At 75.3% G+C, this 57671-nt stretch carries 48 protein-coding genes and 2 pseudogenes (1 of these 50 running past the window's edge); 32 read left to right on the top strand and 18 right to left on the bottom strand.

Annotated features, from left to right (window positions below):
* Window positions 1-1174, bottom strand: partial view of a glycoside hydrolase family 3 C-terminal domain-containing protein gene (locus ACI782_RS20610; RefSeq protein WP_456911957.1) — the 5' portion only. It extends 1067 nt beyond the left edge of the window; 1174 of the gene's 2241 nt are visible here — the first part of the coding sequence; the start codon lies at window positions 1172-1174; its stop codon lies off the left edge, out of view.
* 135 nt (window positions 1175-1309) lie between these two features.
* Between ACI782_RS20610 and ACI782_RS20605 the strand changes: the two genes are divergently transcribed.
* Both ACI782_RS20605 and ACI782_RS20600 read left to right on the top strand, forming a co-directional pair.
* Window positions 1310-1876 (top strand): quercetin 2,3-dioxygenase, encoded by a 567-nt coding sequence (locus tag ACI782_RS20605; RefSeq protein ID WP_456911956.1) that lies wholly within the window; start codon window positions 1310-1312, stop codon window positions 1874-1876.
* Between the two features lie 215 nt (window positions 1877-2091).
* Window positions 2092-3006, top strand: coding sequence for an alpha/beta hydrolase fold domain-containing protein (locus ACI782_RS20600; RefSeq protein WP_456911955.1), 915 nt, complete (start codon window positions 2092-2094; stop codon window positions 3004-3006).
* On the opposite strand, the gene ACI782_RS20595 is transcribed toward ACI782_RS20600, so the two are convergent.
* Window positions 2986-3819 (bottom strand): IclR family transcriptional regulator, encoded by an 834-nt coding sequence (locus tag ACI782_RS20595; RefSeq protein ID WP_456911954.1) that lies wholly within the window; start codon window positions 3817-3819, stop codon window positions 2986-2988. The genes ACI782_RS20600 and ACI782_RS20595 overlap by 21 nt on opposite strands.
* Window positions 3820-3978: 159 nt before the next feature.
* On the opposite strand from ACI782_RS20595, the gene ACI782_RS20590 reads away from it, so the two are divergent.
* From ACI782_RS20590 to ACI782_RS20520, 15 genes and pseudogenes are all read left to right on the top strand, one after another.
* Complete coding sequence (locus tag ACI782_RS20590; protein ID WP_456911953.1) at window positions 3979-5304, top strand: MFS transporter; 1326 nt, start codon at window positions 3979-3981, stop codon at window positions 5302-5304.
* Window positions 5301-5471, top strand: a pseudogene (locus ACI782_RS20585) (FAD-dependent monooxygenase); the annotation flags it as partial. The gene ACI782_RS20590 and the pseudogene ACI782_RS20585, both read left to right, overlap by 4 nt.
* Before the next feature lie 22 nt (window positions 5472-5493).
* The gene (locus tag ACI782_RS20580) at window positions 5494-6963 is read left to right on the top strand and encodes an FAD-dependent monooxygenase (RefSeq protein ID WP_456911952.1); all 1470 of its coding nucleotides are present in this window, start codon (window positions 5494-5496) and stop codon (window positions 6961-6963) included.
* Window positions 6964-6988: 25 nt separating this feature from the next.
* The gene (locus ACI782_RS20575) at window positions 6989-7840 is read left to right on the top strand and encodes a fumarylacetoacetate hydrolase family protein (RefSeq protein ID WP_456911951.1); all 852 of its coding nucleotides are present in this window, start codon (window positions 6989-6991) and stop codon (window positions 7838-7840) included.
* Window positions 7841-7844: 4 nt separating this feature from the next.
* Window positions 7845-9107, top strand: a complete 1263-nt coding sequence (locus tag ACI782_RS20570) for a DUF3500 domain-containing protein (RefSeq protein ID WP_456911950.1) — start codon at window positions 7845-7847, stop codon at window positions 9105-9107.
* A 161-nt stretch (window positions 9108-9268) separates the two neighbouring features.
* The gene (locus ACI782_RS20565) at window positions 9269-10057 is read left to right on the top strand and encodes a DeoR/GlpR family DNA-binding transcription regulator (protein WP_456911949.1); all 789 of its coding nucleotides are present in this window, start codon (window positions 9269-9271) and stop codon (window positions 10055-10057) included.
* Window positions 10054-11556, top strand: a complete 1503-nt coding sequence (locus ACI782_RS20560; protein ID WP_456911948.1) for a rhamnulokinase — start codon at window positions 10054-10056, stop codon at window positions 11554-11556. Before ACI782_RS20565 ends, ACI782_RS20560 begins: the two co-directional genes overlap by 4 nt.
* A gap of 81 nt (window positions 11557-11637) precedes the next feature.
* Window positions 11638-12696, top strand: coding sequence for an autoinducer 2 ABC transporter substrate-binding protein (locus ACI782_RS20555; RefSeq protein WP_456911947.1), 1059 nt, complete (start codon window positions 11638-11640; stop codon window positions 12694-12696).
* A gap of 64 nt (window positions 12697-12760) precedes the next feature.
* The gene (locus ACI782_RS20550) at window positions 12761-14326 is read left to right on the top strand and encodes a sugar ABC transporter ATP-binding protein (protein WP_456911946.1); all 1566 of its coding nucleotides are present in this window, start codon (window positions 12761-12763) and stop codon (window positions 14324-14326) included.
* Window positions 14323-15360 carry an ABC transporter permease gene (locus ACI782_RS20545; protein ID WP_456911945.1) on the top strand — a complete coding sequence of 346 codons (1038 nt, stop codon included), beginning with the start codon at window positions 14323-14325 and terminating at the stop codon, window positions 15358-15360. The genes ACI782_RS20550 and ACI782_RS20545 overlap by 4 nt, the downstream gene beginning before the upstream one ends.
* Complete coding sequence (locus ACI782_RS20540; RefSeq protein WP_456911944.1) at window positions 15357-16472, top strand: ABC transporter permease; 1116 nt, start codon at window positions 15357-15359, stop codon at window positions 16470-16472. The genes ACI782_RS20545 and ACI782_RS20540 overlap by 4 nt, the downstream gene beginning before the upstream one ends.
* Window positions 16469-17245 (top strand): class II aldolase/adducin family protein, encoded by a 777-nt coding sequence (locus tag ACI782_RS20535; protein ID WP_456911943.1) that lies wholly within the window; start codon window positions 16469-16471, stop codon window positions 17243-17245. The genes ACI782_RS20540 and ACI782_RS20535 overlap by 4 nt, the downstream gene beginning before the upstream one ends.
* The gene (locus ACI782_RS20530) at window positions 17242-17946 is read left to right on the top strand and encodes an HAD family hydrolase (protein WP_456911942.1); all 705 of its coding nucleotides are present in this window, start codon (window positions 17242-17244) and stop codon (window positions 17944-17946) included. Before ACI782_RS20535 ends, ACI782_RS20530 begins: the two co-directional genes overlap by 4 nt.
* 2 nt (window positions 17947-17948) lie before the next feature.
* On the top strand, window positions 17949-19349 hold the full coding sequence (locus ACI782_RS20525) for an FGGY-family carbohydrate kinase (protein WP_456911941.1): 1401 nt from the start codon (window positions 17949-17951) through the stop codon (window positions 19347-19349).
* A 32-nt stretch (window positions 19350-19381) separates the two neighbouring features.
* Window positions 19382-20257: a sugar phosphate isomerase/epimerase family protein gene (locus ACI782_RS20520; RefSeq protein ID WP_456911940.1), complete on the top strand. Its 876-nt coding sequence runs from the start codon at window positions 19382-19384 to the stop codon at window positions 20255-20257.
* Window positions 20258-20323: 66 nt separating this feature from the next.
* Here ACI782_RS20520 and ACI782_RS20515 read toward each other — a convergent pair.
* Window positions 20324-20960 (bottom strand): annotated as a pseudogene (locus ACI782_RS20515) (dihydrofolate reductase family protein).
* Window positions 20961-21169: 209 nt separating this feature from the next.
* On the opposite strand from ACI782_RS20515, the gene ACI782_RS20510 reads away from it, so the two are divergent.
* Window positions 21170-22234 (top strand): DUF2332 domain-containing protein, encoded by a 1065-nt coding sequence (locus tag ACI782_RS20510; protein WP_456911939.1) that lies wholly within the window; start codon window positions 21170-21172, stop codon window positions 22232-22234.
* 24 nt (window positions 22235-22258) lie between these two features.
* On the opposite strand, the gene ACI782_RS20505 is transcribed toward ACI782_RS20510, so the two are convergent.
* On the bottom strand, window positions 22259-22906 hold the full coding sequence (locus tag ACI782_RS20505; protein WP_456911938.1) for a DNA alkylation repair protein: 648 nt from the start codon (window positions 22904-22906) through the stop codon (window positions 22259-22261).
* 152 nt (window positions 22907-23058) lie between these two features.
* Here ACI782_RS20505 and ACI782_RS20500 point away from each other — a divergent pair, with 152 nt between their 5' ends.
* Window positions 23059-23376, top strand: coding sequence for an antibiotic biosynthesis monooxygenase family protein (locus tag ACI782_RS20500; RefSeq protein ID WP_456911937.1), 318 nt, complete (start codon window positions 23059-23061; stop codon window positions 23374-23376).
* A gap of 255 nt (window positions 23377-23631) precedes the next feature.
* On the opposite strand, the gene ACI782_RS20495 is transcribed toward ACI782_RS20500, so the two are convergent.
* From ACI782_RS20495 to rhaI, 6 genes are all read right to left on the bottom strand, one after another.
* The gene (locus ACI782_RS20495; RefSeq protein WP_456911936.1) at window positions 23632-23847 is read right to left on the bottom strand and encodes a hypothetical protein; all 216 of its coding nucleotides are present in this window, start codon (window positions 23845-23847) and stop codon (window positions 23632-23634) included.
* A gap of 345 nt (window positions 23848-24192) precedes the next feature.
* Window positions 24193-24951, bottom strand: coding sequence for an ABC transporter permease (locus tag ACI782_RS20490; RefSeq protein WP_456911935.1), 759 nt, complete (start codon window positions 24949-24951; stop codon window positions 24193-24195).
* Between the two features lie 112 nt (window positions 24952-25063).
* The gene (locus ACI782_RS20485) at window positions 25064-26002 is read right to left on the bottom strand and encodes an ABC transporter ATP-binding protein (protein WP_456911934.1); all 939 of its coding nucleotides are present in this window, start codon (window positions 26000-26002) and stop codon (window positions 25064-25066) included.
* A 126-nt stretch (window positions 26003-26128) separates the two neighbouring features.
* Window positions 26129-27607: a rhamnulokinase gene (locus ACI782_RS20480; RefSeq protein WP_456911933.1), complete on the bottom strand. Its 1479-nt coding sequence runs from the start codon at window positions 27605-27607 to the stop codon at window positions 26129-26131.
* 13 nt (window positions 27608-27620) lie between these two features.
* A complete protein-coding gene (locus ACI782_RS20475) occupies window positions 27621-29657 on the bottom strand; it encodes a bifunctional aldolase/short-chain dehydrogenase (RefSeq protein ID WP_456911932.1) in 2037 nt (678 codons plus the stop codon).
* Between the two features lie 68 nt (window positions 29658-29725).
* Window positions 29726-30886: an L-rhamnose isomerase gene (rhaI, locus tag ACI782_RS20470; RefSeq protein ID WP_456911931.1), complete on the bottom strand. Its 1161-nt coding sequence runs from the start codon at window positions 30884-30886 to the stop codon at window positions 29726-29728.
* Window positions 30887-31255: 369 nt separating this feature from the next.
* Here rhaI and ACI782_RS20465 point away from each other — a divergent pair, with 369 nt between their 5' ends.
* From ACI782_RS20465 to ACI782_RS20445, 5 genes are all read left to right on the top strand, one after another.
* Window positions 31256-31576, top strand: a complete 321-nt coding sequence (locus ACI782_RS20465) for an L-rhamnose mutarotase (protein WP_456911930.1) — start codon at window positions 31256-31258, stop codon at window positions 31574-31576.
* A gap of 185 nt (window positions 31577-31761) precedes the next feature.
* The gene (locus tag ACI782_RS20460; RefSeq protein WP_456911929.1) at window positions 31762-32793 is read left to right on the top strand and encodes a LacI family DNA-binding transcriptional regulator; all 1032 of its coding nucleotides are present in this window, start codon (window positions 31762-31764) and stop codon (window positions 32791-32793) included.
* The gene (locus tag ACI782_RS20455; protein WP_456911928.1) at window positions 32790-33563 is read left to right on the top strand and encodes a (Fe-S)-binding protein; all 774 of its coding nucleotides are present in this window, start codon (window positions 32790-32792) and stop codon (window positions 33561-33563) included. The genes ACI782_RS20460 and ACI782_RS20455 overlap by 4 nt, the downstream gene beginning before the upstream one ends.
* A complete protein-coding gene (locus tag ACI782_RS20450; protein ID WP_456911927.1) occupies window positions 33560-35101 on the top strand; it encodes a LutB/LldF family L-lactate oxidation iron-sulfur protein in 1542 nt (513 codons plus the stop codon). The genes ACI782_RS20455 and ACI782_RS20450 overlap by 4 nt, the downstream gene beginning before the upstream one ends.
* On the top strand, window positions 35098-35745 hold the full coding sequence (locus ACI782_RS20445) for a LutC/YkgG family protein (protein ID WP_456911926.1): 648 nt from the start codon (window positions 35098-35100) through the stop codon (window positions 35743-35745). Before ACI782_RS20450 ends, ACI782_RS20445 begins: the two co-directional genes overlap by 4 nt.
* 9 nt (window positions 35746-35754) lie before the next feature.
* On the opposite strand, the gene ACI782_RS20440 is transcribed toward ACI782_RS20445, so the two are convergent.
* The gene (locus ACI782_RS20440) at window positions 35755-36213 is read right to left on the bottom strand and encodes a response regulator (RefSeq protein WP_456911925.1); all 459 of its coding nucleotides are present in this window, start codon (window positions 36211-36213) and stop codon (window positions 35755-35757) included.
* 233 nt (window positions 36214-36446) lie between these two features.
* Between ACI782_RS20440 and ACI782_RS20435 the strand changes: the two genes are divergently transcribed.
* Together ACI782_RS20435 and ACI782_RS20430 are read left to right on the top strand one after the other, a co-directional pair.
* A complete protein-coding gene (locus ACI782_RS20435) occupies window positions 36447-37169 on the top strand; it encodes a hypothetical protein (RefSeq protein WP_456911924.1) in 723 nt (240 codons plus the stop codon).
* Window positions 37166-40387 carry a bifunctional cytochrome P450/NADPH--P450 reductase gene (locus ACI782_RS20430; RefSeq protein WP_456911923.1) on the top strand — a complete coding sequence of 1074 codons (3222 nt, stop codon included), beginning with the start codon at window positions 37166-37168 and terminating at the stop codon, window positions 40385-40387. The genes ACI782_RS20435 and ACI782_RS20430 overlap by 4 nt, the downstream gene beginning before the upstream one ends.
* A gap of 10 nt (window positions 40388-40397) precedes the next feature.
* Here the strand turns inward: ACI782_RS20430 and ACI782_RS20425 are convergent, their stop codons facing one another.
* Window positions 40398-41915, bottom strand: a complete 1518-nt coding sequence (locus tag ACI782_RS20425) for an MFS transporter (RefSeq protein WP_456911922.1) — start codon at window positions 41913-41915, stop codon at window positions 40398-40400.
* 156 nt (window positions 41916-42071) lie between these two features.
* Between ACI782_RS20425 and ACI782_RS20420 the strand changes: the two genes are divergently transcribed.
* A complete protein-coding gene (locus ACI782_RS20420) occupies window positions 42072-43163 on the top strand; it encodes a class I SAM-dependent methyltransferase (protein WP_456911921.1) in 1092 nt (363 codons plus the stop codon).
* A 51-nt stretch (window positions 43164-43214) separates the two neighbouring features.
* Here the strand turns inward: ACI782_RS20420 and ACI782_RS20415 are convergent, their stop codons facing one another.
* Together ACI782_RS20415 and ACI782_RS20410 are read right to left on the bottom strand one after the other, a co-directional pair.
* Window positions 43215-44648 (bottom strand): ATP-binding protein, encoded by a 1434-nt coding sequence (locus ACI782_RS20415; protein WP_456911920.1) that lies wholly within the window; start codon window positions 44646-44648, stop codon window positions 43215-43217.
* Entirely contained in the window at window positions 44645-46303 is a 1659-nt protein-coding gene (locus ACI782_RS20410; protein ID WP_456911919.1) for an FAD-dependent oxidoreductase, read from the bottom strand. Before ACI782_RS20410 ends, ACI782_RS20415 begins: the two co-directional genes overlap by 4 nt.
* Window positions 46304-46494: 191 nt before the next feature.
* Between ACI782_RS20410 and ACI782_RS20405 the strand changes: the two genes are divergently transcribed.
* Both ACI782_RS20405 and ACI782_RS20400 read left to right on the top strand, forming a co-directional pair.
* Window positions 46495-46836, top strand: coding sequence for a UBP-type zinc finger domain-containing protein (locus ACI782_RS20405; RefSeq protein WP_456911918.1), 342 nt, complete (start codon window positions 46495-46497; stop codon window positions 46834-46836).
* 224 nt (window positions 46837-47060) lie between these two features.
* Entirely contained in the window at window positions 47061-47906 is an 846-nt protein-coding gene (locus tag ACI782_RS20400; RefSeq protein ID WP_456911917.1) for a hypothetical protein, read from the top strand.
* A 22-nt stretch (window positions 47907-47928) separates the two neighbouring features.
* Here ACI782_RS20400 and ACI782_RS20395 read toward each other — a convergent pair whose 3' ends face one another.
* The 3 genes from ACI782_RS20395 to ACI782_RS20385 all read right to left on the bottom strand — a co-directional run bounded on the left by ACI782_RS20395 (window position 47929) and on the right by ACI782_RS20385 (window position 51739).
* Entirely contained in the window at window positions 47929-49362 is a 1434-nt protein-coding gene (locus tag ACI782_RS20395; RefSeq protein WP_456911916.1) for a carboxylesterase family protein, read from the bottom strand.
* A gap of 83 nt (window positions 49363-49445) precedes the next feature.
* Window positions 49446-50798 carry an MFS transporter gene (locus tag ACI782_RS20390; RefSeq protein ID WP_456911915.1) on the bottom strand — a complete coding sequence of 451 codons (1353 nt, stop codon included), beginning with the start codon at window positions 50796-50798 and terminating at the stop codon, window positions 49446-49448.
* Between the two features lie 266 nt (window positions 50799-51064).
* Window positions 51065-51739, bottom strand: a complete 675-nt coding sequence (locus tag ACI782_RS20385) for a TetR/AcrR family transcriptional regulator (RefSeq protein WP_456911914.1) — start codon at window positions 51737-51739, stop codon at window positions 51065-51067.
* Window positions 51740-51899: 160 nt separating this feature from the next.
* On the opposite strand from ACI782_RS20385, the gene ACI782_RS20380 reads away from it, so the two are divergent.
* Together ACI782_RS20380 and ACI782_RS20375 are read left to right on the top strand one after the other, a co-directional pair.
* Window positions 51900-52784 carry a shikimate dehydrogenase gene (locus ACI782_RS20380; protein ID WP_456911913.1) on the top strand — a complete coding sequence of 295 codons (885 nt, stop codon included), beginning with the start codon at window positions 51900-51902 and terminating at the stop codon, window positions 52782-52784.
* A complete protein-coding gene (locus ACI782_RS20375) occupies window positions 52768-54657 on the top strand; it encodes a bifunctional sugar phosphate isomerase/epimerase/4-hydroxyphenylpyruvate dioxygenase family protein (protein WP_456911912.1) in 1890 nt (629 codons plus the stop codon). The genes ACI782_RS20380 and ACI782_RS20375 overlap by 17 nt, the downstream gene beginning before the upstream one ends.
* A gap of 12 nt (window positions 54658-54669) precedes the next feature.
* Here ACI782_RS20375 and ACI782_RS20370 read toward each other — a convergent pair whose 3' ends face one another.
* The gene (locus ACI782_RS20370) at window positions 54670-55377 is read right to left on the bottom strand and encodes a dienelactone hydrolase family protein (protein WP_456911911.1); all 708 of its coding nucleotides are present in this window, start codon (window positions 55375-55377) and stop codon (window positions 54670-54672) included.
* 239 nt (window positions 55378-55616) lie between these two features.
* Here ACI782_RS20370 and ACI782_RS20365 point away from each other — a divergent pair, with 239 nt between their 5' ends.
* Entirely contained in the window at window positions 55617-57035 is a 1419-nt protein-coding gene (locus ACI782_RS20365) for a selenium-binding family protein (RefSeq protein WP_456911910.1), read from the top strand.
* Window positions 57036-57671: the final 636 nt, after the last annotated feature.

Genomic DNA, 57671 nt, shown 5'->3' with positions numbered 1-57671 from the left:
CGCAGGCCACCGCGACGGCCTCGTCGCGCAGCGCGGCGTCCCCGGAGCGGTCCGGCCCGAACCCGGCGGCGAAGGCGACCGGGCCGGCCAGTGCGCGGACGGCGTCGAGCGCGGACTCCACCCGGGTGGGGTCGACGTTCGAGCTGCCGCCGCCCTGGAAGCGCGGCGTGCGGGCGAACTCCCCGACGACGGCGATCCGCGCCCCGGCCGACAGCGGCAGGGTCGCGCGCTCGTTGCGCAGCAGGACGGCGCACTCGGCGGCCAGCTCGCGGGCCAGCGCCGCGTGCGCGTCGACGTCGAACCCGCCGGCCGGCTCGCCGACGTACCGGGCCAGGGCCGCCACCCGCGCGGCACTCGCGTCGACGGAGGACTCGTCGAGCTCGCCGGCGCGCACGGCCTCGACCACCCGCCGGTCGCCCGCGCCGCGGTCGCCCGGCATCTGCAGGTCCAGGCCCGCCGCGAGGGCGGCCACCCGGTCGTCGACCGCGCCCCAGTCGGAGACGACGACGCCCTCGAAGCCCCACTCGTCGCGGAGCACCCCGGTGAGCAGCTCCCGGTGCTGTGACGCGTAGACGCCGTTGACCTTGTTGTAGGCGCACATCACCGTGGCCGGCCGGGCCTCGGTGACGACCCGCTCGAAGGCCGGCAGGTAGATCTCGCGGAGGGTGCGCTCGTCGACGTCCACACTGACCTGCATGCGGTCGGTCTCCTGGTTGTTCGCCGCGAAGTGCTTGACCGACGCGCCGACGCCCTCGGCCTCCAGGCCGCGGACGTGCGCGGCGCCGAGCACGCCGGCCAGCAGCGGGTCCTCGGAGTAGTACTCGAAGTTGCGCCCGCACAGCGGCGACCGCTTGATGTTCACCCCCGGCCCGAGGACGACGTGCACGCCGAGCGCCCGCGCCTCCCGGCCGATCGCCCGCCCGACGCGCTCGGCCACCGACGGGTCCCAGCTGGCCGCGACGCCGACCGCCGGCGGGAAGCAGGTGGCCGGCACGTCGGCGTGGATGCCGATCGTGTCGAAGTCGCCCTGCTGGCGGCGGACGCCGTGCGGCCCGTCGGTCAGCACCACCGAGGGGACCCCCTCGACCGGCTTCGTCGTCCAGAAGTCGCGGCCGGAGAGCAGCGCGGCCTTCTGCTCGAGGGGCGACGCGTCCAGGGACGGCTCCGGGGTCACGGCGCCATCCTCCTGTGCTGCCGTCCGGCTCGCCCCGCGGGGAAGCGTGCCGCTCAATGGCGCGGGGCTGGGCACGGGCGACCCGTGTTGCGCATGCTGTCGGACCGTCACCGCCGACTCGACCCGGGAGCACGCATGAGCTTCGAGTACCTGATCGACCCCGCGAAGGGTCCGCAGTGGAAGGGCCTGCTCCCCGGCAAGCCGCAGCCCTACGTGCTGCGCCGCGGCGAGGGCGAGCACTCGATGCTGTTCACCGACCTGTTCACCGTGCTGCTCTCCGGGGAGGAGACCGACGGCCAGTTCGGCGTCATCGTCAGCGAGTCGCCCGCCGGGGACGTCATCCCGACGCACTCGCACAACGAGACCCACGAGACGTTCTACGTGCTCGAGGGCAGGGTCCGGCTGTTCTTCGAGGACGCCGAGGGCACCAAGACCACCAAGCTGCTCACCGCCGGCGACTTCGGCTACGTGCCGGCGGGCTTCGCGCACGCCTACCAGATCGAGGAGGCCGCCCGGATGATGGGCGTGCTCTCCGGCGGGTTCGAGCGGTTCTTCCAGCACATGGGCACCGCGACCGACTGCGCCACGGCGCAGCAGCCGCCGTTCGTCCCGGACCTCCCGCGCATGCAGGCCGCGGCCCAGCAGCACAACATGCAGTTCCTGCCGGACCACCGCTGGGACGACGCCCGCCGGGACCCCTGAGCTCGATCCGACCCGCCCCCGCCGGGGGGGGGGGGGGCGGGGGGCGGGCCCCGGCGGGGGGGGGTGGGCGCGCCCGCCCCCGCCCCACCCCCCACCCCCCAACCGCCCGCCCCCCCCCCCCGCCCCCCCCCCCCCCCCCCCCCCGCCCCCCCCCCCCCCCCCCCCCCCCCGGGCCGCGCCCCCCCGCCCCCCCCCCCGGCTCCGTGAGGAGTCCCGTGCCCACCCCCGCCCTGCCCCTCCCGCCGCCGGCGCACGAGGCGCCCCTCCCGCTCCCGGTGCCCGGCCCCGCCGGCACCCGCGCGCTGCTCGGCGTCCCGTACGCGGCGATCCCGGGGATCCGGCCGCTCGAGCTCGACCTGTACCTGCCGGCCGGGGACGGTCCGGCGCCGGCCGTCGTCTTCCTGCACGGCGGCGGCTGGCGGCTGGGCAGCCGCCGCTCGGCCGGTCCCGCCTTCCCCGGCCCGGCGCTGTTCGAGGAGGTCGCGCGGGCCGGCATCGCGGTCGCGAGCGTCGACTACCGGCTCAGCGGCGAGGCGGTGTGGCCGGCGCAGCTGTCCGACGCGAAGGCCGCCGTCCGCTGGCTGCGGGCCCGCGCCGGCGAACTCGGCATCGACGCCGGCCGGGTCGCCGCGTGGGGCGAGTCCGCGGGCGGCCACCTCGCCGCGCTGCTCGGCCTCACCGCCGACGACGCGGCGCTGGAGGGGGACGTCGGGGTGACCGGACCGTCGTCCGCGGTCACGGCCGTCGCGGCCTGGTACCCGCCCACCGACCTGGCCGGGTTCGCCGGCGACGCGGGCGCCGACCCGGCCGACGCGAGCACCCGCGAGGCGCAGTTGCTCGGCGCGCCCCCGGCCGCGGTGCCCGACCTCGCCGCCCAGGCCAGCCCGGTCACGCACGTCTCCCCCGCCGCGCCGCCGTTCCTGCTGCTGCACGGGACGGCCGACCGCTTCGTCCCGTGCGTGCAGAGCGAGCGGCTGGCCGCGGCGCTGGACGCCGCCGGCGCGGACGTCACCCTGCACACCTACCCGGGCGCCGACCACATGTGGCTCGGCGCCCCCGATGCCGCCCGCGACGCGCTCCGCCGGACGCTGGCGTTCGTCGCGGCCCGGTCAGGAGCCCGGGGAGCCTGACCGATCCGGCCGCGGAGCGCCGGCGGACGGCGCCCCGAGCCCGCGGGACACCGCGCGGGCGGCAGCCCGCACGGCCGGCTCGATGCTCTTGGGGCTGGCCCCGCCGGCCGGGACGACGATCGACAGCGCCGCCGCCACCGCGCCGGAGGAGTTCCGGACCGGCGCGGCCACCGAGACCACCGGAGCGGGCCGGCGCCGGTTGATGACCCCGACGCCGGTCCGGCGGATGTCGGCGAGCGACCGGCGCAGGGCGGCCGGCTGGGGCGGCGGGTCGTCGGAGCGGCCGCCGACCTCGCCCCGCAGGACCCGCTCCTTCAGGTCGAGCGGCGCGTAGGCGAGCAGCAGCCGGCCGACGCCGGTCATGTGCAGGGGGAGCCGGTCGCCGACGCGGTACTGCACCGGGACGGCGTCGCGAGAGGACCGCCGCTCCACCAGCAGTGCGGCGTCCCCGTCGAGGACGGCCAGCAGGACGTGCTGCCGGGTGGCTTCGTAGAGGTCGTCCATGTACGGCATCGCCACCTCGCGGAGGCCCAGCGCCCGCGGCGCCAGCGAGCCCACCTCCCACAACCGCAGACCCACGACGTACCCGCCGTCCGAGGCCCGCTCCAGCGCGCCCCAGGCGGCCAGCCGCTCGGCCAGCCGCCGCGTGGTGCTCAGCGGCGTCCCTGCCCGCCGCGCGAGATCGGACAGCGTCAACCGACGGTGACCGTCGTCGAACGCGGCCAGCAGCGCCAACGCGCGGTCCACCACGGGGTCGCCCTGCGGCGGTCGCTTGCCGCGGACGGTGCGAGCAGCGGTCGAGTCGTCGTCCACCGCCTGATCGTGGCACTCGGTCTGCCGTTCAATGGCAACGCCCTCGGGCGGGGTGACGCCGGTCACCCACCCTGGGTGCGGCGACCGGCCCATCGGTCGCCGGGGACGCGGAGCCTCCGCTCGAGCCCGGTCCCCTCCCCCGACTCCCCGGAGACCCGCGTGGACACACCCGCCCCGCGCACGACCGCCCGGTCGGCACTCCTCGTCCCCCTGCTCTGCTGGCTCGCCCTCGTCGCCGACGGGTACGACCTGTTCTCCTACGGCGCGACGGTCCCCGGCCTGCTGGCCGAGCCGGGCTGGGCGGTGACCCCCGGGGAGGCCGGCGCAGTCGCCAGCCTCGCCCTCGTCGGCGTGCTGGGCGGCTCCCTCGTGGCCGGCACGCTGACCGACCTGCTCGGCCGGCGCCGGCTGTTCGTGGCCTCGATCGCCGTGTTCTCCCTGGCCATGCTCGCCTGCGCGCTGGCCCCGTCGTTCGGCGCCTTCGCGGTGTGCCGGTTCGCTGCGGGCCTGGGCATCGGCGGCCTGCTGCCGACCGCGGTGGCGCTGACCAGCGAGTTCGCCTCCCCCGGTCGGCGCTCGCGGATCATCGGCGCGGTCCTGACCGGGCCGCCGCTGGGCGGGCTGCTGGCCTCGGCGGTCGCCGTGGGGACCGTCGCCGACGGCGGGTTCCGCTGGGTGTACGGGCTGGGCGTGCTGCCGCTCCTGCTCGTGCCCGTCGCGCTGTGGCTGCTGCCCGAGTCCCCGGCCTTCCTGCGTGCCCGGGGCCGGACCGCGGAGGCCGACCGCATCGCCGCGCGCTTCGGGCTGCCGGCGCCGGCTCCGGTCGCGGTGGGGCGCCACTCCCCCGTCGGCGTCCTCTTCGCCGACGGCCGGGGTCCGGTGACGGTGGGGATCTGGCTGGTCAACGTGTGCAGCCTGCTCACCGTCTTCGGCGTCAGCACCTGGCTGCCGCAGATCATGCGCACCGCCGGCTACGGCGTGAGCTCGGCGATCGGCTTCCTGCTGCTCTACAGCGCCGGGGCCGTGGTGGGGACCCTGATCGCCGCCGCGCTGGCGGAGCGGGTCGGGGCCAAGGCCATGGTGCTCACCGGCTTCGGCGCCGCGGCGGCCGCCCTCCTGGTCATCGCGACCACGCCTCCCACCGGTGTCGCGCTGGCGCTCGTGGCGCTCGCGGGCTTCGGTGGTCTGGGCACCCAGAACATGCTCAACGACCACGTGGCCGGCTACTACCCCGCCGCCGCCCGGGCCACCGGGCTGGGCTGGGCGCTCGGCATCGGTCGGATCGGGGCCATCGCCGGCCCGACCTACGGCGCGGCCTTCCTGGGCGCCGGGAGCGCCGTGGTGGCCAGCTGCCTGGCCTTCGCCGGCCCGGCCCTCCTGGGCGCCCTCGTCATGGCCCCGCTGCCCCGCCGCGACCGCACGGTCCCCGCCGGCAGCGCCCCGGCCACCGCTCGGACCACCGCGCAGCTGGAAGGTGCCGCATGACCGCCCGGGTCCCCGGGACCGTCGCGCGCGTCCCCGTCGTCGTGGTCGGCGGAGGCCCGGCCGGACTGGCCGCGGCACTGGAGCTCGACCGGCACGGCCTCGGCAGCCTGGTGGTCGAGCCCCGCGTCACGGTCGACCCGCTGCGCCCCCGGGCGAAGACCACCAACGCCCGCACCATGACCCACCTGCGTGCGGTGGGGCCTGGCCGACCGGCTGAGGACCGCGGCCCCCCTTCCGGTCGACTGGGCCCAGGACGTCGTCTTCTGCTCCTCCCTGCTCGGCCACGAGGTCCGCCGCTTCCGGCACGCCTTCCAGCTCCACCGCGAACCGCAGGCGTGGTCGCCCGAGGTGGGTCAGCAGGTACCCCAGCCGGTGATCGAGGAGGTCCTGCGCGAGGCGGTGGCCGGCTCGGCGCACGCCCGGCTGGAGACCGGCGCCCGCGTCACCGGCGTCCACCAGGACGACGACGGCGTCGACGTCACCGTCGCGTCCGAGGACGGCCGCACCCGCACGGTCCGCGCCGACCTGGTGCTCGGTGCCGACGGTGGCGCGAGCGTGGTGCGCAGCGCGCTCGGCGCCGTCTACGAGGGGTCCTCCGGGGAGAAGCCCAACCTCAGCATCCTGTTCCGCGCGCCGGGCCTGGCCGAGCGGGTGCCCTTCGACGACGCCGTGCACGCCTGGGTGATGGCTCCCGGCGCGGCCGGCATCGTCGGCCGGCTCGACCTCGGGGACACCTGGTGGGCCATCGTCCAGGGCGTCGACGTGCGCACGGCGGACGACGTGGACCCGGTGGCGCTGGTGCACGCCCTGGTCGGGGAGCCGATCGACGTGGAGGTCGTCGCCACCGACCCGTGGGTGGCGCGGATGCTGCTGGCCGACTCCTACGGGACCGGTCGGGTCCTGCTCGTCGGCGACGCCGCGCACCTCAACCCGCCGTGGGGCGGCCACGGCTTCAACACCTGCGTCGGGGACGCCGTCAACGCCGGGTGGAAGGCCGCTGCCGTCCTGCAGGGCTGGGGCGGCCCCGGCCTGCTGCAAAGCTACGAGGCCGAGCGCCGCCCGGTCGCCGCGCGCACCATCGCCGACGCCGGCGCCAACGACCGCGCCCTCGCCCACCACTTCGCCGACGCCCGGCTGGGCGAGGAGGGGCCGGACGCCGACCTGCTCCGCAAGGAGGTGGCCGAGGCGCTGGACGTCAAGGAGAGCGAGTTCCACTCGCTGGGCCTGGTCCTCGGGTACCAGTACGCGGACTCGCCGGTCGTCACCGACGACGGCAGCCCGCGGCCGGTCGACGACCCCATCCACTACACGCCCTCCGCTCGTCCGGGCTGCCTGCTGCCGCACCGGTGGCTCTCCGACGGACGGTCGGTCTACGACCTCCTCGGCTCCGGCTTCACCCTGCTGGTGCTCGGCGACGGCGACGCCACACCGGTGTGCGAGGCTGCGGCCGTCCGGGGGATCCCGCTGTCGGTGGTCCGCCTCGGGGACGGCGACGTGGAGCCCGGCACCGCGTCGCTGCGCGAGACGTGGGAGGCGTCGTTGCTGGTGATCCGGCCCGACCAGCACGTGGCCTGGCGCGGGGAGGACCCGGCCGCCGGCGCGACGGCGCTCGTCCGGGGCCGTGGCTGGACCGTCGCCGGCACTCCGCGGCACCCCTGACCGGACCGAGCAGAGAGGAACGCGCATGAGGACCGTGGGCATCCGGCGGCCGGACGCCGCCGGTGTGGAGGTCGCCGCGCTGTCCGACGACGGCACGCAGGTCACCGTGGTCGCGCCGCTGGAGGAGTTCTGGGCCGACGCGGCCGGGCACCTGGGCCGGACGCCGGCCGGGGCGACGCTGGCCGTGGCCGACGTCGAGCGGGTGCCGCCGGTGCTGCCCGGCGCCCGGGTGGTCTGCATCGGGCTGAACTACCTCAAGCACGTCGCCGAGGGCTCGTTCTCCGGGCAGGAGCTCCCGCCGTACCCGACGCTGTTCGCCCGCTGGACGGCCTCGCTCACCGTGGACGGCGCCGAGGTCCCCGTCCCGTCCGACGAGGACGGCCTGGACTGGGAGGGCGAGGTCGTCGCGTACGTCGGCTCGACCCTGGTCGACGCCACCCCGGAGGAGGCGCTGGCCGCCGTCGTCGGCTACTCGGCCTTCAACGACCTCACCTCGCGGCGGGCGCAGAAGCTGACCAGCCAGTGGATCCTCGGCAAGAACGGCGACAGGTCCGGACCGCTGGGCCCGATGGTGCCCGCGGCCGAGGTCGGCGACCTGCGCGAGGGCCTGCGGGTGCAGACCCGGGTCAACGGCGAGACGGTCCAGGACGGCCGCACCGACGAGATGGTCTACACCGTCGGCGACACCCTCGCGCACGTCTCGCGCACCTTCACCCTGCGGCCCGGTGACCTGCTGGCCACCGGCACCCCCTCCGGTGTCGGCTACGCCCGCGACCCGCAGTGGCTGCTGCAGCCCGGCGACGTCGTCGAGGTCGAGGTCGAGCGGCTCGGCCTGCTGCGCAATCCCGTGGTCGGCAACGAGTCCAGGAGGGCCTGACACCGTGTCCGGCGAGTTCCGGCAGTACCTGTTCCCGCACGACCACCCGCGGCTGGCCGAGGTCCGCGGCCTGGACCCCTACGGCTACCGCGAGCACGCCCGCACCCCGGGCACGTTCACCGGCGGCCTGGTCGAGGGCTGGACGCCGCTGTACCGCGCCGAGTTCCGCGGCGTCACCGAGGACGGCGTCCTCCGCGAGGGGCTGTACCCGCTGGAGCCGGCCCGGCCGGGCGAGGAGGCGCCGGTCGAGGCGATGGTCGCCGCCGCCGAGGACCTGCTGGCCGCCCTCTCCGAGGAGGACCGGGAGCGGATCGCCTTCGCCGTGGACGCCGTCGAGTGGCAGACCTGGGCCAACCCGGAGTTCATGCAGTTCGACACCGGCCTGCGGCTGGAGTTCCAGCCGCCGCAGGTGCGGGAGAAGGCCCTGGCCCTCGTCCGCGCCTCCCTCTCCCCCGAGGGGTTCGCCGCCGTCCACGCGATGATGCTGGTCAACGGCTTCCTCGGCGAGGTCGTCGACCTGCCCACCGTGCTCGGCGAGTGGAGCTACAACATCGCCCTCTACGGCACGCCCGATGCGCGGGCGCCGTGGGGCTGGCAGCTCTACGGCCACCACTGCGCGGTCAACTGCCTGGTGGTCGAGGGCCGGATGGTCGTCTCGCCGGTCTTCCTCGGCGCCGAGCCCGACGAGATCGACGAGGGCCCGCACGCCGGCCTGGCCGACCTGTTCGCCGACCGGATCGACGCCGGGCTGGCCGTCATGGCCGCGCTGGACCCCGACCAGCGACGTGCCGCGGTCGTGTACGAGCAGATGGTCGACCCGGCGATGCCGCCCGGCCGGGTGCACCCCGGCGACGAGCGGCACCTGGCCGGCGCCTTCCAGGACAACCGGGTGATCCCGGTCGAGGGCGTCCGCGTCGCCGACCTGCCCGAGGCGGCCCGGCAGCGCGTGCTCGACGTCGTCGCCACCTTCGTCCGGCTGCTGCCCGCCGGCCCGCGCGCGGCACGGCTGCGCGAGGTCGCCGAGCACCTCGACGAGACCTGGTTCTCCTGGATCGGCGGCTCGCAGCCCGGCGACGTCTTCTACTACCGGGTCCAGTCGCCGGTGGTGATCGCCGAGCTCGACCACCACTGCGGGGTCTTCCTCGACTACGACACCCCGAAGACCTTCCACATCCACACCGTGCTGCGCACCCCGCACGGCAACGACTACGGCCGGGCCTGGGTCCGCCAGTGGCAGGAGCGCACCGGATCCACCGTCCCCGGCTGAGGCTCCCGCCCGGTCGGACCACGGCTCCGCAAGCGCACGGCTGACGCGGCGAAAGCCAGCTGCTTTCGTTTCCCTGCGGAGTCTTGACGCTGGATTTCGCGCCGCACTACGTTTCGCGCGCCGAATGGCCCCGGTCACACGCCGACGCGCGAGGAGGTGCGGTGCCTTCGCTGGACGAGCACGCGCGCTCCCAGGCGATCCTGTCGGCTCTCGGCGCCACCGGCCGGGTGGAGGTCAACGAGCTCGCCGCGCGCCTCGAGGTCTCCCCCGTCACCATCCGCAAGGACCTCGACGCCCTCGAGCAGCGGGCCGCCCTGCGCCGGGTCCGTGGCGGCGCGGTCGCCGCGCCGCTGGTCGACGAGGGGTCCTTCGAGACCCGCCTGCGCGTCCGGCGGGCGGAGAAGGCCGCGATCGCCCGGGCGGCCGCGCCGCTGGTGCAGGACGGCGACGTCATCGCCCTGGACTCCTCGACCAGCTGCCACTTCCTCGCCCGTGAACTGCTGCACCGCCGGTCCCTGGTGGTGATCACCAACAGCATGCCGACCGCGACGCTGTTCTCCGAGCGCTCGGAGGCCACGGTGCTGGTGACCGGCGGCATCGTGCGCCGGTCGGCGCGGTCGGTCGTCGGCCTGATCAGCGACGTCCTGGCCGGGCGCGGGCGCATCGACAAGGGCTTCATCGGGGCCCACGCCGTCTCCGCCGAGCGCGGCGTCCTGGACATGGCGCTGGAGGAGGCGCAGGCCAAGCAGTACTTCGCCGCCCACTGCAGCTCGCTCTACGGACTGGTCGACTCCAGCAAGTTCGGCAGCTTCTCGCTGCACACGGCCACCCCGCTCGAGCAGGTCACCGCCCTCTACACCGACACCGCGGCCGACCCCGCGGTCGTGGCCGCGATCGAGCGGGCCGGCACCCGCGTGCACCGGGTCGCCGTCCCGGAGGAGCTGCGGTGAGCGCCCCCCGGACCGTCGCCGCGGTCGACCTGGGCGCGGAGAGCGGCCGGGTGGAGCGGGCCGACTTCGACGGCGCGCGGCTGACCGTGCGGGAGGTCGCCCGCTTCCCGCACGCGCCCGCGCCGGTCGACGGCATCCTGCGCTGGGACATCGACCTGCTCACCCGGGCGGTCACCGACGGGCTGGCCGCGCTCGGCGCCGAGGGGACGCCGGTCGCCTCGGTCGGCGTGGACGCCTGGGGCGTCGACTACGGGCTGCTGCGCGCCGACGGGAGGCTGGTGGACGCGCCGACGTGCTACCGGGACCCCCGGCAGCCCGCGGCGATGGACGAGGTCCTCGCGACCGTCGGGCGGGAGCGGCTGTACCGGGCCACCGGCGTCCAGGTCAACGAGATCAACACCGTGTTCGCGCTGGTGTCCGACGCGCGGACGACGACCCGGCTGGACCGCGCGGCGTCGCTGCTGATGCTGCCCGACGTCTTCCACTCCCTGCTCTCCGGCGCCCGCGTCACCGAGGCCACCGCCGCGTCGACGAGCGGCCTGTACGACGTCGGCCCCGGCCGCTGGGTGACCGAGCTGGCAGAGGAGCTCGGCATCCCGCCCCGGCTGTTCCCCGAGGTGGTCCCCCCAGGCACCGACCTCGGCCCGGTCGTCGGGCCGCTCGGGGACGGCCCGCTCGCCGGCGCGCGTGTGGTCGCCCCGGCCGGGCACGACACCGCCAGCGCCGTGGTCGCCACGCCGTTCCCCGAGCCCGGCTCGCTGTTCGTCTCCTCGGGCACGTGGTCGCTGGTCGGCGTCGAGGTGCCCCGGCCGGTCGTGACCGACGGCTCGCTGGCCGCCAACCTCACCAACGAGGGCGGCTACGCCGGCACGACCCGGCTGCTGCGCAACGTGATGGGCCTGTGGCTGCTGCAGGAGTGCCGGCGCGCCTGGGCCGCCCAGGGGCGGGCGTTCTCCTACGCCGAGCTGACCGGGCTGGCCGCCCGCGAGCCGGCGCTGCGCAGTGTGGTCAACCCCAACGCGCGGGACTTCCTCGGCCGCGGCGACATGCCCGCCCGCGTGCAGGCGTACTGCCGCCGCACGGGGCAGCCGGTGCCGGAGACCCCCGCCGCGGTGGCCCGCTGCGTCGTCGACTCCCTCGCCGTGTCCTACCGGGTGACCGCCGAGGACATCGCCGCGGTCACCGGCACCGCGCCCCCCGCCGTCTGCGTCACCGGCGGCGGCGCCCGCAACGGGCTGCTCGCCCAGGCCACCGCGGACGCGACCGGCCTGCCCGTGCACACCGGCCCCGTCGAGGCGACGTCCCTGGGCAACGCCGCCGCGCAACTGGTGGCCCTCGGCGAGCTGGGCGGCGTCGACGACGTCCGCGCGGTCGTCGCCCGGTCCGCCGACACCCGAACTTGGTCCCCGCGCCCGGATCCGCGCTGGGAACAGGCCGCAGCCCTGCTGCGGGAGCGAACTCAGGACGACGACCGCGAGCGAGGGCTCATCCCGACCTGACCAGCGACGTTCCTGGGCCCCACCGGCTCGCCGAGCCCGGTGGCACCGCGGGGGGCGACCCCCCACTCCGAGAGGTGACCGATGAGCAGAACACGAACGACGAGGTGGGCCGTCGCGCTCGGGCTGGCCGCCACTCTGACCCTCGCCGCCTGCGGGGAGGGCAGCGGTGGCTCGGCCTCGGGCGGCGGCGGCGGCGGAGGCGGAGGCGGCGGCGAGGAGGGCGGCGGCGGCGGTGTGACCGTGGCCTTCGTCCCGAAGCTGCAGGGCATCCCCTACTTCGAGGCGATGAACACCGGCGGGCAGGCCGCCTGCGAGGAGCTCGGCTGCACCTGGCTGTACCAGGGCCCGGTCGAGGCCGACCCGGCCGCGCAGGCCGACATCGTGCGCTCCTACATCCAGCAGGGCGTGGACGCGCTGATCGTCGCCCCGAACGACCCCGACTCGATGGCCCCGCTGCTGCAGCAGGCCGCCGACGCCGGCATCTCCGTGGCCACCTCCGACACCGACGCGCCGAACTCGGTGCGCGAGGTGTTCGTCAGCCAGGCCTCGACCGAGGGCATCGGGCAGGCGCTCACCGACGCGCTGCTGGAGGCCATGGGCGGCTCCGGGAAGTACGCGATCGTCTCCTGCGGGCAGACGGCCGAGAACCTCAACTCCTGGATCGAGGTCCAGGAGGCCTACACCGCGGAGAAGTACCCGGAGGCCGAGATCGTCGACATCGTCTACGCCGGTGAGGACCAGGCGGCGGCCACCCAGATGGCGACCGACCTCATGAACGCCCACCCGGACCTGACCGGGCTGGTCGGCGAGTGCACCTCGTCGGCGCCGGGCGTGGCCCAGGCCGTCCGGGACGCCGGGAAGATCGGCCAGGTCTACACCGTCGGCCTGGGGACGCCGCAGTCGATGCTGCCCTACCTCGAGGACGGCTCGTCGAGCGCCAGCATCCTCTGGGACGTCGAGAACCTCGGCTACCTAACCGCGTGGGCCGGCGTCCAGCTGGCCAACGGCGAGCAGCTGCAGGCGACGAACGACGTCAGCGCGGACATGCCCGAGGTGGCGTTCGACGAGAGCACCAAGGTGCTGCTGCTCGGTCCGCCGCTGCGCATCACCAAGGACAACGCCGGACAGTACGACTACTGACCGCTCCCCGGGGAGGGCCGGCGGCGCGCCGGCCCTCCCCGGCACCGGCCGCAGCGAGGAGACGATGAGCGAGACCCGAACCAGCGGACCGGCGCAGCCGGCGACCGCCCCGCCGACCGACGCGGGAGCCGAGCGGCTGTCCGTGACGGGGGTGTCCAAGCGGTACGGGGCCGTGCGGGCGATCCGCACCGCGGACATGACCGTGCGGGCGGGCAGCGTGCACGCCCTGGTCGGCGAGAACGGCGCCGGCAAGTCCACCCTGATCAAGATCCTCTCGGGGGCGGCGACCGCCGACAGCGGCCGGATCACCTTCGAGGGCCGGCCGGTGACCATCTCCAGCACCGCGGACGCCATCGCCCTCGGCATCGCGACCGTGTACCAGGAACCGCAGCTGTTCCCCGACCTCACCGTCGCCGAGAACGTCTTCACCGGCCGGGAGATCACCCGCCGAGGCCGGGTGGACTGGGCGGCGCAGAACGCCCGCGTGGTGGAGCTGCTGGAGCTCATCGGCCTGCCCGCGCGCTACGCCACCGTCCCGGTCAGCGAGCTGTCCATCGCCGAGCAGCAGCAGGTGTCCATCGCCAAGGCGCTGGTCGGCAACGCGAAGGTGCTGGTCCTCGACGAGCCCTCGGCGATCCTCACCGATGCCGAGATCGAGGTGCTCTTCGGCGTCGTCCGCCGGCTGGCCTCCACCGGCGTCGCGATCATCTACATCTCCCACCGGCTCGACGAGCTCTTCGTCATCGCCGACGAGGTCACCGTCATGCGCGACGGGCAGACCCTGGGCACCTGGCCCATCGAGGAGCTCTCGGTGCGGCGGGTCGTCGAGCTCATGGTCGGCGGGATCCTCGAGGACACCCCGCCCGAGCACGCCGTCCCCGACGCCCCGCCGCGGCTGGTCCTCGAGGGGCTGTCCTGCGAGGGCGAGTACGCCGACGTCGACGTCGCCGTCCGCCCCGGCGAGATCGTCACCCTCTACGGGCTGATCGGGTCGGGAGCCGCGGAGATCGCCGAGACCGTCTACGGCATGCGGCGGGCGACCTCCGGCCGGATCCTGCTCGACGGCACGCCGATCGCCCCGCACTCCCCCCGCGCGGCCAAGAAGCTCGGGATCGTCCTGCTACCGGCCAACCGGAAGCTGCAGGGCCTGTTCAGCTTCCAGTCGATCGCCTTCAACATCTCCGCCGGGCACCTGCCGATGCTGTCCAAGCTCGGCACCTGGATGGACCGGCGCCGCGAGCGGCAGGTCGCCCGGGAGTTCATCGCGCGGCTGTCGGTCAAGACGCCGCACGAGCGCCAGCCCGTCTCGGCGATGTCCGGCGGCAACGCCCAGAAGGTCGTCCTGGCCCGACAGCTGGTGGAGCGGCCGAAGGTGCTGGTGCTCGCCGAGCCCACCCAGGGCGTCGACGTCGGCGCCAAGGAGGAGATCCACCGGATCGTCCGCTCGCTGGCCGACGAGGGCACCGCCGTCCTGATCGTCACCTCGGACCTGCCCGAGGCCATCCGCATCTCCGACCGGCTGCAGGTCGTCCGGGCCGGGACCACGACGGTCGAGTTCGGCCCCGGGGCGAGCCAGGCCGACGTGCTGGCCGCCGCCGCCGGTGCGGTCGACCAGGAGGAGGCGGCATGAGCTCGTCCACCCTCACGCCCCCCGGCGGCGCCCCGGCCGGCCAGCAGGCCCACACCGCGAAGGAGCGCGGCCGGGTCCTGCCGTTCCCGATCACCGGTCAGGAGATCGTGCTGATCGTCGTCATCGTCGCCCTGTGGGTCGCGCTGGCGCTGGCCACACCGGCCTTCCTGACCGAGGGCTCGATCGTGCCGCTGCTGGTGGCGATGGCGCCGGTCGCGCTGATCGGCATCGGGATGACGGTCATCATCATCACCGGCGGCATCGACGTCTCGGTGGCCGGCATCGTCATGGTCTGCGCGGTCGTCGTGGCCAAGGCGATGGTCGACTCGGGGGCCTCCCTCCCGGTCGCCGTCGCACTGTCGGTCGTGCTCGGCGGCGTGCTCGGGCTGGTCAACGGCGTGCTCATCGCCTACGGGCGGGTGCACGCGATCATCATCACCTTCGGCACCGCGAACCTGTTCAAGTTCCTCGGCCTGCAGCTGTTCGGCGGCACCACGGTCGACAACATCCCCGGCACGCTGGCGTTCTTCGGCCGGGGCGAGGCCGGTCGCACCCTCGGCGTCCCGCACAGCTTCCTGGTCATGCTGCTCATCGCGGCGGCGGCCTGGTACTACCTGCGGCACACCCCCGGCGGGCGGCACCTGTACGCCATCGGCGGGGACGCCGACGCCGCCCGGCTGGCCGGGGTGAAGGTGCAGCGGCGGGTGATGTCGGCCTACGTCCTCACCGGGCTGCTCACCGGGCTGGCCGCCTGCTTCGTCATCGCCCGCGGCACCTCCACGCTGGCGCCGAACGTGGGCGCGGGCATGGAGCTGGCCGCGATCGCCGCGGTGGTCATCGGCGGCACCTCGATCATGGGCGGCCGCGGCTCGGTGCTCGGCACCGTGCTCGGGGCGCTGCTCGTGCAGACGGTCACCTCCGGGGTGACCCAGCTGGGCTGGCGCTCGCAGCTGTCGGCCCTGTTCATCGGCATCTTCATCCTGATCGCCGTCGGGGCCGACCTGCTCCGGCAGCGGGCGAGGAGGACGACGTGAGCACCACGGTCTCCCCCGAGGCCCCGGCCCCGGCCCCGCGCCCGGACGACGAGAACGGCGCGCGGCAGTCCCGCGTCCGGCAGCTGCCCGAGCTCCTGCTCCGGGCGCTGCTCACCCAGCGCATCGTGCTGCTGCTGGTGCTGCTCGTCGCCGTCGTCGTCACGTTCCTGACGCTGTCGGCGCGCAACTACCTGACCGCGCCGTACGACGCGTCCTACCTGTCGGCGACGCTGATCAGCGCCGTCCCGCTGGTCATGCTGGGGCTGGCCGAGCTGCTGGTGATCACCTCCGGCCGCGGCGGCATCGACCTGTCGGTCGGCGCCATCGTGTCGCTGACCAGCATGGTGTTCGGCTTCGCCTACGGGGAGTGGGGCTGGCCGCTGTGGGCCTCGATCGTGCTGGCCGCCGCGTTCGGCGGGCTGTGCGGGGCGCTCAACGGGTTCCTGGTCGCCTACATCGGCTACCCGGCGCTGATCACCACGCTGGCGACCTACTACGCGTTCTCCTCGATCGCCATCGTCATCAACGACCAGCAGCCGATCAGCACCCAGCCGATCCAGGAGTTCTTCTCCGCCGCCCGTTCCGTGCCCGTCGGCGGCGGCGAGGAGCCGCTGCAGGTGCCGCTGGGCATCCTCACCTTCCTGCTGCCCACCGCGGTGGTGGTCTGGCTGCTGCTCAACCGCACCACGTACGGACGGCGGCTCTACGCCATCGGCACCAACGACGTGGCCGCGGAGTGGACCGGCATCGACGTGCGGCGCACCCGCTTCACCGCCTACCTCACCGCCGGGGTGATCTCCGGGCTGGTCGCGGTCGTGACCGTGGCGCAGTTCGCCTCGGCGCGGCCGGACGCCGGCGTCGCGGGCAACGGCATGGCGCTGCCGGCCATCACCATCGCCGTCCTCGGCGGGGTGGCCATCACCGGCGGCATCGGCCGGGTGGCCGGCGTCGTCCTCGCGACGCTGCTGATCGTCTGGCTCAACGCCGGCATCCTGCTGGCCGTCCCGGGCAACGCCGGCTCGCAGTGGCAGCTGGCCGCACTGGGGATCGTGCTGGTCTTCGCGGCGCTGCTCAACGGCTACGCCAGCCGCCGGTACGGGAGAACCGGGTGACCGCCGTCTGGGACCCGGGGCTGGTGAGCGAGGAGCTCGTGGCGCTCACCCGGTCCCTGGGCGAGCGGTCCCGCGACCTCGTCGTCCTCGCCGAGGGCAACACCTCCCAGCTGCTGCCGGACGGGCGGGTGGTGGTCAAGGCCTCCGGGTCGAACATGCGCACCGCCACCGCGGAGGACTTCGTCGTGGTCGACGTCGACCCGCTCCTGGAGCTGATGGCCGCCCCGGCCGCGACCCAGGCCGACCTCACCGCCGCGCTCGACGCCGGGGAGCACGGCGGCCGCCGCCGGCGGGCCTCGATCGAGACCCTGGTGCACGTGGCCGCGCAGGCGTACGCGCCGACGGCGTTCGTCGGGCACACCCACCCCACCGCCGTCGTCGGGCTGCTGGCCAGCGTGCACGGGCCCACCGCGTGGGACCGGCACGTCTACTCCGACGAGGCCGTGGTGGTCGGCCGGCCGCTGTACGTGCCGTACGCGACGCCGGGGATCGACCTCGGCCGCGTCTACCTCGCGGCGCTGCGGCGGTACGTGGACGAGCACGGCGAGCTGCCCACCCTGGTGCTGCTCGGCAACCACGGCATCGTCGTCAACGCGCCGGGCCCGGCCGGGGTCGAGGGCGCCTCGGAGATGGCGGTCAAGGGCGCGCTGGTGCGGGTGGCCGCGTACTCGGTGGGCGGCGTCGTGCCGCTGGAACCGGCCAAGGTGGAGGAGTTCTTCGCCCGGGAGGACGTGATCGAGCGCCGCGCCCGCCTCGGCGGCTCGCGGGCGTGACCCTGCCCCGGGAGCTGCGCGCGGTGTTCCTCGACGTCGGCGGTCCGGTCTACGACGACGGCAACTTCCTCGCCGCGGTGGTCCGGGCGCTCGACGAGCTGCGCGCCGCGCAGGGCCGCGGCCCGGTGGACCGGGCGGAGGTGCGGCGGGTGTACGACGCGGCGCGGGCCCGGCAGGGCGGCTCGCTGCGCACCGCGCTCGCCACCGAGCTGCTCGGGGACGCCGGGCTGCGCGGCGCGCTGCACGAGCGGACCCGCCGGCACTGGGTGCACCCGCCGGGCACCCTCTACCCCGACGTGCTGCCGCTGCTGCGGGCGCTGCACGGGCGGGTGGCCGTCGGGGTGCTGGCCAACCAGGAGGCGACCGTGGTCGACGCGCTCAGCCGCGACGGCGTCGCGCCGTTCCTCGACGTCTGGGGCGTGTCGGCGATCGTCGGGTTCGAGAAGCCCAGCCCCGAGCTGTTCGGCTGGTGCCTGGAGCGGGCCGGCTGCCTGCCTGCGCAGGCCGTGCACGTGGGCAACCGGCTGGACAACGACGTCCGGCCCGCGGCCGCGCTGGGCCTGGGCACCGTGTGGGTGCTGCGCGGCGAGGCCCCGGACGAGCCGACGCCCGAGCAGCTGGCCGAGCCCGACCTCGCGGTCGCCGACCTCACCGGGCTGGCCGACGTGCTGCTGCCGCTGACCGCCCCGCGGGACGGGTGAGCGTGGACGACCTGGTCCTCGGCGTCGACCTGGCCACCGCCGCGGTGCGGGGAGCGGCCGTGCGGGTCGCCACCGGGGAGGTGCTCTCCGGCGGGTCGGCGCCGCTGCCCGAGCCCGCGGTGCCCGCCCCCGGCTGCCAGGAGCAGCCGCCGGTGCACGCGGCCGCCGTCCGGTCGGTGCTGCGGGCACTCACCGCCGAGCTGGGTCCCCGCGGAGCCGGGATCCGCGCGCTGGCGGTGACCGCGACGTCCGGCAGCGTCGTCGCCGCCGACGCGCGCGGGCTGCCGCGCGGGCCCGTGCTGCTCTACGCCGACCAGCGCGGCGCGGCCCGGCTGCGCGCCGCGCTCGGCCGGCCGGCCGGCGCCGCCCCGACCCTGGGCCGGCTCGCCTGGCTGGCCGGGCAGGACGCGGCGGCCCGATTCCTGCACGTGCCCGACGTGGTCGTCGCCGACCTGACCGGGCGGCTGGTCACCGACACCTCGCACGCGCTCAAGGCGGGGATCGACCCGGTCGCCGCCCGGTGGCCCGGCGACCTGCTGGCCGCCGCCGGTGTCCCCGCCGGCGCCCTGCCGGAGCTGGTGCACCCGGGCACCGTCGTCGGCGAGGTCCGCCCCGAGGTGGCGGCCGAGCTGGGCCTGCCGCGCGGCGTGCGCGTCGTGGCCGGGATGACCGACGGCTGCACCGCCCAGCTCGCCGCGGGTGCGGTGGCGCCGGGCCGGACGACCGGCGTCCTGGGGACGACGCTGGTGCTCAAGGGCGTCGCGCACGCCGAGGTGACCGGGTTCGGCGGCGCGGTCTACTCGCACCTCGCGCCCGACGGCCTGTGGTGGCCCGGCGGCGCGTCCAACACCGGCGCCGGAGCGCTGGGCGGGCTGCCCGACCTGGCCGCCGCGGACGCCGACGCCGCCCGGCAGGGCCCGTCGGCCTGGACCGCCTACCCGCTCCCCGGCACCGGCGAGCGCTTCCCGTTCGTCCGACCGGAGGCGACCGGCTTCCTGCTCGGCCCGGGGACGCCGTCCCCGCTGCAGCGGCACCGCGCCGTGCTGGACGGCGTCGCCTTCGTCGAGCGCCTCGGCCTGGAGCGGCTGGCCGCGCTCGGGGTCCGCTCCGCCGACCACCGGGTCGTCGGCGGCGGCTCGCGGTCGACCGTGTGGACGGCGATCCGCGCGACCGTCCTGGGCCGGCCGGTGTCGCGGCCGGCCGAGCCGTCCAGCGCCTTCGGCGCCGCCGTGCTGGCCGCCGCCGCGCTGACCGGCACCTCGCCGGCGCAGGCCGCGGACCGGACGGTGCGCACCGCCGAGGTCGTCGACCCCGACCCCGCCCAGGCCGGTCCACTCGAGGAGGGCTACCGGCGGCTGGTGGCCGAGCTGTCCCGGCGCGGCTGGCTGGACGAGGGGACCTGAGCACCCCGTTCCCCGAGGAGAGGAGAGGAACCGTGCCGATCACCCACGGCGTCCACGCACTGGTCTGGACCGGGGGCTGGTCCCCCGACGAGGCCCGCCACGCCATCGCCGCCACCGCCGAGGCGGGCTACGACCTCATCGAGATCGCGCTCATCGACCCGACGGCGTTCGACGCCGACATGACCGCGCGGCTGCTGGAGGAGCACGACCTCCAGGTGAGCGGGTCGCTGGGGCTCTCCGAGGACACCGACGTCTCCAGCGAGGACCCGGACGTCGTCGCCCGCGGACGGGAGCGGCTGGCCACGGCGCTGTCGGTGCTGCGCGACAGCGGCGGCTCAGTGCTGTGCGGCGTCCTGTACTCGAAGCTCGGCAAGTACGCCGGACCGGCGACCGAGCGGGGCCGGGCCAACTCCCGGGAGACGATCGCGTGGCTCGCCGACCGGGCCGCCGCCTCGGGGATCACGCTGGCCCTGGAGTTCTGCAACCGCTACGAGACCAACGTCATCAACACGACGCAGGAGACGCTGGACTTCATCGCGGCGGTCGACCGACCCAACGTCATGGCCCACCTCGACACGTACCACATGAACATCGAGGAGCACTCGTTCCGCGAGGCGGTGCGGGCGGCCGCGGCGGCCGGGAAGCTGGGCTACGTGCACGTCGGGGAGTCCCACCGCGGGGCGCTGGGCACCGGCACCATCCCGTGGGCGGAGTTCTTCGGCGCGCTGGCCGAGGTGGGCTACGACGGGATCATGACCTTCGAGTCGTTCTCGTCCGAGGTCGTGCACCGCACCCTCTCCAACGACCTGGCCATCTGGCGCAACCTCTGGACCGACAACGTCGCCCTGGCCCGGGACGCGCTGGCCTTCACCAGGGCCGGGCTCGCGGCCGCCGGCGGCCGCGCCTGACCCCCAGGACCCGGCGGCGTCATCGTCGCCCTGGCCGAGGAGCTCGGCTGAGGCCGAGCGCGTCGCTCAGCGTGTCGGGGTCCGCCCTCCGGCTCGGGACAGCACGCGGTAGGTCACGTGCGTCACGGCGGTCGCGGCTCGCGACCCCACCTGCTCGAGGCGCAACGGCGGGACGCCCTCGAACAGCCGCGTGCCGACGCCGAGCGTCAGCGGCACGTCGTGCAGCCGCAGCTCGTCGATCAGGCCGGCGGTGAGGTACTGGTTGATGGTGGTCGCGCCGCCCTGGATCGCGACGTCGCCGTCGCCGGCCGCCGCGCGTGCCCGTGCCAGTGCCGACTCGATCCCGTCGGTGACGAAGTGGAACGTGGTGCCGCCCTCCATCGGCTGGGGGTCGCGCCCGTGGTGGGTGAGCACGAAGACCGGGGCGTGGAACGGCGGGTCCTCGCCCCACCAGCCGTTCCCACTCGCCGCGCACCGGTCCGAACGTGTTGCGCCCCATGACGAACGCCCGGGCGGCGGCCATCCGGTCGATGTCGGCCCGGTTCTCGTCGGCGGTGTCGAACATCCAGGCGTGCAGCGTGCTGCCCGAGCCGTCGCCGCCGTCCTCGCCGAACGGGCGGTCCTCGGTCTGGTCGGGCCCGGCCGAGTACCCGTCGGCCGAGATCGTGAGGTCGCAGACCACCCTGCCTCGTGGTCCGGTCATCGCTCTCCCCTCCTCGCAGCGACTCCGCCGCCCTCGCGGTGAGCTCCCTCCGGTCGCTCCGACGGGCAGAGTGGGCGCTCGTTCAGGGAGACTGCACGATCCAGGGCACGGGAGGTGCAGCATGGACGTCGTCATCGGCATCCCGTCGCGGGAGCGCTGCTGCTCGCCGTCGTCGTGTGCTGCTGAGGACGGGCTGCGGCGCCGTACCGGTGGACAGGACTCGCACGCTCGCTCAGGCGTACCGGCGCTTCGGTGAGGTCGAGGCCGCCGGCAGGTCACCGCTGTGGGAGCGCGTCGCCGTCGCCCTGAGCGAGTCCGCCGAGGCCCTGCGCGCGATCGAGGCGGCGCCGGCGCGCAAGCGGCACCCCAGGCTGGTCCTCGCCGCGCTGCACGACCTCGCCCTCGCCGGACGGGCGCCTGCGCTGGCCGCGGCCTGTGCCGCTGGGGACGGCGTCGCCGCCGCCGACGCGGCGATCGACACGCTGCTGCGGATGACCGACGCGGTCGTGGCCATCGCCGTGCGCCGGCGGGTGTGGACCGACCAGACCGGGGGGTGTGCCGTGCTGTACCCGGCCATCGCCGAGGCGGCGCGCCGGGCAGGCGCGAGGGCGGTCGGGCTGATCGACGTCGGCTGCTCGGCCGGGCTGGACCTCGACGTCGACCGCGTCGGCATCACCTACAGCGACGGACGAACGCTGGGCGACCCGTCCTCCCCCGTGCAGATGTCGTGCTCGGTCGTGGGCGACCGGCCCGTCCCGACGCGGGCGGTGCCCGAGGTGGTCGCCCGGATCGGCATCGACGCCGATCCCCTCGACGTGACCGACGCCGATGACGCCCGGTGGTTGCGTGCCTGCCTGTGGCCGGACCAGCCGGAGCGGAGAGCGCGGCTCGACGCGGAGATGGCGCTGGCGGCGACGGCCCCTCCGCTGCTGCTGCGAGGGGACGCCGTCGAGGTGCTGCCCGACGCCGTCGCCCGTGTGCCCGCGGACGCCATGCCCGTCGTCACCACGACGTGGGCGCTGGCCCGCCTCCCGGTCGAGAGCCGCCTGCGCTTCCTGCACCGCCTCGACGACGCGGCGGCCGGCCGGGCGGTCGCGTGGGTGTCCGTCGAGGGGGTCGGGGTCGCGCCGTCCATCCCGACGCTCGGCGACCGCCCCGCCTCCGGCCACAGCATCGTCGGCCTGGCGGTGTTCGACCGGCCGATGCCGCACCCCGAGGCCGTCGGCCGCTGCTGGTCGCGGGGCCGCCTGCTGGCGTGGCTGGCCGACCCCTGAGGCTGCGCGCGAGTGCGGGGCCTCCTACCCGGCGGACCGCCGGCGCACCATCTCGGTGATCCAGACGGGCGCGAACGGAGACGTGCAGTTCGGCGGCGTCGGGTGGTCCTCGAGCACACGCAGGCGCTCCCCGATGTCGATCGCCCGAGCTCGGTGCTCGACGTGCTCGATGCCGATCTGGGCCAGGCAGTTGTTCATCGCCCACTGCAGGCGGTCCGGGGCGTCCGCCATCTCCGCTTCGACGACGTCGAGGAGTGCGGGCAGGTCGAGACCCTCGGGCTGCTTCGCCACCCGTTCGGTGGTCAGCGCCCAGCCGGCACTCGCGACCACGGGGTCCGGGTCGGCCGACCAGGCCAGGCGCAGCTCCCCGGCGTGCGGGTTCTTCTCGACCGCCTTCGGCCGACAGATCAGGAGGTCCAGCAGCCGCGCCGCGCTGTCCCCGGTCCGCCACAGCTCGCGCGCGAGCTCCTGTTGGGTCTCGAGCCGCTTGGCGAGGGCGCGCAGGTTGCCGAGGTTCACGCCGTGGTCGTCGCCGTGCCTGGTGTTCACCTCGCGGATCCTGGGGTCCTCGAGACCGGCCGGCTCGGCCATCACCGCGGCCACCGTCGTCCCGGTCGCTGCCGTCTGGGTCAGCTCCGTCTCCTGTCCGTCGCGTCCGGGATCGGTGCACACGGCGGGGTCCGGTCCCGGGTGCGGGCCCGCCAGAGGATGCCCTACCGGAGCGGGAGAGCGAGCGTCGTCCCCGGCCGGCCTCGCGGAGCGACGGCCGGCCCGGGGCCGCGGTCGGCAGCGCGATCCCCGGGACGTGCGGGAGGGTGACGGTCATGAGCGTCGTCAAGATCAACGCGATCACCGTGCCCGAGGACCGGCGGGAGAGCTTCGAGGAGCGGTTCCGGAGCCGGGCCGGGGCAGTCGAGCAGACGCCCGGTTTCGAGCGGTTCGAGCTGCTGCGCCCGGAGGAGGGCACCGACCTGTACCTCGTGTACACCCGCTGGGAGAGCGAGGACGCCTTCCGGACGTGGCACGACAGCCAGGACTTCGACCGCGCCCACCACGGCGGCGAGACCCGCGCCCCCGTGGCCAGCCACTCCCAGCTGTGGTCCTTCTCGGTCATCGAGACCGCGGGACCGCGGACCACGTGATCCCGCGAGGACCTCGGTGACCCCGCCCGGGACCGCTCCGGGCGAGTCCTGCCGGAGACGCGCCGCAGCCTGCTGACAGGAGCCCCGCGGTCGTGGTGCCATGGGTGCTCCGCCCCGCCCCGGGGGTTTCACGGCCAGGGCGGGGCGGGCGTCTCGATGACCGACCTGCACCCGGCCGACGGCGACACGAGGACCTCGGCCGGGGCACCCGGACGTCGGCGTGACGTGCTCGGACGTGGGCGGCCGGCGGATCGGCTACCCGCCCGGCGGACGCTCGCTGCCCTCCCGCCACCCGGCGCCCCGGCGGGCCACGCGGTGCAGCGGCTCGACACGGTGCGGACGCCGGGCACGAGCGGCGCGGTCTCGGGCCAGCTCACGCTTCACCTCCGGCCATCGAGGCGCCCACCAGTAGGCCGCGACCACCGCGGTCAGCGGGATCCAGCCCAGCAGCGACCACACCCACCACGGCATTCCAGGCCTCCCCCTCCCGGCGTCCGCGACGCCGGGACCTGCGTCGGTGTCCGCCGGGATCTGGACGGCGACCGCGCGAGGCCACGCTGCCCGGACGGCACGACGCCGCCCACCCCCACCGAGGGGTGCCGAGGTCACCACACACAGGGGCTGGCGCCGGTCCTCGGCCGACGGGACGAGCCGTGCGGGGACACCGCCGGTGGTGCGTCTGACGGCTCGGGGCGGCCTCACCGGAGCGGTGGCTGGGACGTCGTCAACGTCGACCCGGACCGGATCGAGACGAGGTTCCACGCCGACGGCGCACCGGCCTGGCTGGCGACGATCACCCGGACCTGCACCGCGTCCTCAGGCGTTCTCCCGGCGGAAGGTGGCGGTGCCCCACCAGACCGAGACGGCGAACAGCGACAGGGCCCACAGGCTGCCCCACAGCAGCCCGGACGAGGCGAAGTCGCCGAGGAAGGAGTTGCGGACGGCGTCGACCACGTGGCGGATCGGCATGAACTCGCTCGCCCGCTCCAGCCACGCGGGGCCGATCGTCATCGGCAGCAGGATCCCCGACAGCAGCAGCACCGGCATCACCACCATGTTGACGACCGGCGCCATGACCTCCTCGCTCTTGGTGGTCAGCGCCAGCGCGTTCGACGCCGCGGCGCACGCGCCGCCGATGAGCAGGGTGAGCAGCGTCCCGAGGACGATGCCCTGCAGCGGCGCGTCCATGCCCAGGGCGTAGCCGAGGGTGATGAGGATCAGCGCCTGGGCGAGCAGCTGCAGCAGGTCGCGGAGGAGCCGGCCGACCAGCAGCGCCGTCCGGCTGGCCGGGGTGACCCGCTCGGCCTCGATGACGCCCTCGCGCCACTCCCCGATGAGGCTGAACCCGGCGAAGAAGGCGCCGAAGATGCCCAGCTGCACCAGCATGCCGGGGACGAAGAAGGTGTAGGCGTTGGTCGCGCCGAACTGGTCGACCAGAGGCGTGAGCAGCGGACCGAACAGCAGCAGGTACAGCACCGGCTGGATCGCCCCGATGATCACCCACGCGGGGTTCCGCAGGTTCATCCGGAGCTGGCGTCGGAAGACGATCCCCGACTCGCGCAGGAACGAGGTCACCGCGGGGCTCCTTCGACGGCGGGCACGGTCTCGGTCCCCTCCGCCGGCGCCTGACCGACGTCGGGTGCGGCGGCTGTGTCAGCGGTCTCGGCGTCGCGCAGGGACCGCCCGGTCAGTGCCAGGAACACGTCGTCCAGGGTGGGCCGGAGCACCTCGATCGAGTCCAGGTCGATCGAGGCGCGGTCCAGGTCGCGCAGCAACCCGGGACGGCGCGCCCGGCGCGGGGCACGCGCCCGCGGACGTGCCGGCCCTCGATCTCCACCTCGGCGCGGCCGTCGGTGAGGGTGGCGAGCTTGCGGGCCGCCTCGGGCACGTCGGCCGGAGCCGCCACCTCCAGGTCGACCAGGTCGCCGGCGACCCGCGCCTTGAGGCTGTCGGCAGTGTCGGCGGCGACGATCCGGCCCCGGTCGATGATCAGGATCCGGTCGGCCAGCGCGTCGGCCTCGTCCAGGTAGTGGGTGGTGAGGAACACCGTCGCGCCGCGGCGGCGCCGCAGGTCGCGGACGTGCTCCCAGAGGTTCGCCCGCGCCTGCGGGTCCAGACCGGTGGTCGGCTCGTCGAGGAACACCAGCGTCGGCTCGTGGATCAGCCCCATCACGATGTCCAGCCGGCGCTTCTGCCCGCCGGACATGTTCCTGGGCATCCGGGTCCACAGACCCTCCAGGTCCAGCTGCCGGAACAGCTGCCTGCCCCGTTCCTCGACCACCGCCCGGGACAGCCCGTAGAGCATCCCGTGGTCCACCACCTCGTCGCCCGCGCGGGCGCCGCTGAACGCCCCGCCGGCCTGCGACACGTAGCCGATGCTGCGGCGCACCTGCTCCGACTGCGTGACGACGTCGAAGCCCGCCACCGTCGCCGTGCCGGCGGTCGGCTTCAGCAGGGTGGTCAGCATGCGCAGCGTGGTGGTCTTCCCCGCCCCGTTGGGACCGAGGAACGCGACGATCTCCCCCTCGGCGACGTCCAGGTCGACGCCGTCGACGGCGCGGACCTCGGTCTTGACCCGTCCCTGGCGCGTACGGAACGTCTGCACCAGTCCCCGTGCGTGGATCACGCGCTGCCCTCCCGTGCCGTCGGCCACCGGCTCGTGCGCGACCCCCGTGCGGGGTCCGGTCGACCGGCACTCCAGGACTGGAGACCCCGCGGCCCGCGGGAACTCATCGCTCCCCGGCGGCTCGTCTCAGCGGGAGGGCAACCGGGCCGCGGCGGCGTCCCACGCGGCCGGCGACCCGGACGGCGTGTACGTCTGCACCTCCTGCGTGGCCCGCAGCAGTGCACGCAGGTCGGCCAGGCCGCCGTCGAGCACGCCGGCCGCCCGGGCCTGGACCAGGGCGTTCCCCAGCGCCGCGGCCTCGACCGGGCCGGCCACGACCGGCAGGCCGCAGGCGTCGGCGGTGAGCTGGCACAGCAGGGCGTTGCGCGCCCCCCCGCCCACCAGGTGCACCACCTCGACCTCGCGTCCGGAGAGCTCGCCGGCCCGCCGGATCGCCCGCCGGTAGGCGAGAGCGAGGCTGTCGAGGATGCACCGCACCGTCGCAGGCCCGCTCTGCGGCGGGGTCTGGCCGGTCTCGGCGCAGGCCGCGGCGATCCGCGCCGGCACGTCACCCGGGGGGAGGAACCGCGGGTCGTCGGCGTCGACGACGGCGGTGAAGGCCGGCACCTGCGCGGCGGCGGCGAGCAGGTCGGGCAGGTCCGCGGGCAGGCCGGCAGCCGCCCAGGTCCGCAGCGACTCCTGGAGCAGCCACAGCCCCATCACGTTGTGCAGGTAGCGCACCGTGCCGTCCACGCCGAGCTCGTTGGTGAACCCGGCGGCCCGGCTCGCCTCGGTGAGCACCGGCTTCTCCAGCTCCACGCCGACCAGCGACCAGGTGCCGCACGAGACGTAGGCGAACCGGTCCGACGACGCCGGGACGCCGACCACCGCCGACGCCGTGTCGTGCGACCCGACCGCGGTGACCGGCACCGGCCCGGCCAGCCCGGTCTCGCCCAGCACGTCGGCGGTCAGCTCCCCCAGCCGCTCCCCCGGCTGCCGCAGCGGCGGGAACAGCCCGCGGTCCAGGCCGAGCCGGTCGACCAGGTCCCAGGCCCACTCGCGGGTCGTGGCGTCGAGCAGGCCCGTCGTGGAGGCGTTGGTGACCTCCGCGCCGACCGCGCCGGTGAGCCAGTACGCGAGCAGGTCCGGGACCAGCAGCGCCGTCCGGGCGGCGGCGAACTGCGCCGTCCCGCGCGCCGCCGCGAGCTGGAAGACGGTGTTGAACGGCAGGTGCTGCAGCCCGGTCACCCGGTACAGCTCCTCGGGCGGGACGGCGGCGTGCACCGCCGCCACCGCGGTCGCGTGCCGGGCGTCCCGGTAGTGCACCGGGTTGCCCAGCAGCGCGCCGTCGGCGTCCAGCAGGCCGACGTCCACGGCCCAGCTGTCGATGCCGACGCCGTCGACCCGGCCGGCCTCGCGCCCGGCGGCGCGCAGCCCGTCGAGGACGCCGGCGTAGAGCCCGAGCAGGTCCCAGTGCAGGGTGCCGCCGAGGCGCACCGGCCGGTTGGGGAACCGGTGCACCTCGGCGAGCTCCAGCCGCTCCGGCGCGACCCGCGCGGCCATCACCCGGCCGCTCGACGCCCCCAGGTCGACGGCCGTGAGGTTCAACGGGGCCTTCGTGGCCACGCTGGCCCCTCTCTCAGCGGAGGAAGGCGGCGGCCACGCCCGAGTCGACCGGCACGTGCAGCCCCGTCGTCCGGGTGAGGTCGCCACCGGTCAGCGCGAAGACGGCGTCCGCGACGTGCTCGGGCAGGACCTCCCGCTTGAGCAGCGTCCGCTGCGCGTAGAACTCGCCCAGCTCCTCCTCCTTCACGCCGTAGACCGCGGCGCGCGAGGCGCCCCAGCCGCCGGCGAAGATCCCCGACCCGCGGACGACGCCGTCGGGGTTGATCCCGTTGACCCGGATCTGGTGCCCGCCGAGCTCGGCGGCCAGCAGCCGGACCTGGTGGGCCTGGTCGGCCTTGGTGGCGCCGTAGGCGATGTTGTTCGGCCCGGCGAACAGCGAGTTCTTCGACGAGATGTAGACGAGGTCGCCGCCCATCCCCTGCTCGATCATGATCCGGGCGGCCTCGCGCGAGACGAGGAAGCTGCCCTTGGCCATGACGTCGTGCTGCAGGTCCCAGTCCTGCTCGGTGGTCTCCAGCAGTGGCTTGGAGATCGACAGGCCGGCGTTGTTCACCACCAGGTCGACCCCGCCGAAGGCGAGCACCGCCGCGCGGAACGCCTCGGCCACCGCCTCGCCGTCGCTCACGTCGGCCGCCACGCCCACGGCGACGTCGGCGTTGCCGATCTCCGCCGCCGCGGTCTCGGCCTTGGCCCGGTCGAGGTCGGCGACGACCACGCAGGCGCCCTCGCGCGCCAGCCGGTGCGCGATCGCCTTGCCGATGCCCGATGCCGCACCGGTCACCAGCGCGACGCGGGTGGCCAGCGGCTTGGGCTCGGGCATCCGCTGGAGCTTGGCCTCCTCCAGCGCCCAGTACTCGATGCGGAACTTCTCGCTCTCGTCGATCGGGGCGTAGGTGGACACCGCCTCCGCGCCGCGCATCACGTTGATCGCGTTGACGTAGAACTCGCCGGCCACGCGCGCGGTCTGCTTGTTGGCGCCGAAGCTGAACATGCCCACGCCGGGCACCAGCACGATCGCCGGGTCGGCGCCGCGCATCGCCGGGCTGTCGGAGGTGGCGTGCCGCTGGTAGTAGGCGGCGTACTCGGCGCGGTACTCCTCGTGCAGCTCCTCCAGCCGCGCGACGACGTCCTCCACCGGGGCGGTCGCCGGCAGGTCCACGACCAGCGGCCGCACCTTGGTGCGCAGGAAGTGGTCCGGGCAGGAGGTGCCGAGCGCGGCGAGGGGCTGCAGCTTCTCGCGGGACAGGAACTCGAGGACGACGTCGCTGTCGGTGAAGTGCCCGACCTGCGGCTTGTCGGTCGACGCCAGCCCGCGGATGACCGGCGTCAGCGCGGCGGCGCGGTGCCGCCGCTCGGCCTCGTCGAGCGGCTCGAAGCCGGGCACCACGGCGCCGAACGGCTCGGGCTTCCCGCGCTCGGCGAGGAACCGCTCCGCCGTCCGGATGATCTCCAGCGAGTTGGCCTCGCACTGTTCGCTGGTCTCGCCCCAGGCGGTGATCCCGTGCCCACCGAGGATGCAGCCGATCGCCTGCGGGTTCTTCTCGGCGATCGCGGCGATGTCCAGGCCGAGCTGGAAGCCGGGGCGCCGCCACGGCACCCAGACGACGCGGTCGCCGAAGCACTCGCGGGTCAGCGCCTCGCCGTCGGCCGCGGTGGCCAGCGCGATGCCGGAGTCGGGGTGCAGGTGGTCGACGTGCGCGGCGCGGACCAGCCCGTGCATCGCGGTGTCGATGGACGGCGCCGCGCCGCCGCGGCCGTGCAGGCAGAAGTCGAACGCGGCGACCATCTCGTCCTCGCGCTCGACGCCCGGGTAGACGTCGACCAGCGAGCGCAGCCGGTCCAGCCGCAGGACGGCGAGACCCGGCTCGGTGAGGGTGCCCAGGTCGCCGCCGGAGCCCTTGACCCACAGCAGCTCGACCGGTCGCCCGGTCACCGGGTCGGTCTCGGTGCCCTGGGCGGAGGTGTTGCCGCCGGCGTAGTTGGTGTTGCGCGGGTCGGCGCCCAGCCGGTTGCTGCGCTCGAGCAGCTCGCTGACCACGGGGTTCGTCATGCTCTGGTTCCTTCCGGGGATGTCGGAAGGGCCAAAATGGCCATTTTGGCCCCTCACGGGAGAGGTCTTCAGGCGCCCCAGCCGGCCTGCTGGCCGCCGACGCGCTCGCGCTCGATGCGCTCCTGGTACCCGCTGCGGGCGAAGGCGGCGTACGGGTCGGCGTCCAGGCCCTTCGACTCCCGCAGCTCGGCCAGCAGCGGCCGGACGTCGGTGCTGAAGGCGTCCATCAGCACACCGTGCGCGCCCAGCACGTCACCGGCGACCTGGGCCGCGCGCAGCGCGTCGCGGTCGACCAGCAGCGCCTTTGCGGTGGCCTCCTGGACGTTGAGCACCGAGCGGATCTGGCCGGGGATCTTCTTCTCGATGTTGTGGCACTGGTCGAGCATGAAGTTGACGCCGGCCCCGAGCAGGGCGTCGTTCTGCACGATCTCGTTCATGATCCGGAACAGCTGGAACGGGTCGGCCGACCCCACGATGAGGTCGTCGTCGGCGTAGTTGCGCGAGTTGAAGTCGAACGCGCCCAGCCGGCCCAGCCGCAGCAGCTGCATGACGATGAACTCGATGTTCGTGCCCGGAGCGTGGTGCCCGGTGTCGAGGACGACCTGCGCCTGCTCGCCGAGGGCCAGGCAGTGCACCAGCGAGGTGCCCCAGTCGGGGATGTCGGTCGCGTAGAAGTACGGCTCGAAGAACTTGTACTCGAGCAGCAGCCGGTGGCCCGGGTCCAGCAGCGCGTAGACCTCCTGCAGCGACTCGGCCAGCCGGTCCTGCCGGGCCCGCAGGTCGTCCTGGCCGGCGTAGTTGGTGCCGTCGGGCAGCCACAGCTTGAGGTCGGTGGAGCCGGTGGCCCGCATGACGTCGACGCACTGGGCGTGGTGCTCGATCGCCTTGCGGCGGACGGCGGCGTCGGGGTGGGTCAGCGAGCCGAGCCGGTAGTCGTCGTCCTGGAAGAGGTTGGAGTTGATCGCCCCGATCCGGACGCCCAGGTCGGCGGCGTGGGCGGCGAGCTTGCCGAAGTCGTCGACCAGGTCCCACGGGATGTGCAGGGACACCCGCGGCGCGACGCCGGTGTACCGCTGCACCTGGGCGGCGTCCTCGAGCTTCTCGAAGGGGTCGCGGGCCACCCCGGGCTGGCCGAACACCTTGAACCGGGTGCCGGAGTTGCCGAAGGCCCAGGAGGGCAGCTCGATCGTCTGCTCGGCGAGCGCGTCGAGTGCGGCGGCGGGGGTCATCGTCGATCTCCTCGGTCCGTGAGGGGACGGTCCGGCGGGGCTCGCCGGTCCACCGTTTTGAAACGTCTCATACGGTTACCGGGACAGTAGGACGTGTCCCCGGTCACGTCAACAGTCTCGTCCGCGCGACCCGCAGTGTGCACGTGGGGGCGCCGTCGGGGTCGGCCGCGAGTACCCCCACCAGCTCAGCACGGGTGCGTGCACCTCCGCGGGCCGGCCGGGCGGCCCGCCCCGGGCTTGCGCGGGCGGCGCACGCCGTGCCACAGTGGCGGCCATCACCATGTGAAACGGTTCATCCTGATCCGGACGAACCGGGCAGCCACCGGCTCGGGCCGGCGGCCCCGGGCCGGACACCGACGGAGGTGGCACGTGGCCGAGCGGGTCTGTTTCCTCATGCACCTGCGGCCGGAGCGCGTCGACGAGTACCTCGAGGCGCACCGCGAGGTGTGGCCGGAGATGCTCGAGGCGCTCTCCCGGCACGGCTGGCGGGACTACTCGCTCTTCCTCCGTCACGAGGACGGCCTGGTCGTCGGGTTCGTCGAGACCGACGACTTCGACGCCGCGGTGGCCGGCATGGACGCCGAGGACGTCAACGCCCGCTGGCAGGCCCGGATGAGCCGCTTCTTCGTCGCCGGGAGCCCCCCGGACCGGCAGATGGAGCGGCTGACCCAGTACTTCCACCTGGCCTGACGGCCACCCCACCGCGAGCTGGTCGCCACCGCGCAGGCCGCGGGTGCCCGGACGGCCGCCGTCGGCCGCCGGGCCGACCCGGGTGCCGCCGGTCGCGGCCGGGAGCACCCGGGTCGGCAACACTACGGAGGTCCCGGCGCGAGCGCCGGGCGCGAGGCCGGGACACCGGCGGGGAGGGCGGGTCGGTGGCCAGCATCAAGGACGTCGCCCGGCACGCGGGCGTGTCGGTCGGCACGGTGAGCAACGTGCTCAACCGGCCCCAGCTGGTCGGTCCGGTCACCCGCGACCGGGTCCGCGCGGCGATCGCCGAACTGGGGTTCGTGCGCAACGAGTCGGCGCGTCAGCTGCGCGCGGGCTCCAGCCGCACGGTCGGCCTCGTGGTGCTCGACATCGCCAACCCGTTCTTCACCGACGTCGCCCGGGGGGTCGAGGACGTCGTCAACGCCGCCGGGCTGGCGCTGATCCTGTGCAACTCCGACGACCGGCCGGACAAGGAGGCCGCGCACCTGGCCGTGCTCGCCGAGCAGCGGGTGCAGGGTGTGGTCATCACCCCGACCGCCGATCTGACGCCGGACCTGGCGGCGCTGCGCTCCCACGGGGTCCCGGTGGTGCTGCTGGACCGGCGCGCGCCCGCCGCGGACCAGTGCGCCGTCGCCGTCGACGACGTGCTCGGTGGCCGGCTCGCCACCGAGCACCTGCTCGAGCGCGGGCACCGCCGGATCGCCTTCGTCGGCGGGCACTCCGACCTGCCGCAGGTGCAGGAGCGCCGGGCCGGCGTGGAGACGGCGGTGCGCGAGGTGCCGGATGCCGAGCTGACCGTCCTCTCCCCGGAGGACCTCACCGTGCCCGGGGGGCGGGACGCGGCCGGGCGGGTCCTCGGCATCCCGGCGGCCCGGCGCCCCACGGCGGCGATCTGCGCCAACGACCTGCTCGCCCTCGGCGTGCTGCAGGGGATGGTGCGACAGCGCGTGCGGGTGCCGGACGAGTTCGCGATCGTGGGCTACGACGACATCGACTTCGCCGCCGCGGCCGCCGTCCCCCTGACCTCGGTGCGCAAGCCGCGGCAGGAGCTCGGGAGGCGCGCGGCGCAGCTGGTGCTGGACGAGGCCCGGGAGGGGCACCGGCACGAGCAGCCGGTCTTCGAGCCGGAGCTGGTGGTGCGGGAGTCGAGCATGGTCCGCCGCGGCGGGGGGGCCGACCGGGAGGGGACGCGATGAGGGTGGCGCTGTTCGCCACGTGCCTGGTGGACACGATGGTGCCGCAGGTGGCGATGGCCACGGCACGGCTGCTGGAGCGGCTGGGCCACGAGGTCGTCGTCCCGCCGGGCCAGGCGTGCTGCGGGCAGATGCACGTCAACACCGGCTACCGGCGTGAGGCGGTGCCGATCGTGGCCAACCACGTGCGGGCCTTCGCCGGGGCGGAGGCGGTGGTGGCGCCGTCCGGGTCCTGCGTGGCGTCGATCCACCACCAGCAGGCGATGGTCGCCCGCCGGGCCGGCGAGCACGCGCTGGCCGAGGAGGCCGAGGCCCTCGCGAGCCGCACCTACGAGCTGTCGCAGTTCCTCGTCGACGTCCTCGGCGTCACCGACGTCGGCGCGTACTACCCGCACCGGGTCACCTACCACCCCACCTGCCACTCGCTGCGGATGCTGCGGGTCGGCGACCGGCCGCTGCGGCTGTTGCGCGCCGTGCGCGGGCTGGAGCTGGTCGAGCTCCCCGGAGCCGAGCAGTGCTGTGGCTTCGGCGGCACCTTCGCGGTGAAGAACGCCGACACGTCGACGGCGATGCTCACCGACAAGATGGCCAACGTGCTGTCCACGCACGCCGAGGTGTGCACCGCCGGTGACGCCTCCTGCCTGATGCACATCGGCGGCGGGCTGTCCCGGCTGCGCTCGGGCACGCGGACGGTGCACCTGGCGGAGATCCTCGCCTCGACGGAGCAGTCCGTGTCCCCCGACCAGAGCACCCGACCGGCGGTGCCGGCGTGACCGCCGTGACCGGCCAAAGTGGCCACAATGGCCGCTCGGCGCCGACCTTCCTCGGGCTGCCTACCGCCCGCGATCGCCCCACCCTCCCGACCGCCCCCCGCGGGGTGGGCCACCTGCGCGGCGACCGCCCCTTCCCCGAGGCCGCCCGGGACGCGCTGCGCGACGGCCAGCTGCGGGCCAACCTCGGCCACGCGACCCGCACCATCCGGGCCAAGCGGGCGGCCGTCGTCGGCGAGGTGCCCGACTGGGAGGAGCTGCGTCAGGCCGGCAGGGCGCTCAAGGCTGCCACCCTGGCCCGCCTCGACGAGCACCTGGAGGAGCTCGAGCGGCAGGTGACCGCGCGCGGCGGCACGGTGCACTGGGCCCGCGACGCCGCCGAGGCCAACGCGATCGTCACCCGGCTGGTGCAGGCCGCCGGCACGGACGAGGTGGTCAAGGTCAAGTCGATGGCCACCCAGGAGATCGGCCTCAACGAGGCGCTCGAGGCCGCCGGGATCAGCGCGCACGAGACCGACCTGGCCGAGCTGATCGTCCAGCTCGGGGACGACGCGCCGTCGCACATCCTGGTCCCGGCGATCCACAAGAACCGGGCCGAGATCCGCGAGATCTTCCTGCGCACCATGCCGCAGTTCCAGGGCCCGGACGCCGACCGGGACCTGCCCGACGAGCCGCGCCGGCTGGCGATGGCCGCCCGGGCGCACCTGCGCGAGCGGTTCCTCCGCGCGCGGGTGGCGATCAGCGGCGCCAACTTCGCCGTCGCCGAGACCGGCACCCTGGCGGTGGTCGAGTCCGAGGGCAACGGCCGGATGTGCCTGACCCTCCCGCAGACCCTGATCACGGTGATGGGCATCGAGAAGCTGGTGCCGGCCTGGCGCGACCTCGAGGTCTTCCTGCAGCTGCTCCCCCGCTCCTCCACCGGCGAGCGGATGAACCCCTACACCTCGCTGTGGGCCGGGGTCACCCCCGGCGACGGGCCGCAGGAGTTCCACCTGGTGCTGCTCGACAACGGGCGGACGGCGGTGCTCGCCGACGAGGTGGGCCGCGAGGCGCTGCACTGCATCCGCTGCTCGGCCTGCCTCAACGTCTGCCCGGTGTACGAGCGCACGGGCGGGCACGCCTACGGCTCGGTCTACCCGGGCCCGATCGGGGCGGTGCTCTCCCCGCAGCTCACCGGCGTCGAGGACAACGCGTCACTGCCGTACGCGTCGTCGCTGTGCGGCGCCTGCTACGACGTCTGCCCGGTGGCGATCGACATCCCGTCGATCCTGGTGCACCTGCGGGGCGAGCACGTCGAGGCGCAGCAGCGGGTCACCCCCGAGGCGGCCGGGTTCCGCGCCCTGGCGACGGCGATGTCGCGGCCGCGGCTGTGGCGGCTGGCGCAGCGCGCCGCCGGGCTGGGCCGGTTCCTCGCCCGCGGCCGGCCGGCGCTGCCCGCGGCCCTGCCGCCGCCGGTCTCCGGGTGGACCCGCAGCCGCGACCTGCCGGCCCCGCCGCGGGAGACCTTCACCCAGCAGTGGGCCCGGGAGCACGGACGATGAGCACCGCACGGGAGGAGGTGCTCGGCCGGATCCGCACCGCGCTGGGCGAGGGGCGCGCCGTCCCGGAGGTCCACCGGCACTACCGGACCACCGACGACCGGCCGGTCGCGACGCTGCTCGACGTCCTCACCGACCGGCTCGAGGACTACAAGGCCTCGGTCCTGCGCTGCGGCCCGGACGACGTCGCCTCCACCGTCGCGGCCGCGCTCGACGCGGGCGTCGGCGCGGGGTGGGCGCCGGCGGACGTCGTCGTCGCGCCCGGCGTCCCGCAGGCGTGGCGGCCGGCGGGGGCCACCGAGGACGACGGCCGGCCCGCCGTCGCGCTCGCCGCGTTCGCCGCCACCGTCACCGGGGTCGCCGTGGCCGTGGCTGAGACCGGGACCCTGGTGCTCGACGGCTCGCCGCTCTCCGGCCGCCGGGCGCTGTCCCTGCTGCCCGACTGCCTGGTGTGCGTGGTCGAGGCCGGCCAGGTCGTCGGCGGCGTGCCGGAGGCGCTCGCCCGGCTGGAGCCGACCGCGCCGCTCACGATGGTCAGCGGGCCGTCGGCGACCAGCGACATCGAGCTCGACCGGGTGGAGGGCGTGCACGGCCCCCGCACGCTCGTCGTCGTCCTCGTCGCCGGACGGCGACCGTCGTCCTCGTGAGCTGAGCCGCTACCTCTCGCCGGGGCCGACCTCGCGGACCGCACGCGGGGTCCAGGCGGTCCCGCCCGCGGCGAGGTCGCGGATCCGCTGCGGCAGGTCGACCAGGTCGGCGCCCTTGAGCAGGTAGCCGACGGCCCCCAGCCGCCGGGCCCGGTGGAAGGTGACCAGGCTGAAGCAGCGCGCGAGGACGACCACGCGCGTGGCCGGGGCGACGTCGAGCAGCTCGCGCGCCGCCTGCAGCGGGTCGGTGCCGGGCAGCTCCGGGTCGACCAGGACGACGTGCGGGCGGGTGCCCAGGCCGGTCGCGAGGAGCTCGTCCCCGGTCTCGGCCTCCGCCACGACGGCGATGTCGTCGACGTCGTCCAGGCAGTCGATCAGCACGCGGCGCAGCACCGGGTGCGCGTCGGCGACCAGGACCGTGGTGACCGGCGTGGGCGGCGGGTCGCCGACGGGCCGGATGAGCCTCATCGTCACGTCCTGGAGACGCTCCGGCGGCGGCGGCATGACGACGTGCAGGCCGGGGCCGGGGCCGGCGCGCGGTTCACCGCCCGTGGGGAGCCCGGCGGTGTGCGGTGACCGACCGGCCGCCCGGTGCGGTGGCGCCCGCGGACGCGTTGACCGGGTCCGGCGGCGGGTGTAGGAGGGTGCGGTTCCGCCCTGGCTGGTGAGCGAGACGAGGCACGCGGTCGCCGGAGGGCACCATGCGGATCCCGACACGGACACGGGGAGAACCAGCGGACGCCGCGGCAGAGGACGCCGCCGCCCGGCTGGCAGCCGCCCACGCCCGCACCGCCGGGTGGTCGGGCCTGGTCCTCGCCGCGCTGCTCGTCGTGGCCCTCGTGCTGGTCCGCCGGATCCCCGGGCTCGCCGACCCCGACGCCACCTACCGCGCGTTCTACGACGGGGGCGGGGCCGACACGCTCACCCTCGTCGGGCTGTACGTCGTGCCGTTCGCCGGGATCGCCTGCCTGTGGCACGCGATGGCCACCCGCACGGCGTTCCAGCTGCGCCGGCCGCGGTCGTGGGCCGAGATCCCCCACTGGCTGCACCTGGCCAGCGCCGTCCTGTTCGTCTGCATGCTCTTCGTCGGGACCGCCGCGGTCGGGGCGGTCGCGCTGCTGACCCGCTTCTCCGACGCCCCGCTCCCCGGGCCGGACGTCGCCCGCGCGCTGTCCTCCGCCGGCTACGCCCTGGTCTTCGTCTACGGCGTGCGCGCCGCCGGCATGTACATGATCACCACCACCGGGCTGGCGTCCGCGGCCGGGATGCTGCCCCGGCCGCTCGCGGTCGTCAGCTACCTGCTGGCCGTCTTCCTGCTGGTCAGCGTGACCTTCCACCCCGCGATCCTGCTGGTGTTCCCGGCCTGGGTGCTGCTGGTGAGCACCGTGCTGCTGGTCCGCCGGCCGACTGGAGGCACCCCGTGACCGCGACCATCGCCCTCGACGAGATCCCCGGCCCGCGCGGCGTGCCCGTGCTCGGCAACGTCCTGGACATCGACACGGCCAGCCCCTTCGAGAGCCTGATGAAGATGGCCGAGGAGTACGGGCCGCTCTACCGGCTGATGGTCCCGGGCGGGGCGCGGCTGATCGTCTCGGGGCCGGAGCTCGTCGCGGAGGTGTGCGACGACACGCGCTTCGACAAGCTCGTCAGCGGTGGGCTGGCCAACCTCAAGAAGGACGCGCTGGACAACGGGTTGTTCACCTCCGACACCGACGACCCGATGTGGCACCGGGCGCACGAGATCCTGATGAGTCCGTTCAGCCTGCAGGCGATGCGCGACTACCTGCCGAAGATGCTCGACATCGCCGAGCAGCTGGTGGAGAAGTGGGCGCGGCTCAACCCGGGCGACGAGGTCGACGTGCCGGCCGACATGACCCGGCTGACCCTCGACACGATCGCGCTCTGCGGCTTCGGGTACCGGTTCAACTCCTTCTACCGGGAGACCCCGCACCCGTTCGTCGACGCGATGATCCGCACGCTCTCCGAGTCCCAGGCCCGCGCCCGGCAGCTGCCGCTGCAGACCCGGCTGCGGATCCGGGCCCAGCGGCAGCTCGACGAGGACCAGGCGTTCATGAACGACCTGGTCGACGGGCTCATCGCCGATCGGCGGGCACAGGGGGACGCCGCGGACACCACCGACCTGCTCGGCCGGATGCTCACCGGCGTCGACCGGGACGGCGAGCGGCTGCCCGACCGCAACATCCGCGCGCAGTGCATCACCTTCCTCATCGCCGGGCACGAGACGACCTCGGGGCTGCTGTCGTTCGCGCTCTACTACCTGGTGGCCAACCCGCGCTTCCTGGAGCGGGCCCGCGGGGAGGTCGACACCGTGCTCGGCCGCACGCCGGAGCCGACGTTCGAGCAGGTGCAGCGACTGCGATACGTCCGGCAGGTGCTCGACGAGTCACTGCGGCTGTGGCCGACCGCACCGGGCTTCAGCCGGGCCCCGTTCGAGGACACCGTGATCGGCGGCCGCTACGCCATCCCGGCGCACACCCCGATCACCGTGCTCTCCCCGGCGCTGCACCGCGCCACCTCGGTCTGGGGCCCCGACGCCGCGCTGTTCGACCCCGACCACGTGGCGCCCGAGCGGCTGGCCGCGCTGCCGCCGCACGCCTACAAGCCCTTCGGCACCGGGCAGCGGGCCTGCATCGGCCGCCAGTTCGCGCTGCAGGAGGCCGCCCTCGTGCTGGGCATGCTGCTGCAGCGGTTCGACTTCGTCGACGACCGCGGTTACCAGTTGCACACGAAGACCACGCTCACGATCAAGCCCGACGACTTCCACCTGCAGGTGCTGCCGCGGGCCGACGTCCCGCTCGGCATCCCGGTCCAGCGGAGCGGGCCGGAGCCGGCCGTCCCGGCCGCCGCCCCGCACGTCGAGCCGGTGCCCACGGTCGCGCGGCACGGCACGCGGTTGACCGTGCTGTTCGGCTCCAACCTCGGCACCGCCGAGGCGATCGCCACCCGTCTGGCGCAGGAGGGGACCGAGCGGGGCTTCGACGTGACGCTCGGGCCCCTCGACGAGCACGTCGACGACCTGCCCGTGGGCGGCGCCCTCCTCGTCGTCTGCTCCTCCTACAACGGGACGCCGCCGGACAACGCCGCCGCGTTCTGCCGCTGGATCGCCGCGGCCCCCTCCGATGCGGCCGCGGACGTGACCTACAGCGTCTTCGGCTGCGGCAACACCGAGTGGGCCGGCACCTACCAGGCCGTCCCGACCCTGCTGGACCGGGAGCTGGAGGCGCACGGCGGCGAGCGGGCGCACCCGCGCGGCGAGGGCAACGCGGCCGGCGACTTCGACGCGCAGTACCGCGGGTGGCACGGCGACCTGTGGGCCACGCTCGCCACGGCCCTGGACCTGCCGGACGACGTCGCCGCCACCGCCCCGACCGGGCCGCGGCTGTCGATCACGCTGACCAACCGGCAGGTCAGCAACCCGGTGATCCTGTCCTACCGCGCGCGTCCGGCGCGGGTGCTGGCCAACCGCGAGCTGCTGTCGGCCGGCCCGTACGGCGCCCCCGGCAAGTCCACCCGGCACATCGAGGTGTCCCTGCCCCAGGACCAGGGCTACCGGGCCGGCGACCACCTCGGCGTGCTGCCGCGCAACAACATCGAGCTGCTGCGCCGGGTGATGGCGCACTTCGGCCTGGACGCGGGCCAGTACGTCACCATCATCCCGAACGCCGGGGCGCACACCCACCTGCCGATCGACGAGCCGGCGCCCGTCCTCGGCGTGCTCGGCAGCTGCGTCGAGCTGCAGGACGTCGCCACCCGCGACGACATCGAGGTCCTCGCCCGGTACACCGACGACGCGCAGCAGCGGGCGGAGCTCGAGGAGCTCGCCCGGGACGACGCGCGGTACGAGGCCCGGGTGCACGCCCCCAACCGCTCGGTGATCGACCTGCTCGAGGAGTTCCCGGCCTGCTCGCTGCCGTTCGAGGAGTACCTCGACATGCTGCCGCCGCTGCGGCCCCGCTACTACTCCATCTCCTCCTCGCCGCTGAGCGACCCGGACGTCTGCAGCATCACGGCGGGGGTGCTGCAGGCCCCGGCGCGCTCCGGCGCCGGGACCTTCACCGGGGTCGCCTCGGGGCACCTCGCGCAGCTGCCGGAGAACGGGACGGTGTTCGTCTTCGTCCGCGAGCCCACGATCCCGTTCCGGCCGCCGGAGAACCCGCACGTGCCGATGGTCATGGTGGGGGCCGGGACGGGGCTGGCGCCCTTCCGCGGGTTCCTGCAGGAGCGCGCGGCCCAGCACGACCAGGGGGTCCCGGTGGCCCGGTCCCTGCTGTTCTTCGGCTGCCGGGAGCCGGGCTCGGACCTGCTCTACGCCGACGAGCTGCTCGACTTCCAGGAGCGCGGGCTGGTCCGGGTGGAGAACGCCTTCTCGCGGCAGGACGGCCGCCCCTGCCGCTACGTGCAGGACGCGATCCTCGACTGCGCCGACGAGGTGTGGGGGCTGCTGCAGCAGGACGCCGTCGTCCTGGTCTGCGGCAACGCCGCGACCATCGCGCCGGGGGTGCGCACCGCGCTGGCGCGCGTCTTCCGGGAGCGCACCTCGACCGGCGAGGCCGACGCGCAGGCCTGGCTGACCGGGCTGCGGTCGGCCGGCCGCCTGGTCGAGGACATCTGGGGCGGCTGACCCCCGCGGCTCACGGGTGGGCGTGGCCCCGGGAGTGGGGGTCCGCGCGGTCGGCGTCCCCGGGGTCGGCGGCGTCCCGCCGGCGGCTGCGGCGCAGGTCCACGACGGCCAGCACCAGGGCGGCGCCCACCCCGGCCACGGCCACGGCGAGGCCGGCCGCGGCGGCGGACGGGTGGTCGCCCCCGGTCGCGCCGAGGACGACGTAGAAGAGGCCCGGCAGCGCGGCGGTGCCGATGGCGGCGCCGAACCGCTGCGCGGTCTGCAGCCCGCCGCCCGCGGCGCCGGCCATCCGGACCGGGACGTCGCGCAGAGTCATCGTCACGTTCGGGGAGATCACACAGCCGCCGCCGATCCCGCCGACGAGCAGCCCCGCCGCGGCGGCCCACCCGACCGCGGACGGCGGCACGGTCAGCAGGACGACGCCGACCGTCGCCAGCCCGGTCATCACCAGGACCAGCCCCACCACCGTGATCACGCGGCCGAACCGCTCGACCAGCCGGCCGGCGACGACCGCCGAGACCGCGGCGCCGATGGCGAACGGCGTCACCGTCAGGCCCGACTGCAGCGGCGTGTAGTCCAGGCCGGTCTGGAAGAACAGCGCGAAGACCAGCCAGATGCCGCTGAAGCCGACGAAGTAGACGGTGGCCAGGGCCGCTCCGATCGCGTAGCCGCGGGTCTCCGTCACCAGCCGCGGGTCGAACACCGGCTCCCCGCCGCGGGTGACCACCCGCCGCTCCCAGGCGACGAACCCGGCCAGCACCGCCGCACCGACCGGGAACAGCCACCACAGCCGGCCCAGCCCGCCGGACTCCGCCTGCACCAGGGGCAGCAGCACGGCCAGCGCCCCGGCGCCGAGCAGCAGGACGCCGCCGACGTCGATGCGGCCGCGCTGCCCGCTCCCGCCGCGGGGCAGCAGCCGCCAGGCGAGCGCGAACGCCACCACGCCGATCGGCACGTTCACGTAGAAGATCCAGCGCCAGCCGCCCGGCCCCGGGGCCAGCGCCAGGATGAGCCCGCCCACGACCGGACCGACCGCCGTGGAGATGCCCACCGTGGCGCCGAACAGCCCGAACGCGCGCCCGCGCTCGGTGCCGCGGAACAGCTGCTGGATCAGGCCAGAGTTCTGCGGCGCCAGGCACCCGGCGGCCAGCCCCTGGGCGAGCCGGGCGGCGACCAGCAGCCCGACCGACGGCGCCGCCCCGGCCGCGGCGCTGCACAGGACGAACAGCGACAGGCCGACGAGGAACAGCCGCCGCCGGCCCAGCGCGTCACCGAGCCGTCCGGCCGGGACCAGCGCCATCGCGAAGGTCAGCGCGTACCCGGAGACGACCCACTGCACGGTGGCCGGCGACGCCGCCAGGTCGCGCTGCAACGACGGGAGGGCGACCGACACGATGCTGACGTCGAGCAGGCTCATGAATCCCACGACGAGGGTCACCCACAGGGCCCGCCAGCGTCGCGGGTCCGGCGTGGGGCCGTCGGCGTCGGCCGCGGGGACGTCGGATCGGACAGCGGGCTGGCGGGTCACGCAGGCGCCTCCGGGGAAGGGCGGAGGCGGGCCGGTCGCTCGCCCTCCGCCCCGAGTGTCCGCCGACCAGGAGCCGCGTGCCGGGAGGCCCCTCGACCCTGGCCCGCCGTCCCCGCCGGTCCTACCGTGGCGCCCCGGCACCAGCGGAGGTCGACCATGACCGACACCGAGCAGCGGGCGCAGGCCCCCGCGACCCTGGACCAGGCCCGCGTGGCCGCCGTCGCCGACCGGCTGCTCGGGTACTTCACCGGAGGCGCGGTCACCCTGATGGTCGACCTCGCGCACCGCACCGGCCTGCTGGCGGCCCTCGCGGCCGGGCCCGGCACGAGCGAGGAGGTGGCGGCCCGGGGCGGACTCGCGGAGCGGTACGTGCGCGAGTGCCTGGGCGCGCTGGTGACCGCCGGCATCGTCGAGTACGACCCGGCCGGACGCCGCTACACCCTCCCCGCCGAGCACGCCGTCTGCCTCACCGGCGGCGGCTCGACCGACCTCTCGCCGTTCAGCCGGGTGGTGACGCTGCTCGCGCCCCACGTACCCGGCGTGGAGCGGGCGTTCCGCACCGGCGGCGGCGTCCCCTACGAGGAGTTCCGCCCCGAGTTCACCGACGTCATGGACGGGCTCTCCCGGGGGCTGCTGGACGGTCAGTTGCTCGAGGGCATCCTGCCGCTGACCGGCGAGCTGCCGGACCGGCTGCGCGCGGGCGCGCGGGTGGCCGACGTCGGCTGCGGTACGGGGCACGCGGTGAACCTGATGGCCCGCGCGTTCCCGCGGTCGTCGTTCACCGGCTACGACCTCGCCGAGGACGCCATTGCCCGCGCCCGGGCGGAGGCGGCGGCGATGGGCCTGGCCAACGCCTCGTTCGAGGTGCTCGACGTCCTCCGGCTGCCGACCGAGCCGCCGTTCGACGCCGTCTTCGCGTTCGACTCGATCCACGACCAGGCCGACCCGGTCGGCGTGCTGGCGCGGGTGCGGGCGGCCCTGCGCCCCGGTGGGTGGTTCGTGATGCTGGACATCCGCGCGGCCACCGCCCTGGAGGACAACGTCGGCAACCCGCTCGCCCCGATGCTCTACGCGGTGAGCACCCTGCACTGCACGACCGTCTCGCTCGCCGCCGGCGGTGTCGGGCTCGGCACCGTGTGGGGCGAGCAGTTGGCGCTGCGGATGCTGGCCGACGCCGGCTTCGTCGACGTGACCGTGCACGAGGTCCCCGACGACCCCCTGGACTCCCTCTACGTGGCCCGCGTGTGAGAGGACCCCCTCGCTCGCGGGCTCGCGGAGGAGCCCCGCAGGGGGCCGGGCTCAGCCGCGCGGGACCTCGGTCAGCGGGAGCAGCACCTGGAAGCGGGTGTCCCCGGGCCGGGACTGCACCCGCAGGTCGCCGCCGTGCCGGGTGACCACGATGCGGTAGGAGACGTCCAGGCCCAGGCCGGTGCCCTGGCCGACCGGCTTGGTCGTGAAGAACGGCTCGAACACCCGGCGGCGCAGGTCCTCGGGGATGCCCGGACCGGTGTCGGCGACCTCGACCAGGGCGCAGTCGCCGTCCCGGGACGTGCGGAGGGTGAGGGTCCCCTCCCCCGCCATCGCGTCGAGGGCGTTGACGACCAGGTTGGTCCACACCTGGTTGAGCTCACCGGCGTAGGCGGGCACCGCCGGCAGCGACCGGTCGTAGTCCTTCACCACGGTGACGCCGGGCGGGATCTTGGCGCTGAGCATCACGAGCGTGGCGTCCAGGCCGGCGTGCAGGTCGGTGGGCTGGTGCGGCGCGCGGTCCAGCTGCGAGTACTGCTTGGCCGCGTCCACCAGGGCGGAGATGCGGCTGGTGCTGTCGACGATCTCGCCGATGAGCGTCTCGGTCTCCACCGTGTAGGCCAGCCAGCGCAGCGCCGCCTCCAGCGCGACCGGCTCGACGGCGGCCGCCACCCGGTCGAGGTCCTCGGGCCCCAGCCCGGCCGGCACGAACACGCCGGCCAGGTCCCAGGCCCCGCCGACGCCGTGCTCGTCGATCCAGTCACCGAGCTCGTCCTCCCGGTCGGCGCGCTCGAGGGCGCTCAGCTCGGTGGCGGTGCCGACCCGGGCGACCAGCTCCTCCTGGAGGTCGGTCAGCGCGCGCAGCACCGAGGCGTCGAGCTTGCCGGTGGAGAGCAGGGCCAGCTTGTGCCGCATGCCGGCGAAGCGCTCGCGCAGCGACGCGGCCGCCCGCGACGCCGCCGCGGCGGGGTTGTTCAGCTCGTGGGTGAGCCCGGCGGAGAGCTTGCCGAGGGCGAGCAGCCGCTCCCGCTGGCTGACCAGCTCGGCGATGTTGCGCTGGCCGAAGAACAGCCCCTCCAACAGGTGCACCGCCATCGGGTACCAGCGCCGGAAGACCGCCTCGAACTCGGCCGCGGGCAGCGCGAGGAACCGGCAGTCGGTCACCGCCCGCACCGTGCCCGGGTAGGTCTGGGCGATCCGCTCGCCGATGTAGAACTGCACCGCGCCGGAGTAGACGCCGCGCTGGGAGGTCCGGATCGTCTCGACCTCGCCGCCGCCGACGAACCGCACCATGCTCATCTCGCCGTCCAGCAGGACGTAGAAGCACGTCGCCGGCTCGCCCTCGACCGACACCTCGGAGCCGGCCGGGCACTCCACCACGTCGCCGTGCTCGGCGACCCAGGCCAGCTGCTCGTCGTCGAGGTCGGCGAAGAGGAACAGCTCGCGCAGCTCGGCCGGGCCCAGCCGGCTCGCCGCCGCGGTCACTGCTCCCCCAGGTACCGGTGCACCAGCGTCACGGCCATCGCGCCCTCCCCCACGGCCGAGGCGACCCGCTTGACCGAGTCGGCCCGCACGTCGCCGGCGACGAACACGCCCGGGAGACTGGACTCCAGCAGGTAGGGGTCGCGGTCGAGCGACCAGCCCGGCGGGCGGTTGCCGTCCTCCACCAGCGCCGGCCCGGTCGGGATGAACCCCCGGTCGTCCCGGCGGACGGCGCCACCGAGCCAGCCCGTGCGCGGCGCGCCGCCGATGAAGACGAACAGGTGGCTGGCCGGCAGCGTCTCGCTCCCGCCGTCGCGCGCGTCCCGGACGGTGATCGCCTCCAGGTGCCCGTCGCCGTGGGCGGCGGCCACGGTGGTGCAGGTGCGGACGCTGATCGCGGGGATCGCGGCGACCTGCTCGATGAGGTAGGCCGACATCGACGCCTCCAGCGACGGCCCGCGGACCAGCAGGCACACCGAGCGGGCGTAGCGGGAGAAGAAGACCGCGGCCTGGCCGGCGGAGTTGGCGCCGCCGACGACGAACACGTCCCGGTCGGCGCACTCGGCGGCCTCGGTCATCGCCGACCCGTAGTAGACGCCGCGGCCGGTGAGGTCGTCGACGCCGGTCACGCCCAGGCTGCGGTAGGAGACGCCGGTCGCCAGGACGACGGCGTGCGCGGCGATGGCGCGGCCGTCGTCGAGCCGGAGCACCCGCTTGGGCCCGTGCGCCTCGAGCGCGACCACGTCGCGGGCGAGCAGCAGCTCGGCGCCGAACTTCACCGCCTGCCGGCGCGCGCGGTCGGCGAGCTGGCCGCCGGAGACGCCGTCCGGGAAGCCCAGGTAGTTCTCGATCCGGCTGCTCTGCCCCGCCTGCCCGCCGGTCGCCTCCCGCTCGACCAGGACGGTGCGCAACCCCTCGGAGGCGCCGTAGACCGCGGCGCCCAGCCCGGCGGGGCCCCCGCCGACGACGACGAGGTCGTAGAACTGCTCGCGCGGCTGGGTGTCGAGGCCGGCGACGACGGCGAGCGCGGCCTCGCTCGGGTGCCGCAGCACCGTCGCGTCGGGGGTGACCACCAGCGGAACGTCGTCCGGTCCGGCCCCGGCGGCGGAGAGGATCCGCTGGCCCTCGGGCTCGTCCGCGCTGTACCAGCGGTAGGGCACCGCGTTGCGCGCCAGGAAGTCCCGGGCCCGGAAGGACGGCGCCGACCAGCGGTGGCCGACCAGCTTGACCCCCTCGAACCCGGCGTCGGGGGCGGCCCGCCAGGCGTCGATCATGCCGTCGACGACGGGGTAGAGCTTCTCCTCGGGCGGGTCCCACGGCTTGAGCAGGTAGGCGTCGACGTCGACGAGGTTGATCGCTGAGATCGCGGCGTCGGTGTCGGCGTAGGCGGTGAGCAGGGCCCGGCGCGCGCGGGGGAACAGGTCCATGGCGCGCTCGAGGAACTCGATGCCGTTCATGCCCGGCATCCGGTAGTCGGCCAGCAGCACCGCCACCGGGTCGCCGCGCAGCTTCAGCTCGCGCAGCGCCTCCAGGGCCTCGTCGCCCGAGGCGGCGCGCAGCACCCGGAAGTCCTCGCCGTACCGGCGCCTCAGGTCGCGGGCGACGGCGCGGGAGACCCCCGGGTCGTCGTCCACGCTGAGCAGGACCGGTCTGGCCATGACGCCCTCCTGTCCGTCGCCACCGGGGTGCGCGGGAGCGGGTGGGTGGCGGGGCGCAGCCCCCGCCGGCGGACGACGCCGGTCGCCGGGGCTGCCGCGGCCACGCTAGCCCGCTCCCGTGCCCTCGGGACACCCGTTCGCGAGCCGGGGTCCTACGGTGGACACCCGCCGTCGGACAGGAGGACGCCGCCATGGCCGCAGGGATCGACCCGTCGGTGCCGCCGAGCGGGCCCGGCTGTGTAGAGTGCGACGCCACCGGCGGCTGGTGGTTCCACCTCCGACGGTGCGCGCAGTGCGGGCACGTCGGCTGCTGCGACTCCTCGCCGTCCCGCCACGCCCGGGAGCACGCGGCCACGACCGGCCACCCCATCGTCCGCAGCTACGAGCCCGGCGAGGGCTGGTTCTGGGACTTCGCCGCCGAGCGGCAGGTGACCGGCCCGGACCTGGCCCCGCCCCTCGCCCACCCCGCCGACCAACCCGCGCCCGGGCCCCGCGGGCGGGTGCCCGCCGACTGGCGGTCCCTGCTGCACTGAAGGAGGACCGCCCTCCCCCCACGCTCGGCGCGGGACCCTGGAGGTGGCCGCTCCAGCGGGTCACCGGGCCCGGGTGGCGCCCCGGACGGGCCGCCTGACACGCCGGGCGCGACGCGCCGGGATTCCGCTCGGTCCCGTTCCGGACGGACCCCTGCCGCGGCGCCGCCGGCCCTACCCTCGGACCCGACGGGCGTCTCCCCGCGCCCGCGTCGTCGGAGGCACCGGTGACCGAGCCCCAGCAGCTGCCCGCCCGCTCCCCCGCGCCCGCCCCGCGCGGTCGCGATCCGCTCCCCCCGCCGTCGGACGCGCACGACGGCTCGACCATCCCGATGTCGGTCCCCGTGCCCGAGACCGTGGGGGCCCCCGGAGCAGCCGACACCGGCCCGACCGTCCTGGGGTTCCCGGCCGAGGTCGCCGACACGGCCGAGCCGCCGGGCGGGGGTGCGGATCCGGCCGGCGGTACGGATCCGGCCGGCGGTACGGATCCGGCCGGCGTCGGGGATCCGGCCGGCGTCGCGGGCACGGCCGGCGTCGCGGGCACGGCCGGCATCGCCGTCGCGGAGCGCCCGCCTCCCGCAGCGGCCGAGCCCACTGCGGGTGCCGCCGACGCCGCGCTCCGACTGGTCGTGCTCCCCCGCACCGACGAGGTCGCCGGCACCGCCCTGGTGCTCGCCGGCATCGCCGCGGGCGTGAGTCTCTGGCTGCCCTGGGGCCAGAACGTGGGGACGGCCGGCCTGGTGGCGGTCCTCGAGGCGTTCCGCGGCATCGACGAGCTCACCGGCAGGGACGTCTGGCCGCCGCTCGTGGTGGTGGTCGGCGGGGGCGTCTTCTTCGTGCTGGGACTGTTCCTGTTCCGCCGCGCGCGCACGCACCGGGTGGTTGGCGTGCTGGCGCTGCTCGTCGCGGAGGCGGTGACCGTCGGCGTCCTCGTCGTCTTCGCCGGCGCCGGCTGGAGCCCCGGCAGGCTCGGCCCCGGCGCGTGGTTCGCCGTGGCCACCGCGGTCCTCGGCCTGGTCGGCGCGCTGAAGGCGACGCTGACCAGCCCGGCCGTCACGGTCGAGCTCCGCTGACCGGCGGCGGCACCCCAGGCAGTCAGCCGCCGACGTCCTCCCACGCACGCCGGCGCGCGCCGTCCGGGTCCGCCACCACGCGTGGGACCGCGTCGAACAGTGCCGTGCAGCGGGCGGCCGGCTCGTACGACGGCCACCGCTCGAGGACGCCGACGGCCGGTGTCCCGCCGCGCACCACGGACAGCACCGAGTCGTGCAGGGCCGCGGTGACCGCGAGGTCGGCCGGGCCCATGTCCGCGGCGGGGCGCCTCAGCAGCGGCCGCTCGACGAACCGCGGCGGGTGCGCCCACAGGCAGGCGTTGTCCGCGCCGTGGGTGGGGCCGAGCCGGTCGAACGGCGGGAGGACCGGCGCGCGGTCGAAGCGGCTCAGCCACGCGCGGCCGCCCGCCGCCGCCTGCGCCTCGGCGAGCTGCCAGGCCGGGCGCACCCACATCTCGTCGGTGAGCAGCGCGTGCAGCGGGTCCTCCCCCGGTCGCGCGGTCGCCGTGTAGACACCGAGCAGCCGGTCGAACGCGGCGTCCCCGACGTGGTGGCGGGCCACCAAGGCCGCGTCGTCGGCGCCGCCCTGCAGGAACCCCGCCATCTCGTCGCGGCACGAGCCCAGCCACAGCCTGGTGTCCCGCAGGTCGCCGCGGGCGGCCACGTCCACCGGGAGCTCCGGCAGGACGACGCCGTCCCGGACGGGCGCGAAGAGGACGCCGCCGAGGTACTCCTGCCGCGCGGCGTCCCCCGCCTCCCGGGCGGCCGCGAGCAGCGCCTCGGCGGGCAGCTCCCGCAGCCGCGCCCGGTCGGTGCGGGCGACGCCCAGCCGGGCCAGCACCCGGTCCGCGACGGCCGCGCTCTCGGCCGGTTCCTGGGGCAGGCCGCCGATCGAGAAGGCGATCGCGGCGCGGGCGCGGCGCCCGGCCGGCGTGGCCAGCAGCGCGCAGACCAGGGTGGCCCCGGCCGACTGCCCGACGAGCGTGAGCCGCCCCGGGTCGCCGCCGAACGCCGCCACCTCCCGCTGCACCCAGTCGAGGGCGGCGAGCAGGTCGGTCATCGCCGGGCTCGGCTCGGGGTCGTCGGCGGTGCCCAGCTGCAGGAAGCCCAGCGGGCCGAGCCGGTAGGAGACCGCGACGACGACCACCGGCCCGGCCGCGGCGAGCACCGACCCGTCGTAGTCGGCGGCGGCGCCGGTCCGGAAGGCGCCGCCGTGGACCCAGAACAGCACCGGCAGCGGGCCGTCGGCCCCGGCCGGCGCGTACACGTCGAGGGTGAGGCACTCCTCGACGCCGACGATCGTCCCGTTCGGCAGGTGCTGGACGCCGACGGGGCCGGGCGCCGTGGCGTCCCGGGGCTCGCGCCAGGGCGCCACCCGGTCCGCCGGGTCGAAGCGCCCGGCGCGGGCGTACGGGACGCCTCGCCAGCTCCGGATCCCGCCGGCGAGCCGGCCGACGACCGGCCCGGTGGTGGTCACGACGGGGACGGACGTGCTCGACCTCCGGGGTGGACACGACTGCGGGCCCCGGCCGGTGAGCCGGGGCCCGCAGGCTCGGTGGGTCATGCGCCGACCAGGGCGCGGTCGCGCGGGGCGGCGTCCTTGCGGCCGAGCTGCTCGAGCGGCACGTGCGCGGTCTCCCGGGTGGTCAGCGCGCACAGGCCCGCGACGACGGCGGCACCCGCGGTCAGGACGGCCACCGGCACCCAGCCGTCCGGGCCGTCGCCGACGATCGCGGCGGCGATGAGCGGCGAGAAGCCGCCGAGGGCGAAGCCGATCTGCGTGCCGATCGCCATGCCGGAGTAGCGGACCCGGGTGTCGAACATCTCGCCGTAGAGGGAGGGCCAGATGCCGTTGGCCGCCGAGTAGGTGACGCCGGAGATCAGGATGCCGAAGACGAAGACCAGCGCGACGTTGCCCTGCTGCACCGCCCACAGGAACGGGAAGATCGCCACGGCCGAGCCCAGGGCGCCGAAGACGAACACCGGCCGCCGGCCGATCCGGTCCGACAGTCGCGCCCACAGCACCAGCGTGCCCAGCGCGATGGCGTTCGCCACGACGATCATCCACAGCAGGGTCGACCGCTCCATGCCGATGGCCTCGCTGGTGCCCTGCGCGAGCGCCCACGTGCCGACGATCGTGCTGACCACCGAGACCAGCGCGCACAGGATCACGCGCAGCACCGCGGCCCAGTGGTCGCGGAACAGGACGGCGACGGGCAGCTTGGCGACCTCGTGCTCCTCGCTGGCCCGCTCGAACTCCGGCGTCTCGGGCAGCGAGCGGCGCACCCAGTAGCCGACCGCGACGACGGCCGCGGAGAGGAAGAACGGGATCCGCCAGCCCCAGCTGAGGAACTGCTCCTCGGGGAGCAGGGCGAACGGGATGAAGACCAGATTGGCCAGGATCAGGCCGGCCTGGGTGCCCACGAGGGTGAAGCTGGTGAAGAACCCGCGCTGGCCCTCGGGCGAGTGCTCCAGGGTCATCGAGTTCGCGCCGGCCTGCTCGCCGGCGGCCGAGAGCCCCTGCAGGACCCGCATCAGCACCAGCAGGATCGGCGCGGCCACCCCGATCGCGCCGTACGACGGCAGCGCGCCGATGAGGAAGGTCGAGACCCCCATCAGCAGCAGGGTCAGCACGAGCATCTTCTTGCGGCCGACCTTGTCGCCGAAGTGGCCGATGACGACCGCGCCCAGCGGCCGGGCGACGTAGGCGACACCGAAGGTCGCCAGGGACAGCAGGATCCCGGTGCTGGGGTCGCTCTCGGGGAAGAAGACCTGCGGGAAGACCAGCCCGGCGGCGGCGCCGTAGATGAAGAAGTCGTAGTACTCGAGCATGCTGCCGACGAAGCTGGCGACGGCGGCCTTGCGTGGCGTGTGCTCATGGGTGGTCCCACCGGTGGCGGGGGTCGTGCTCATGTCGGTCTCCTGGGGAGGCGCGGCGGCAGCGATCTCGTCGTGCCGGAGGGGCGTCCGGGAGGTACCCGGCTTGTCGGCGGTGCGGTGCTGCGGGCGGCGGCCGGGATCCCCGGCTCCCCGTGCCGCCCTGACCCGGGGTGCTGGGCCGGTGCGGTGTCGCCAGCGGCTTATGTACCAACTGGTTACGTACCAGATGGTGAGGTGACGGCCGTCACCATGTCAAGCCGCACACGTCGAGTTCTGTGGCGGCGCTGGTCAGCGGGGGGTCAGCGGCCGGTCAGCCAGTCGACGACGAGGTCGCCGAGCACCCGCCGCTGGTGGTCGCGGCGGGTGGAGTCGAGCATGTCGCGGCCGAAGATGACCCCGAAGGTGTGCCGGTTGGCGATGCGGAACACGCAGTACGCGCTGATCACCTGGTGGACGTCGAGTGCGTCGACGTCGTCGCGGAACAGCCCGGCGTCCCAGCCCCGCTCGAGGATCCGGCCGAGGACGTCGAGCGCGGGGTTGGCCAGTTTCGCGAGCACCTCGGAGCGGGCGATGTGCTCGGCGCGGTGGATGTTCTCGATGCTCACGAGGCGGATGAAGTCCGGGTGCGCCTCGTGGTGGTCGAAGGTCAGACCCGCGAGCTCGCGGATGGCCTCCACCGGGTCGAGGTGCTCGACGTCGAGCTGCTGCTCGACGGCGCGGATGCGGCTGTAGGCCTGCTCCAGGACGGCGACGTAGAGCTGCTCCTTGCCGCCGAAGTAGTAGTAGATCATCCGCTTGGTGGTGCTCAGCTTGTCGGCGATCTCGTTGATGCGGGCGCCGGCGTAGCCGCGGTCGGCGAACTCCGCGGTGGCGACGGCCAGGATCTCCGCCCGCGTCCGGTCGGCGTCCCGGGTGCGCTCGGGTGCCGCTCCCGAGCCGGCGAGGGGCTCGCCCTCCGAGTGCTGCGCGACCACTGGGCCCTCCCGCTGCGACGTCCGTCCCGGGGAAGCGTAGGTGCCGCCGGGAACCCGCTGCGGCGCCGTGGTCCGGATCACGCCGGGGGCTGGCGGGACGCCGCCCGATGTGGTCCCCTGTAGACAACTCACCAACTGGTACATAGGCAGGAGACGGTCCATGACCTCCGGCGCGCAGAGCTTCCTGGTCGGTCTGGTCGGCAGCGGCATCGGCCCCTCGCTGACCCCGCCGCTGCACGAGCGCGAGGCCGACGAGCTCGGCATCCGCTACCTCTACCGGCGGCTCGACCTCGACGTCCTGCAGCGGCCGGCCACGGCCATCGGCGAGATCCTGGCCGCCGCCCGGCTGGCCGGCTACGACGGGCTCAACGTGACCCACCCGTGCAAGCAGCTGGTGCTGCCGCACCTCGACGAGCTCTCCCCCGACGCTGAAGCGCTGGGTGCGGTGAACACCGTCGTCCTCCGCGACGGCCGGGCGGTCGGGCACAACACCGACTGGTCCGGTTTCGCCCGGGCCTTCGACCGGGGCCTGCCGGAGGCGGCGCTGGACCGGGTGGTCCTGCTCGGCGCCGGCGGCGCCGGGGCGGCGGTGGCCCACGCGCTGCTCACCCTGGGCACCGCCCGGCTGACCGTCGTGGACGTCGACGCGCAGCGCGCGGTGGAGCTGGCCGGCTCCCTCAGCGAGCGCTTCGGCGACACCCGGGCCACCGGGGGCGACCTGGCCGGCGTCGAGGTCGCGCTGCGCGACGCGGACGGTCTCGTGCACGCCACGCCGACCGGCATGGCCGCGCACCCGGGCCTGCCGGTGGACGCCGGCCTGCTGCGCCCCGACCTGTGGGTGGCCGACATCGTCTACCGCCCGCTGGAGACCCAGCTGGTGCGCACCGCCCGCGACCTCGGGTGCCGGGTGCTCGACGGCGGCGGGATGGCCGTCTTCCAGGCGGTCGACGCCTTCCGGCTGTTCACCGGCGTCGAGCCGGACGCCGAGCGGATGCTCGCGCACTTCACCGCGCTGGTCAGCGGGCCCGATGTCCGCATCGGCTGAGCGGGCTCGCCCGCGGCGGGCGATCGCGACGGTCTGCCTCTCCGGCACGCTCGAGGACAAGCTCTCGGCGGCCGCGGCCGCCGGGTTCGACGGCGTCGAGGTGTTCGAGCCCGACCTCGTCGCCTCCCCCTGGTCCCCCGCGGAGCTGGCCGGGCGGTGCGCCGACCTGGGCCTGTCGATCGACCTCTACCAGCCGTTCCGGGACCTCGACTCGACCGACCCCGACCGCTTCGCCCGCAACCTGCGGCGGCTGGACCGGAAGCTCGACGTCATGGCCGCCCTCGGCGCCGACACCGTGCTGGTCTGCTCCTCGGTGGCCCCGGACGCCGTCGCCGACCCCGACGCGCTCGCCGAGCAGTTGGCCACCGCCGCAGCCCGCGCCGGGGAGCGCGGTGCGCGCATCGCCTACGAGGCGCTGGCCTGGGGCACGCACGTGTCGACGTGGGAGGCGTCCTGGGACGCCGTCCGCCGGGGCGACTCCCCCGCCCTCGGGCTGTGCCTGGACAGCTTCCACGTCCTCTCCCGCGGCGGGGACCCGGCCGGCTTCGTCGACGTCCCGGCCGAGAAGCTGTTCTTCCTGCAACTGGCCGACGCCCCGCAGCTGCGGATGGACGTCCTGCAGTGGAGCCGCCACCACCGGCTCTTCCCCGGCCAGGGCGCGTTCGACCTGCCGGAGTTCCTCGCCCGCGTGCTCGCCGCCGGCTACACCGGGCCGCTGTCGCTGGAGGTCTTCAACGACGTCTACCGGCAGGCCGACCCCACCCGGACGGCGGTCGACGCGATGCGGTCGCTGCAGTGGCTGGAGGAGGCGCTCGCGCTGCGCTCCTCCGCTGCCGGTCCGCCCGCCCACCTGCACACCCCGCCGCCCGCGCCGGCGCTGTCCGGCTGGTCGTTCACCGAGCTCGCCGTCGACGGCGTCTCCGGGCCGCAGGTGGCGGCGGTGCTCGGCACGCTCGGGTTCACCCACACCGGCCAGCACCGCTCGAAGCCGGTCCAGCTGTGGGAGCAGGGCGAGGCGCGGGTGTTGCTCAACGCCTCCGTCGTCCGGCCCTCGGCGACCGGCGTCGCCTCCGTCGCGGCGCTCGGACTGGAGAGCACCGACCCCGGCCGCTCCGCGGCGCGGGCCGAGGCGATGAGCGCCCCGGTGCTGCCCCGCACCCGGGGCGTGGCGGAGGCCGAGCTGTCCGCGGTCGCCGCCCCCGACGGCACCCAGGTGTTCTTCACCCGCACCGGACCCGACGGCTGGCCGGCGGACTTCCTGCCCACCGGCGCGACCGCGGGCCCGGGCGCCGGCCTGACCCGGGTCGACCACGTGGGCCTCACCCAGCCGTTCGACGCCTTCGACGAGGCCGGGCTGTTCTACCGGGCGGTGCTCGGGCTGGAGCCGCAGGAGGTCACCGAGCTGGCGGCCCCCTTCGGCCTGGTGCGCACCCGGGCGGTCACCGGGCCGGACCGCGCGGTGCGGCTGGCGCTGTCGGTCTCGGCGCTGCGGCGCGGCGGGTGGGCGCCCGGCGTCCCCGAGCCGCAGTACGTCGCGTTCGCCACCGACGACATCGTCGCCACCGCCCGGGCACTGCGGGCGGCCGGCGCGCCGCTGCTGCCGGTGCCGGCCAACTACGCCGACGACCTCGAGGCCCGGCTCGACCCGCCCGGCGACCTGCTGGCGGCGATCCGCGAGCACGGCCTGTTCTACGACGAGGACGCGCACGGTGGGTACCTGCACCTGGCCACCGAGGTCCTCGGCGACCGGGTGTTCGTCGAGGTCGTGCAGCGGATGGGCGGGTACGACGGCTACGGCACCGCCGACGCGCCGGTCCGGATGGCGGCGCACCGCCGGCAGCGGCAGGCCGCGCGCACGCCCGTGGAGCGCTGACCCCGGCGGCGCTCAGCCGCGCAGGTGCGTGTCGAGGAAGCGCAGGATCCGCGCCCAGGCGTGCTCGGCCGACGGGTGGTGGTAGCCGAGCCCGGCGACCCGCTCCAGGACGGCGAACGGGCCGACGTTGTGCCGGTTGAGGAACGAGTGCCCGGCGTCGGCGTACTCGTGGACGTCGTGCGGCACGCCGTACCGGGTGAGAACCCCCTCCAGCCGCTCGGCCGCCCCGCGCAGCGCACGGTCGCGCCGGCCGAAGCTGGCGACGACCGGGCAGGCGCCGGCGAACACCTCCTCGGCGTTCTTCGGCAGCATCCCGTAGTTGGGCGCCGAGGCGTCGAAGCCGCGGGTGGCGGCCAGCAGCGCGAAGCCACCGCCCATGCAGAAGCCGACGATCCCCACCCGGCCGGTGCAGTCCGGCCGGTCGGCGAGCCACCGGCGGGCGGCCTCGAGGTCGCCGAAGGCCGCACCCTCCTGCCGGAACAGGTCGCCGAACGTCCGCCTGAGGCAGCGCAGCCCGCCGGCGGTGAACAGGTCCGGTGCCACGGCCAGGTAGCCGGCAGCGGCCAGCCGGTCGGTGTGCGCCCGGACGTCGTCGGTGAGCCCGAACGCCTCGTGGACGACCACCACGCCCGGCCACGGGCCCTCCCCGACCGGTGGCACGGCCAGGTGGGCGCGCAGCTGCGGGGCGCTGACCGCGCCGGGGATCGTGCTCTCGGGCACCTGGGTCTCCCTCCGCCGGGAGTCGGACGCTACCGATCCGCCCGGGTGCCGGCAGGTCGCGGAGGAGGACGTGCGCGAGTGCCGCGGGCTGCTCGGGCAGGCCCGCCACCGGCCAGGACGGCGGAACCGCGGGCTGCAACCGCGCGCCGGGCGCCGCGGCCCGGGCGCGCACCGAGGCCTTCCCTCGGGGGGCCGACGGCGGGAAGGTCGAGCCTCCCGCGCAGTCGAGGAGGACCCCCATGAGCTCAGCGACGGGCACCGACCCCACGTTCTACCGCAGTGCGGCCGAGGCCATCGCCGCGCCGACCGAGCAGCTGGCGTACGTGGTCGCGTTCGACCGGGCCGGGCAGAAGCCCGACGCGCTCACCGTGGTCGACACCGACGCGGACTCCCCCACCTACGGGCAGATCGTCGGCTGGGCGGACCTGCCCACCGTGGGCGACGAGTTGCACCACTTCGGCTGGAACGCCTGCTCCAGCGCGCTCAAGCACGAGGGCCACGACATGGGCCACGACGGCCTGCAGCGCCGCTACCTGCTGCTGCCCGGGCTGCGCAGCTCGAACATCCATGTCTTCGACACCAAGCCCGACCCGCGCCGTCCCACGCTGCACAAGACGATCGAGGCGAAGGAGCTGGCCGAGAAGGCCGGTTACTCCCGCCCGCACACGCTGCACTGCGGGCCGGACGGCATCTTCCTCACCTGCCTGGGGAGCGCGCAGGACGGCGACGGCCCCGGCGGCATCGCCCTGCTGGACCACAACACCTTCGACGTCCTGCGGGCGTGGGAGACCGACCGCGGACCGCAGTTCCTGGCCTACGACGCCTGGTGGCACCTCAACCAGAACACGCTGGTCTCGAGCGAGTGGGGCACGCCGTCGATGGTCGAGGACGGGCTGGTGCCCGAACTGCTGCTCGGCGGGGAGTACGGCCACCAGTTGCACTTCTGGGACCTCGCCGAGGGCCGGCACCTGCAGACCGTGGACCTCGGTGCGGAGCAGCAGATGGTGCTGGAGCTGCGGCCCTCGCACGACCCCGAGGCCACTTGGGGCTTCGCCGGGGTCGTCGTGTCGACGGCGGACCTGTCGGCATCGGTGTGGCGGTGGTTCCGCGACGGCGACGAGTGGAAGGCCGAGAAGGTCATCACCATCCCGCCCGAGCCGGCCGACCCCGAGGACCTGCCGCCGGCGCTCAAGCCGTTCTCCGCGGTGCCGCCGCTGGTCACCGACATCGACCTCTCCGTCGACGACCGGATGCTCTACGTCTCCTGCTGGGGCACCGGGGAGCTCAAGCAGTACGACGTCTCCGACCCGGCGGCGCCCCGTGAGGTCGGGTCGGTCCACCTCGGCGGCATCGTCCGCAAGACCGCACACCCGGCCGCACCGGACAAGGCGCTGGCCGGGGGGCCGCAGATGGTCGAGATCAGCCGTGACGGCCGGCGCATCTACCTGACCAACTCCCTCTACGGTGCCTGGGACGACCAGTTCTTCCCGTCCGGCGTCGGGTCGTGGATGGCCAAGATCGACACCGATCCGCAGTCGGGTGGGATGAGCCTCGACGAGCGGTTCTTCCCGCACGGCGAGGACTGGCGGGGCCTGCGACCGCACCAGACACGGCTGCAGGGCGGGGACGCCTCCTCCGACTCCTACTGCTACCGCTGACCGACTCCTGCCGTTTACCGCCTCCGCCGGCGGCGGCCGGCTTCCGCTGACCGTCTCCCGCGGCCTCCGCCGGCCGACTCCCTGCCGCTGACCGCTCACGCCGGCCTCCGCCGACCGACTCCGTTCCGCCGCTGGTGGACGCGGCCGGTTGCCGCTGCCCCCTCTGCCCCCGCCGCCCGCCGTCAGTAGGGCGGTGGTGTGGTGACCGCGGTCAGGCCGGTGGGGGTGGTGACGGTGAGGGTGCCGTCGGGGTCGAGCCGGTGGGTCCAGCCGGGGGCCTGGTGTTTGCACCGGTGGTCGGGGGTGCAGTAGCCGGCCAGGTTGGCCGCGCTGGTCGGGCCGGCGGGCCGGGGGCGGTCGTGGTCGAGCTCGCCGCCGGCCGGGACGCGGCGGCGCAGCCGGGAAAGCGGCAGCGGCGGTCGCGGGCGCGGACGTACCGGTCCAGGGCCGCGCCGGACCGGTTTCCGCCGGTGGGCCGGGCGGGCCCAGGCCGGGCCGGCCGGTCAGCTCGTGCCCGCACCGGTCGGGCCGGCGGCGGCAGGCCGGCCGGCCGCAGTGCGTGGCGCGGCGCAGCCCGGGCAGGTCGGTGAGCGCGGCCAGGGCGCCGGTCCGCGCGTCGGTGAGCGCCAGGCGGGG

Source organism: Geodermatophilus sp. SYSU D00703 (genome assembly GCF_054050155.1).
This window is presented reverse-complemented; position numbering and strand designations above follow the sequence as displayed.

Bases quoted from the DNA above. Each gene is read 5' to 3' on its own strand.
- ACI782_RS20410 (WP_456911919.1), bottom strand. From the start codon at position 46,303: ATGGCCAGACCGGTCCTGCTCAGCGTGGACGACGACCCGGGGGTCTCC.
- ACI782_RS20365 (WP_456911910.1), top strand. From the start codon at position 55,617: ATGAGCTCAGCGACGGGCACCGACCCCACGTTCTACCGCAGTGCGGCC.
- ACI782_RS20575 (WP_456911951.1), top strand. From the start codon at position 6,989: ATGAGGACCGTGGGCATCCGGCGGCCGGACGCCGCCGGTGTGGAGGTC.
- ACI782_RS20435 (WP_456911924.1), top strand. From the start codon at position 36,447: ATGCGGATCCCGACACGGACACGGGGAGAACCAGCGGACGCCGCGGCA.
- ACI782_RS20440 (WP_456911925.1), bottom strand. From the start codon at position 36,213: ATGAGGCTCATCCGGCCCGTCGGCGACCCGCCGCCCACGCCGGTCACC.
- ACI782_RS20545 (WP_456911945.1), top strand. From the start codon at position 14,323: ATGAGCTCGTCCACCCTCACGCCCCCCGGCGGCGCCCCGGCCGGCCAG.
- ACI782_RS20475 (WP_456911932.1), bottom strand. From the start codon at position 29,657: ATGACGAACCCCGTGGTCAGCGAGCTGCTCGAGCGCAGCAACCGGCTG.
- ACI782_RS20420 (WP_456911921.1), top strand. From the start codon at position 42,072: ATGACCGACACCGAGCAGCGGGCGCAGGCCCCCGCGACCCTGGACCAG.
- ACI782_RS20380 (WP_456911913.1), top strand. From the start codon at position 51,900: ATGACCTCCGGCGCGCAGAGCTTCCTGGTCGGTCTGGTCGGCAGCGGC.
- ACI782_RS20375 (WP_456911912.1), top strand. From the start codon at position 52,768: ATGTCCGCATCGGCTGAGCGGGCTCGCCCGCGGCGGGCGATCGCGACG.
- ACI782_RS20550 (WP_456911946.1), top strand. From the start codon at position 12,761: ATGAGCGAGACCCGAACCAGCGGACCGGCGCAGCCGGCGACCGCCCCG.
- ACI782_RS20555 (WP_456911947.1), top strand. From the start codon at position 11,638: ATGAGCAGAACACGAACGACGAGGTGGGCCGTCGCGCTCGGGCTGGCC.
- ACI782_RS20605 (WP_456911956.1), top strand. From the start codon at position 1,310: ATGAGCTTCGAGTACCTGATCGACCCCGCGAAGGGTCCGCAGTGGAAG.
- ACI782_RS20455 (WP_456911928.1), top strand. From the start codon at position 32,790: ATGAGGGTGGCGCTGTTCGCCACGTGCCTGGTGGACACGATGGTGCCG.
- rhaI (WP_456911931.1), bottom strand. From the start codon at position 30,886: ATGACCCCCGCCGCCGCACTCGACGCGCTCGCCGAGCAGACGATCGAG.
- ACI782_RS20445 (WP_456911926.1), top strand. From the start codon at position 35,098: ATGAGCACCGCACGGGAGGAGGTGCTCGGCCGGATCCGCACCGCGCTG.
- ACI782_RS20390 (WP_456911915.1), bottom strand. From the start codon at position 50,798: ATGAGCACGACCCCCGCCACCGGTGGGACCACCCATGAGCACACGCCA.
- ACI782_RS20500 (WP_456911937.1), top strand. From the start codon at position 23,059: ATGAGCGTCGTCAAGATCAACGCGATCACCGTGCCCGAGGACCGGCGG.
- ACI782_RS20405 (WP_456911918.1), top strand. From the start codon at position 46,495: ATGGCCGCAGGGATCGACCCGTCGGTGCCGCCGAGCGGGCCCGGCTGT.
- ACI782_RS20495 (WP_456911936.1), bottom strand. From the start codon at position 23,847: ATGCCGTGGTGGGTGTGGTCGCTGCTGGGCTGGATCCCGCTGACCGCG.